Source organism: Fodinibius sp. GM108 (genome assembly GCF_058386985.1).
The window spans coordinates 1-57,671 of the sequence record NZ_JBYEIR010000002.1 but is presented as its reverse complement, the minus strand read 5'-3'; the positions used below and the strand labels follow the sequence as shown (position 1 = coordinate 57,671).

Sequence of the window (57,671 nt, the reverse complement as noted above, 5' to 3'; positions counted from 1 at the left end):
TAATTGTAGGAGCGGGTATTGCTGGTTTGGCCGCAGCTATGATACTAGCCCGTAATAACATGAAGTTTCTGCTCATCGAGAAAGGCGAATTTGCCGGCTCTAAAAACGTCTCCGGTGGCGTATTGTGGGGACGTGATCTGGCCCGGCTCGTCCCGGAATATTGGGAGGAAGAAGATGGCGGCTGGGAACGTTATATCAATCACCGGCGCCTCACCTTCATGGATGATCAGTCAACCTTTTCGATAGATTTTAAATCATCTCACTTCAATGAAACTCCTTATTCTGGCGTTGTAGTACTGCGTTCCAAATTTGACCGCTGGCTGGCAAATAAGGTTCAGGAAGAGATCGATAACAGTGATTATGCTATGGAATCGTTCATCGCCACAAATATCAAGGTTGATGAAGTACTTATGGAAGACGATAAAGCTGTTGGGATCCGCACCGGTGAAGAGGAATTTCATGCCGACAGTGTAATCATTGCCGAGGGCGTTAATAATTTGCTGACGCGTCAGGTTGGACTACAGGATGATTATGTACCCGCCGACCATATGCTAACGGGTATCAAAGAAGTTATTCGGTTTGATCAGAAAGAGCTGGAAGATCGATTTCAGCTGAATGGACTCAGCGGTATGTCAAATGAGTTTCTGGGATATTCGACCGACGGCGTAGAAGGCGGTGGATTTTTATACACCAATCGTGACACTATTTCTCTAGGTTTGGTGGTTGGCATCAAGGATATGTGCAACAAACAAAAACAGCCGCAGGATATTCTGAATCATTTCAAAAGCCATCCTGTAGTTAAAGATACGATTCGAGGGGGCGAAGTGGTAGAGTATTCTGCACATGTGGTGTCATCCGGCGATATGCGCGTGATGCCCAAAGAGGTTTATAAAGATGGACTACTGCTGTGCGGCGAAGCGGCGAACCTGTTGATGAATGCTGGAAAAGCGATTCAGGGAATGGATTACGCTATGCGATCTGGAATTCTGGGCGCCGAGACTATCATCAAAGCCAAAGAGCGCGATGATTTTTCCAGCGATACAATGAAGGAATATCGCCAGGCGCTGGAGGAAAGTTATGTGATGAAGGATATGCGCAACTTTCAGGATGCTGTTCGAATGTTGCACCAACCAGAAATGTTTACGGATGTACCGAATTTGGTTTGCGATTTCGGGCGTAAGTTTTTCACTATTGATGACAGCCCCACCAAAAAATCACGGCAGCAATTTATGGAATCGGTCAAAGAGCACTCTTCATACTGGGATTTAATGAAATTAGGATTTAAAGGAGCAAAGTCACTATGAAATTACTCGATCTTACGGAACGACTGGGACTGGTCAGTTATCGAAATCAGGCCAAATCCGAAATTAAGCCTCATATTAAGGTAGATACGGATATCTGCAATAATGTTTGTCCGCATAAGTGTACCGTGTATGTGTGCCCTGCAAACTGTTACACGATGGATGAAAATGGCGATGTTCATTTCCAGGTGGAGGATTGCATCGAATGTGGAACCTGCATGTATGCCTGTGATCAGGGCGCTGTAGAGTGGAATTATCCCGATCCTGAAATCGGCCGCGGTGTAACCTGGAATTTCGGATAGTAACCTCGTGGACCGACTGGATTTGTCGTCCCACGAGTTGTTACTTTATCTCGTGACGATGCTCTACGTCGTAACCAACTACCCCAGGCTCTGCGTGGAAACCCTAATATCTGCTATAAGCTAAGAAAGAGAATGGCTCTGAATGGATCAGCAAATAAAAAAGGCCGCCCAATGGACGGCCTGTATTTTTTTTATAATTGAATTCTATGAATCACCAGATGGCTCTAGTGCAATTTGAACTGCGCCACCTTGCTCAGTGACTTCAACCTCTTGCTCCCAATCCTGATAACCTTCAGCTGAGGCCGTTAGGGTATAAGTACCGGGCTCAATATCTTCAAAAGTAAAGGTTCCGTCGTCACCGGTAGTTGTCTCCTGATTCTCGCCTTGCAATGTTATCTGAGCATTAGCAACAGGCTCTTGACTCGAAGCATCAACAACTTGTCCTGTCAATTCCGCTGGCTGATCTTCTTGAGCCAGTGCTTCTGTAGAAATCATTGCAAGTCCAATCATTAACGTTAGCGCTGAAATGAGAACTTTTTTATTAAATAAATACATATAGCGTCTTTATTTTTATTGTCCTTTATTAAAAGATGTTGACAGTGTCTTATCTAGTTAGTCAACTATCAGTTATACCAACTCGATTTAAATTCAGTTGTTCCAAAACAAGAAGCTTTACAACAAACTGGAATTTCTCTTCTGCCTTTTATCAGCTGATCAATTATTACAAAATGATTTGCCCCAATTTTTTTATTTTTATTAAAAGAAAACTTCAATCATTTGTAATTCTGTCTTATGAGTAAAAATGTACTTCAAGAATCAGCTGCTTTGAGCTTCGATCTTTCCGATGAACAACAGCTTATCAAAGAGAGCATGAAAGATTTTGTAGAACGTCATGTTGCACCCGGCGTAAAAGAGCGCGATGCCCAAAAATCATTTCCACATGACATCATCGAGAGGCTGGCCGATCAAGGATTTATGGGTATGATTCATCCTGAAGAGTATGGTGGCGGCGGCGTGGGACATGTCAGCTTTTGTCTGGCTATCGAAGAAATTGCCCGCTGGGATGCTTCACTGGCACTAACAGTAGCTTCGCATACTTCTCTGGCATCCGGACACATAGCACTTGCAGCAAACCGATCCCAAAAAGAAAAATACTTAACACCTTTAGCAGAGGGGGAAAAATTGGGAGCCTGGTGCCTGACTGAACCTGGATCAGGTAGTGATGCATCGGGATTAAAAACAACAGCCACAAAAAATGGTGATACATGGATTCTCAACGGATCTAAAATATTTATTACGCAGGGATCAGTTGGAGATATCTACGTTGTACTGGCAAAGACAGATCCCGATAAAGGCACAAAAGGAATTAGCGCTTTTATTGTCGAAAGAGAATGGGATGGCGTGGAGCCGGGCGGAAAAATGGAGAAACTGGGAATGAATTCCAGTGACACCACCGAAGTTGTTTTTGAGGATGTGGAGATACCTGAAGAAAACCTGCTCGGTGAACTCGGCGAAGGCTTTGTTGACACAATGAAAGTTCTTGATGGCGGACGTATCGGCATTGGCGCCTTGTCGGTGGGTATTGCGCGCGGAGCGCTGGAGGAGTCGATGAAATATGCGGGTGAACGTAAGCAGTTTGGATCGCCCATCGGTAATTTCCAGGCTATCGAAAAAAAACTGGCCGATATGGCTACTGAAATTGATGCTGCCCGTTTTCTTGTCCACCGTGCCGCCTGGCTGAAAGATCAGGATAAGCCGTTTACCAAAGAGGTTTCGATGGCAAAACTTTTTGCCTCAGAACTGGCCGTGCGTGCTGCGGATGAGGCCGTGCAAATTCACGGGGGCTACGGCTATATCAAAGAGTATCACGTTGAGCGTTTTTTGCGTGATGCCAAGCTAATGACGATCGGCGAAGGTACCTCCGAAGTGCAGCGGATGATTATTGCACGTGAGCTTAAAAAAGAGTATTGGCAGTGATCACTTATCAGGAATCAGAAGAGTGCACCACTGTTCACTGGTAACTGCCAACTGCGTACGATTACCGTTTACATTTATTTGACTAGCGCTTACCTTGCACCGGAAGAAAAACAAGCAACCAATTCATTATCTATGCCTAGCAACAGTTTTAACATTGACGATCCCTTTCAATTTGAATCCGAGCTCGAAGAAGATGATCGCCTGATCATGGAGACAGCTCGCGACTACGCACAGAGTAAACTAGAGCCGCGGGCTCTAAAAGGAAATCAGGAAGAATATTTTGATCAGGATATCGCCGAGGAAATGGGCGATCTGGGACTGCTTGGTTCTTATCTGCCGCCAGAGTATGGTGGTGTAGATGCCAGCCAGACTGCTTATGGACTGATTGCCCGTGAAGTTGAACGCGTGGATTCGGGCTATCGCTCGTTTATGTCGGTGCAGTCGTCGCTGGTAATGTTTCCGATCTTCAAATTCGGGACGGATGAACAGAAAGAGCGTTTTCTGCCCAAGCTGGCTACCGGCGAACTTATTGGATGTTTTGGATTAACAGAACCCGATCACGGGTCGGATCCCGGCTCGATGGCTACCACAGCCGTAAAAACCGACGGCGGCTGGATTCTCAACGGCGCCAAAATGTGGATTACCAATTCACCTATTGCCGATGTAGGAATTGTCTGGGCCAAAGCCAAGGAGAATAAAGATGATGAAGGCGAAATTCGTGGATTTATTGTGGAGAAAGATATGGAGGGCTACAGCGCTCCGGCGACAAAATATAAAATGTCGCTTCGCGCTTCAGAAACAGGCGAAATGATTTTCGAGGATGTTTTTGTACCCGATGAAAATGCTTTTCCCGATATTCGCGGACTAAAGGGACCGTTCACCTGTCTCAACAGTGCTCGCTACGGCATTGCCTGGGGCACAGTGGGAGCTGCCGAATTCTGTTATCAAAAAGCGCGTGAATATGTGCTTGATCGCACACAGTTTGGGTATCCTATCGGGGCCAATCAGCTACCACAGACAAAATTAGCTAATATGTTGACTGATATTACGCAGATGCAGTTACTGGCGTGGCGACTGGGTAAGCTTAAAGATGAGGGGCGATCTCATCACTCTATGGTTTCGCTGGCAAAGCGCAATAACTGTGGAACGGCATTAAAAATAGCACGCATGGCTCGGGATATGCATGGTGCTAACGGCATTACCGGCGAATATCGCGTCATTCATCATATGATGAATTTGGAATCTGTAAATACTTATGAAGGCACATTCGATATTCACGGTCTTATCCTGGGACGTGAAATCACAGATATCCAAGCTTTCGTGCCACGTGGAAATGATATGCCAGAAAATTGATCTATAAAATAAAAAAAGCCACCCCGCTATTTGCAGGGTGGCTTAAAAGAGCTATTAGTAAAAGTTAAAAGTCACTTTCTTGAGGCTGAAGCTCAAAAGTCATGTAAACATTTTGTTGCTCTTGAACTTGTTGTCCTTGACTCATTAAATAGTCAGGTCGTATGGTTTCTGAAAGGGTTTCATAACCTTCGTGCTCAATTTCGATAGTAACTTCACTACCAGTTTGTCCTACCCCTTCAGATTCAGTGGTACCTTCCGCGGAAAGGTTGTCAAATTCAAACATACCTTCCTGGTCGGTTGTGGCCTCTTGGTCCTGCCCTTGTATTCTGACTGTAACGTCAGAAAGAGGCTCTCCTGTTGAGGCATCAACCACCTTACCTTTAAATTGATTCATTGTTTCTGTTTCTCTCTCTTGTTCTCCGGTAACTTGAGCGTTAACCGTACTGAATGACAATGCAAAACCTACAAATAGAGCTAACACTCCGTATAAGATTTTATTTTTTAACATAGTTGATTACCTTTTTTATGCACATTTACGCATATATTATTGTTGTTAATTTATATGACTATATGATTATAGGTAGAGTAACGGGAAACGGTTCCACTAAAGGCCGTAGTAATTATCAGGCAATTTTTGTAAAAAAATCTTCAATTTGGACAAGAATTACCTTACAACCATTTGAAATAGCTCATCTTTGAAACAAAAAAAGCCACCCCGTTGAGACAGGGTGGCTTAAGACTTTAAAAAGAGACTATTGAAAAAGACAGATGATTAATAGTCACCTTCTTTAGGCTGCAGCTCAAAGGTCATGATATCTTCATTCATGCCTTGTTCTTGCTCTTGGCCTTGTTGTTGTCCTTGACTTCTTAAATCCTCAGGACTAATCGTTTCTGAGAGGGTTTCATACCCTTCATGCTCGATTTCAATAGTAATTTCTCCGGCTTCGCCCATTCCTTCAGTGGTTGAACCTTCTGCAGAAAGATTATCAAACTCGAATATACCTTCCTGATCAGTGGTTGCTTCTTGGTCCTGCCCTTGAACTCGGACAGTTACATCAGAAAGAGGCTGTCCTGTAGACGCATCCACCACCTTACCTTTGAAATTGTTTAGGCTTTCTCTCTCTTGTTCTCCGGTAACTTGAGCGTTAACCGTACTGAATGAAATAGCAAAACCTACAAATAGAGCTAATACTCCGTATAAGATTTTATTCTTTAACATAACTATAACCTTTTTTGTTTTTTATATATGGTGATTTGTTCATATATAATTGTTATTAATTTGTATGACTATATGGTTATAGGTGGGGTAATGGGAATCGGTTCCCATAAATGCCGTAGTAATTATCAGGCAATTTTTGTAAAAAAAATACTTCATTATTCTAAAAAACGCCTCTATTGTTATTTAAATGGTATTTATTACCTCATCCACGGTATCGCTCTATATACCATTGAACCGTCTCTCTCAATCGTTCATCGAACGAACTCTGGCATTTCCATCCTAGTTCTTCCTTTATCTTAGTGGCATCAATAGCATAGCGAAAATCGTGTCCCGGACGATCGGTAACAAAAGAAATCAGGCTTTTGAAATCCGACTCCGGTGCATCATTGACTTCCTGATTAAGAATATCACATATTTTTTTCACCAACTCGATATTTTTCCACTCATTATCTCCGCCGATGACATAAGTTTCTCCCGGTCTTCCATCCTGAAAAACGAGATCCAGCGCCTCGCAGTGATCCTTCACATACAACCAATCCCGCACGTTTTCTCCCCTCCCATAAACGGGTATATCATCATGATTTAAGGCAGTGCGTATAACGGTGGGTATTAGTTTTTCATCATGCTGGTGCGGACCAAAGTTATTAGAACAGTTTGTCGTAACCACTTTCATCCCATAAGTATGGAAGTAGGAGCGAACTATAAAGTCACTACCCGCTTTCGAAGCCGAATAGGGTGAATTGGGAGCATAAGGCGTCTCCTCCGAAAAGGCTCCCTCATCTCCAAGTTCGCCATACACCTCATCGGTAGAAACATGCAAAAAGCGAGATTCCTCCCATCGCTGATCGTCTTCCATCCAGAATTTCCGACATTCCTCCAGTATATTGAATGTACCCAGTACATTCGACTTGATAAACGGCTCCGGCCCCTTTATGGAATTATCAACATGTGATTCAGCGGCTAAATGGAAAACCCCCTGCGGCTTATAGCTGCGAATAACATCACGAACTGCTTCACGATTGACGATATCCAGCTTTTTGAAAGTATATCTGCTGGAATTTTTAATAGAGCTCAGATATGAAGTATCCGAGGCATAACCCAGCTTATCAATATTTAAAAAATGACTCTCGGGATATTTTTTATGCAAATGGAGTAACAAATTCGAGCCAATGAACCCCGCTCCGCCTGTAACTAGAATACGTTCTTTCATTAAAATAGATCTTCATTCGATATTTCACTTAATGTTGGTTGATCCTGATCTTTATCAGAAATTATGGGATTCTCAACTTTCCAGTCAATGCCCAAATCGGGATCATTCCAAAGAAGGCCCCGCTCTCCCTCGGGATAGTAATAGTCACTGCATTTGTAATAGACTAACGCATAATCAGAGAGTACGGAAAAACCATGGGCGAAGCCTTTGGGGATAAACATCTGGTGCTTGTTTTCCGCCGAAAGTTCCGTAGCTACATATTCACCAAAAGTAGGAGAACCACGCCGTAAATCCACAGCAACATCCATGATCGTTCCCTGCATAACCATTAACAATTTATCTTGTGGCCGCTCAATCTGATAATGCAGTCCCCGCACAGTATTTTTTTGGGATTTGGATAAGTTATCTTGCACAAAATACACATCAATATCCTGTGACTCCAGATGTTCTTCGCGGTAGGTTTCCAGAAAAAAACCCCGGTCATCCTGATAGACCTCAGGCTTTAACAGTAATATATCCGGAATTTCTGTTTTGGTAACTTGCATCAGCAGTGTCATCAGTTTTCAAATGAGAAGCAAATATAATGATTTACAAATAGAATATTTTTCATGATTGTTAGCCATTATCCAAAGTTACAGGAGAGACCTCATGTACTTGTAGGACGGGCATCTTTGCCCGTCCATTTTAGTTTTTTGAAATCTATGGTCGGGCAAAGATGCCCGACCTACAGGTTATAAAGAAATTCTGGTGTGCAATAACTATATACCCAATCCTGCCAATGATCAACTATTCCCGTTTTTACTGGATTATTTAATACATACCAAATTTTATTCTCCAACTCACTCCGATTTCTGATACCCCTGTCAAAGCTTTCCGACTGCCAAAAAGCACCTCTTCTGCCTAAAATCTTATTACATTCAAGTGCTGTATATGATTTTATACTATGGAGAATCTCTGTAACAGGATAACCATTCGCTGAGTTTTCGTTGTTGTGCGAAGAACCGATATGCCGAAAAATCAAATGTACATGGTTAGGCATTATGGTATAGCAATAAAGATCATATCTCTGCTCATCATGATAGTGAAGAGCGTTCTGAACAGTTTCTGCAATCTTTCCCCGTTTAAGCCAGGTTGGTCCTATTTCGGCTTTATCTAAAAGTTCTTCATATTTCTGGATGATCTTTCTTACGATCTGATCTTGATCAACTTCATTCCCTTCTTGAATCTGCTTCCTATAAAACTGCAGTTTTTTAACAGCTTCTGGTGGTAAAGAACCTGCAAGTCGAAAGGTCACAAAAAATTCCGCATTCTCAGGTTGCCAATGTGGCAAATGTCTTTGATAAAAAGCCATATCTGTAGGACGGGCATCCTGCCCGTCCCATTTAATTAATATTGCGTTTATAGGTCGGGCAAGATGCCCGACCTACTTGTTTTCAGCTATCTATTTTCATTAACAAATCTCGCAATCCTTCATGCCAATGTATAATTTCACTGCCAGAAACTGATTCGATCTTCTTCGTACTAAGCTTGGAAAAATGCGGACGCTCGGCTTTCGTGGGGAAAGCCGCTGATGATACGGCTTCCACATCTACATCGATATTGTTGTACTCGAAAATTGCTTTGGCAAAGTCATACCACGTGATTATCCCTCCGGAAGTAATATGGAAAGTACCAGCAGACTTTTTCTCCAATAAGTCCAAAGTTTTCTTTACCACATCATTAGTAAAAGTTGGACTTCCCCACTGATCATTCACAACCTGTAACTGATCTCGCTCGCGGCCAAGCCGTAGCATTGTTTTAACAAAATTCTGCCCGAATTGTCCGCACAGCCAGGATAACCGAATTATCAAGTGATTATCGGTTGTTTGACGAACAGTCTGTTCCCCCTCCCATTTTGTTTGTCCGTACCAGTTGATGGGATCAGCAGGATAATCTTCAGGATATCCCTCCGGCAGAGCTTCTTTACCTTTTTTACTCCCTGAAAATACATAATCAGTTGAATAGTGAATGAGCTGAAACCCTATTTCATCAGCAAGTGTTGCAATATTACCAACAGCATCGGTATTCACCCGCCGGGCTAACTCTCTATGTTCTTCGGCTCCATCCACATCGGTATAAGCCGCACAATTAATGACAATATCCGGCTGCTGTTTGTACAACTCCTCCGACAACCGCTCGCTATTTGTGATATCAAGTTGATCGGAGGTATAGGGTATTATGGCATCTTCTTGCGATGCAGTGTCTCTACTTCGAAAACAATGCTGCCATTCACTTCCCAACTGTCCCGATGCTCCAAGCAAGATCATCTTTTTCATTCCAATCCGTCACTTACAAGTTCATTGGCACGTTTATACGAGCTCGGCGTTCCGGCATCAGTCCACCACCCTTGCATAATTGAAAATCGCATTTCTTCCTGCCGTATATAGCGATTATTGACATCCGTAATCTCCAATTCACCGCGGTCAGAAGGTTCCAGATCTCGAATAAAGTCAAAAACTTGTGCATCATACGTATAAACGCCCGTCACGGCTAAACTGCTTTTTGGATGCTCGGGTTTTTCTTCTATGCCGATAATTTTGTCTCCTTCAACTTCGGCAACACCAAAACGCTCGGGATCATCTACATCCTTTAATAAAATTTGCGCTCCACTGCCTGGGTAATTAGATAGTGCCTTGTCGAGCGAAGTTTTAAAAATGTTGTCTCCCAAAATAACTGTCATACTATCATCACCAACAAAATTTTCAGCCAAACCCAATGCCTGGGCTATTCCACCGGCTTCATCTTGCACTTTGTATGTAAAGCGGCACCCGAAATCCTTTCCTGATCCCAACAGGTTTACCACATCCCCCATATGCTCTGTCCCCGTAACAATCAAAATCTCCTTGATACCTGCTTTTGTTAACTTTTCTATCGGATAATAAATCATCGGCTTATTGCCAATGGGCAGCAGGTGCTTATTGGTTACCTTTGTTAAAGGGTACAAACGCGATCCGGTTCCTCCGGCTAAGATGATGCCTTTCATATTTTTCTTTTGCAGTAACTGAATATTATTTGGTTCGAATATAATCCGTTTTTGGTGATCTTTAAAGCATTTTAATTCTTTGTTTATTATTGTACTTGGTATCTTTGTAATAGAAATTATATAAACAGTGTACCATATCTAATACCATCGACGGCTTGACTAGGGCAACGTGTGAGCTATATTACAGACTCCAAAAACATATCCTATTTTTAATAGGTTTAGGATTGTTTTATATAATTCCATCTAATGTTTTTGGTCAAACAGCTGATATCATTAAAGCCTCTGGTGGTAAAAATTTATCAATTGATTCCGTAGCAACACAAGGTTTTACTGCCATTGACGGACCTACTATCCGGGAAACCAGCTCTGGTCAACTGACATCAGGTGGTACTATTGTTCTCACATTACCAAACGGATTTGTGTGGAGTGACACATTAAAATCGGTGGATAATGGGGGTACTATCGATATTACAATAGAACCTACTGGTGCGGCAAATACTAAACTTGAGGTTAGCTTTACCTCCATCACCTCTTCCAAGGCTACTTTTACTGTTGACCGTGAAAGCACAACTAATGGTAAAGGACAAGGCCCGGGAAGGGTTGAAATTAGTGGTCTATATTTAAGACCCGATACCCTTGAAGTGCCTTATGAGAAACAAATAAGTAATACCGGCACCACAGGCCCGGACAAAAATTATGGTGATCTTAGTACAGCTGTAGGCGCTATTGAGGAAGTACAGGTTGAAACTGCTTCGGACGGAAGTGGACAGATAGTTCCTGCTCAGGACATACTTGCCGGCAATTCCATTACCGTCTATTCTATTGGCAGGGATGTGGGGGATAACTTTGTAAAAAATGTGGCTCTGGCAAGTGGATCAGATTGGACGGTCACCGGCGGAAATGGAGAGATCTCCCAATCAGCCCTGGACCCCTCCAGCGACTTGAAGAGCGCAGTTTTTTCCTCCAAAACTACAGGCACCACCAAAATTCAGGCGTCTTACAGTGGAGCTACTTCTGTGAGCTCAGGATTGATCACGGTACAGCCACGGAAAACAGATGAAATTCTAATTAAAACTCAGCCTTCCTCTTCGGCAACTGCAGGTAATATTTTTTCGACCCAGCCTGTTATTCTTCTACAAGATCAATTCGGTAATAAAGTTACCACGGACGACACTACCCAGGTTACTGCTAGTATAAATACTGGCGATGGCTCCCTTTCAGGTACGCTCACACAAACAGCTTCGAGTGGAGAAGTTGCTTTTACTGATCTATTTGCTACCATTGCAGATACAATATCTCTGGGATTTGAAAGTGCAGGCCTTAATTCACTTACTTCCAATCAGATCATTGTCAATCCTGCTGCAGCTTCAGATCTGGAGTACATTGTGCAACCAACCAACACGGGAGAAAATAATGTCATTGATCCTCCGGTTGAACTGCAACTGCTGGATGAATTTGGAAACAGCGTTCCTGAAAGTGGGACATCAGTATCTCTCAGTGAAGAAGGGAACAAAGATTTCATAAACAGTAACAGTAGTACACTCACCGTAAATACTGATACAAACGGGATTGCTATTTTTGACAATATCAAACTCAATAATAAGACAGCACCGGATACTGTACAGTTAACTGCACAGTTCAACGGTATCTACTCTCCGGTCACAAGTAAATCCTTTCTGATAATAAGTTCAGATGCATTGGCAAGATATGATATCACAAATACCAACGGAAATAACATTACACAAAAGCAGGCCGGAAATTCTTTTGATATTACCATAACCGCTAAAGACGGCAGTGACAAAGATTTTACCTTTGATAGTGACAGCACTCTTACGATCACAGCTGACAGTGACATAGAATCCGGTGATTTTGATGTAACGATTCAAAGCGGGAATTCAAGCGTTACAACCAGTTTAACACTTATATCATCGGGTACAACCAAAATATACGCTGACGCAAGCGAAGATATATCCGGAGAAAGCAACTCCTTTAACGTTATACCCTCCGATTCTATCGATACCTCCACATCAACCATCACCGCTGATCCTAACTCCATAACTGCCGATGGAAATAGTACTTCTACCATAACTGTACAATTAAAAGATGAATTTGGTAATAACCATGAAAGCGGGGGAGAATCGGTTACTTTATCAACTACAGCTGGTAGCCTGGGTAGTGTAACGGATAACAACGACGGAACCTACAGTGCCGATCTAACCTCTACTACCGATGCAAGCCAAACGGCCACTATTTCAGGTGATGTGAACAGCAGATCTATTTCAGATGAAGCAACGGTGGATTTTGTCCCGGATGAAGTTGTTGGTTTTACTTTTTCACTACCACAGAATAATGGGAATCCTGCTACACAGACCGCAGGCGTATCATTTGAGATTGATGTGGATGCTATTGATGACCAAGGAAATATTGCCACCGGTTTTGATGGCACTGTAACGTTTACCACAAACTCAACAATTAGCTCGGGAGGTAGTGCATCCTTTACCAATGGAGAGCTAAATAATCACTCCATTACCCTAACCAAAGCCGATTCCAGCACAACGATTACTGCAGAAGCAGATGATCTTTTTGAGATTTCAGGTACCAGTAAAACTTTTGTTGTGATTCCGAACGATCCTGATGCTGCTGAATCTCAATTAAATGCCAACCCAACTACTCTTCTCAATGAAACTTCCTCGGAATCTGTCATATCTGTCATTCTTCGGGATAGTTATCAAAACAGAATATATCAGCAACAATCAGTTTCTTTGGAGCTTACCCAGTTAGAAGAAGATAATAACAGCTCTTCCGACGGTAATGCGGATGCTTCACTTGCCAATAAAAACGATATTCCATTTAATTCCACTCAAGGAGTTTACCGGGATACTCTTAGCGCATCCTCCACAATCGAACTCATTGAAATTGCTGGCGTTTACGGCTCAACCGATACTCAAATTGTACAAACAGATACTGTAGATATCGTCATACCTAATACCTGGGAAGGTGATGCTGGCGGCCCCTCAACGGTGCAAACCGACTGGACTAATTCTGAAAATTGGTCTCAAGATAAAGTGCCTGACAGTGACAGCTTTGTCATCATTCCTGACGTCCAAAATATGCCGGAACTTGATCTTAATATTTCTCTGGGCAGCTTCAAAGTACAATCCGGCGCATCACTAACGCTGTTCGGTGGAAATGCAATTAATGTTTCCGGAGATATTACTCTAAATGGGAATCTTGATATTGAAGATAACACAGAAGTTACAACAGGAGGTAGTTTTCGCGGCACAGGATCTTTTGCCGCAGGAAATAATACCACGATTAAAGTTGCTGGTAACATGACAATTGAAAACTTCTTAGCCCGTACATCTGGCACACAAATCTCGCTAAATGGATCCAGTCCACAAACAATAACAGGAACTAATATACTGGCGCAAAATCTGAATATTAAAAATGATGTTAATGTCGAATCAGGCAATGAACTTATCGACACCTCCATCTTAAGCATTGAAGCCGACAACACTTTTGAATTGAATACGGGTGTAAATGATACCTTGGATGTTTTCAATTCAATTCAGGGGGCAGGTACTCTTGTTATCAATGGTAATACGCTGGTACTTGGAGGAGATATTGATCTTGATAATATTGATGCCAGTCAGGCCACTATTATATTTGGTGTCAGGTTGGGAGAAGATCCTGCCAGTGCAAATCTGTCGCAACAATCAATTTCTAATCTCAGTGAAATGAAAAATGCGATCATTAACAATGATCAGGGGGTTCAAACATTCGAAGATATTGTTGTAGACGGGAATTTAACTCTTGAAAACGGAGAACTCATTATCACATCCGGGAAGAGCCTTATCGCCCCCAACCAAACATATAATAACGGTTCCATTTCTATGCACCGTACTATAAGTTCCCAGGGATGGGTTATGATGAGTTCACCTATTAATAATGGATTTGACGACCTTTTTGATGAGCTGACAGTACAAGGGATGACGGGATCTGACTATCCCGACCGACAACCTAATCTATTGTACTATAATGAAACAATAGAGGGAACGGATAACCAACGCTGGAGAACACCAAACGATATCACCAATTCCTTTCAAGATCCTGATTCTACGGGACGCGGTTTTTTCTTTTACGTATTCGGAGATGTGGATAATGACAGCGATTACAACGATACACTACCTGTGACTCTGAATGTAAGTGGACAGGAATACGAATACCAAAACAGTTCATTTACTTTTAGTTCAGTTACCTACACAGCCAAAGCCGATACGGGCTGGAATCTAGTTGGAAATCCATGGGCAGCTACGATTGATTGGGATGACTCCGGAAATTGGACTAAAACATATATCGATGACGTGATCTATGTCTGGGACCCCGAAACCAATGATTACTTAACCTGGAATGGTATAGATGGATCACTTAATAATGGATTGATAAAGCCTTTTCAAGCTTTTTGGATTAAAGCTAATAATGAAAATCCAGTTCTTGCTGTTGATAAATCAGCCAAAGCAACAGGAGGAGATTTTTATGGTAAGTCGGATAAAGCTCCTGCTTCAATCGAATTTCTGCTTGAAGCCGGAGATCTATCCAAAAAAACACATATCACTCTCTCTTCCGACGGTAGGAATAATAAAGACAGTCTTGATGCCTATCGCCTGTTGCCTTTCGAAACCGATACCTACCTGGAATTTTATAGCACATTGGAAGATGGAACACAATTGGCCATCAACAATCTATCTCGCTCGTTTGGAAAGAAAATTTCAATTCCGCTGATTGTAGGCGGTTTTAAATCAGGAAAACCTATCAATGGAGGATATACTATCTCTTGGCCTAAATTTGGCGATGTACCGGAGGAATGGACCCTAACATTAATAGATAAAAAAACTGATAAGCAGATAGACCTGCAGGATAATACCTTTTATAGTTTCGATCTTTCCCAATCCAAGGAAAAACAACCCCTGACAAATACCGCCCAAAATTTTAATCTGACAGCTCCGGTGAATAATGTAAAGGCAAAGAGTAATCAATCAGAAGAGAGCCGGTTTATTCTGCGCATTGATCCCGGTGCCGATGGATCAGACATACCCCATGAGTACTCACTGGGCATAAATTATCCTAATCCGTTCAGTGAGCAAACTACAATCAAATTTAATACCCCTGTTGAAGGAGAAGTTAAGTTATTGATCTATGATATTCTTGGCCGAAGGGTTATGACCCTCCTCGATGAACGCCGCCCAGCAGCATTTCACGAATTAGAATGGAATCCAACGCAACTGGCGAGCGGTGTTTACATTGTAGTGATGCGTGCGGGGGGCAAACAGTTTTCTAAAAAAATGACTTATATCAAATAGAAGGTCGTCATTTATTCCTCTCCTGATTCTATAACAACACCTTTAGAATAGATTAAGTGGTTCAATGTAATTAGCTAGGTAAAAGATTTGTAACAACTGCCGATGTAGCCACTCTTTTTATTAAGAGCAGAAAAATTGGAACACGTTGGCAGATTATGAATGATTATTCCGACTTGATATTCTTAATGGGGGCAATGATTGTATTCTCATTGCTCTCGTTACAGGTAAGTCGGACTTTTCAAATGAATAATCAAATTCAGATGGAGGCGGAAATAGAATATAATGCTGTATCCATAGCACAAAATGAGATTGACCGCGTGCGATGGATAAACTCTGAATCGGACCTGAATAACCATGTAAATTCGTACCCTAAAGAAGTTCCGTTGGCAGTAAATGGTGATACACTTTTTTATGATGTAGAGGTAAACACATCTGATATTTCCATTCCCAACAGTAATGTTGAGAATAAACAAGTTACTGTAGAAGTAACCAACGAATATTTAGAATCAAACAATGGATCAGGGGTACAGTTACAATATATAAAAAGCTTTTAACCAGGGATTTCTATGAGATTAGGTATCGCAACCAGTTTTATAATCGGCGGACTTCTTCTTGTATCAATGCTGTACCTCAATAACCAAGTGTTTCAAAACTCCTACGAAATTACTGTTAACTCGAGTGATAAAACTAAGTTTGAGGCAATTCGCCAAATAATAACTCAAGATTTTAGTCGCATTGGATTTGGCGATGGTAGTGAAATAAAAAACCTTAACCCTCCCCATTTTATCAATTTCAGCGCAGATGTTCACGGTCAGGGTACTTCAACGGTTATATGGCACTTCCAGGAGAACGTTCAGGTTAAAGAGACCTCTAATCCTGATGATCGTGTCCTGAAACGTAATGGCCCTGTTGATGATACGGGAGGCTCTAAACCAACAGATTTCTATGTTGTTGATTTTGAATTGACGGGATACAGCGATGTACAGGGTACGAATGAAACAACAGATGAGGATGAAATCAAGAGTCTTCGAATTAAAATTATCACCGAATCTCCTGAACCGATTTCCACCGGTTCGGGAGATCCCTATTATCCCAAAACAGTGTGGGAAAAACTAATTGTGCCAAGTAACCTGCAGCTTTAGAAATTTAATAAAAATACAATATTATGGGACGCGGATTATTAATTCTTGCTTCAGGGATGGTCGTCATTGTAGGTTTTGTCCAAATGTCAGTAAATGAGCGACTTAAAGCTATACCTCAGCGCACATTTGACTATCATCAAGAGACGGATGCTCAAAATATTGCTAATACCCTAATTGAGTATGGTATTGAAGAAATTAGAAATGATCAGACCTGGGATGAGGGATTTTCTTCAAATGATTTTATGGGAGCAGAAGCAACACTCCAAGTATCTGACTTTGATGATTTCGATAATAACAATCCAAATATTCCGAACGATCACAATATTCAAAACTGGAATCGTTGGACTATACTACTCGTTAGCACTGTCGAAACAGATCGCACAAAGGCTATAGTAGAAGCCTCTGTTACCCAAGATTCGTTTTCTCGGTTTGCTTTTTTCAGCAATGATGAAAATGGGATCTATTTTGGAAGTGGTGATGTCATAAACGGTCCCGTTCATACGAACGGAACACTGAATATGACAGGTAGTCCCACATTTAATGGACCAGTAACAAGCTCTAATGGATGGAGAGGTAGTGCCAATCCCCAGTTTAATGGTATCACTGACTTTGACGCCCAGCCAATTGCTATGCCAGATAATACACAGGGAAATCAACTTCGCAGCCAGGCTCAGAATGGAGGTCTTTCCTTCAATACTGATATTACTGTAGTATTCAATAACAATGGCACCGTTGATATTTCGCAAGGAGCAAATCCTCCAACCAATTATAATCTAGACAACTGGAACGGAGTAATTTCTTCTTCTGGTACTGTAACGGTTCAGGGTACGGTAAATGGACAGGCAACTCTTCACTCTTCACAACAGGTTAGAATTTCAGGCGATATTACATATCAGGACCAAAGCCAAAATTCATCTGACTTGTTGGGAATTGTTAGCCAGGGAGACATTGTCGTCAATTCCGATGCTCATAGAACTAACGGTAATCAAGATCTTACCATCAATGGTTCATTAATGGCCACAGGACAAGGAAATTCTTTTCGGGTTCAAAGTTTTGATGATGGTAATTTTCGCGGGACTTTGAATTTGCTGGGAGGAATACAACAAGACACGCGAGGGGCTGTGGCACAAGCTCGTTGGGGAGGTTTATCCGGTTATAATAAAAATTACAATTACGATAGCAGACTGGCACAACAAAACCCTCCATTCTACCCTCGTGCAAGTACATTTTCTGTACAATATATTGAAGAGAAACCGGTAGATTTTTTATAAATAAACTATTTACTTCAGGGAAAATGCTATCAACATGAAAAACTGTAAAATCCTGCTAGTCTCTATTTTCTTTCTTATTGCAATAACTGAAAATACAGTTAGTGCACAGGCCAACATCACTTTCCAAGTCAATTTAAAACCCCAGCTTGCGGATAGCGTCTTTATCCCGGAAAGAGATGCAATATATTTAAAGGGGGATGTATTTCCATTAACAAATTCCCGAAAAGTATATTTAAAAGATAAGGCTCCTGTCGATAGTGTTTATGAAGCCAAAGTTAACTTTCCTCCATCCACCAGTGGGGAACAACTGACTTATAATTTCTTTCTTGAAACTTCGGAAGGGGAAATAACCGAAAAAATGGCTCGATATCTTACGATAAGTTCTAAAAACAGAGAGTTAAACGCGATTCTTTTCAACAGCTTTTCGCGGTGATTTTCCAGACATACAATAAAACCGGACGAGAGTTATTCCAAGCTTTAAGATTTACTAATGGATAGGAACCTCTCTGCGTATTTTTTATCTTTGGAGCAAATATAGTCTACGGTTTCCGCAATCTACAGTTGTTTTAGTTACTTATAATTGTTGATAATTTCACGGCAAAGGCATCATTCCAAATTCTATGAAGAAAGCGTTACTTATTCTTGGTGTTATATTCTTTTACGTTTTGTTCCCATTCCAATTAATAGCTCAAAGTGGAAATAATTCACACAGCGTAAATATCGAGGTTAACGCTCGTGTCATAGAAAGTATAAATATGACAACCATCCGGGATATGCGCTTTGGAGATGTTCAACCAGGTCAGGAAGAAATAGATATTTCTCCTGTTAATGATCCAACTGCTGGAAAGATGGTTGCCACCGGTATGCCTGAAGCCCGAATCCGCGTCAGTTTTTTACGAGAGTGGAAACTGACAAACGATCGCGGCGGGCAATCACTAACTTTTTTCTATAGAGTAGCAGGTAATACAAGTGACGATCAAAATACAGCTGAACTGTTGCAAACCGATAACAGGGATCTGTATTTTAACGCTGACGGTGAATTTTATTTCTGGGTTGGAGGACGTGTGGACATTACAAACGCTTCACCCGGTAATTATGAGGGAGAATTTACAATTGAAATTGAGTATATCTAATCATTATAAATGAAGCATTCTTTCATTGTCATACTTGTTTTCTTTGTGATTTCCGGAGCATCGAATGCCCAGGAAATTAATTTCGGCAAATATGCTACCGAAGGTATCGTGCTTACTAATGAAAGTCCTCATTCCGGGGCGTTGGACTTTGGACAAGTTATTGAAGGAGACGGAATAGTAAGTATAAAACTGACTGACCCGGAGGTTGTAGTATTTAGCATCGAGGCAGAAATTGATAAAGATGTTTTTGTTACGATTACTCCTCCCAGCGAATTGGTCTACGATGTTGATAACAAAATGAGTTATATATTTAAGGCAGCCTATTCAAACAAAGGAAACGATAATAAAGCTCAGGCCCGGATCATCAGCGGTACCAGTGTACGTTTTCCCGTATTAGCACGCGAGAACAAACCGCCCAGCCCTCCCCCTACTCCCAAAGACAATAGTTCCACAACGCCAACAACTAAAGCTTATCTATATATTTATGGAGATTTGGATGTCAGCAATACCGAAGGAGGAAGCCTTGCCGCCGGGATGTACACCGGTACTATAGATATTTCTGTCAGCTATGAAGAACAAAACTGATGAAGAAAATATTTTTATTCCTTATATCATCCCTTTTAATCACCCCTATCGGATTGCAGGCTCAGTTTATACACTTTCAAATGAGTGTGGAATCGGAAATGAGTACCGACGTAGTGCAAAATCTGAACTTTGGTAATTTTATTACAGATTCCGGAGAACAGCAGATTGAAAAAGGAAGTCCTAATATGGGTATTTTTAAAATCCGGGGGCTGCGAACACAAACTGTGGCCGTTACCCTCAACCTTCCAAAAGAACTCCAGCATTCCAATCCCGATATCCAACAGAGTATCCCCATCACGCTTGAAGCCTCCTATACTAACGGCATAGACGATATTAACCAATCACTTCCTTTTTCCGGTAACAGGGCATGGTTTATGATAGGTGGTGAAGATAGTCCGTTTTCTAAGAAACAACCGTGGCAATCAGCTTACGTGTATATCTACGGCAATATTTCCATTGGCGACATACCTGAGGGGACGTATGACGGAACGCTGGTGCTAACGGTGGAATACCAATAAGAATGGGAATATCGAATAATGAAGAAGTAATGTTGAATGATGAATGAATTGCTGTACTTTTGTCAGTAATCTGAATGATTACAGCCGCTGGTATCATCCAGAGGCAAATTCGTATCTTTTTGCCGTACGAGATTGCGGATCAGGGTCCGCAATGAAGTCATTTGGTGAATTGCATAATGTATAGCCAGCTAAAAAAAGATGCCAGATAAGAAAATTTTGGCAGAGCATCTGATACTGGCAAGAGCAAAAAAACCCACCTCGACGTCATCCAGCACCACAATGCGGGATCTCGCGCGGCAGGGGAAGAACGAGATAAGCGGGTGCTTTACCAACGACTCGTATGACCCAAGCTGATTCCCCGGCGGGGGGGTGCTGCTATGAGATTAGGGATCAAATCCCATTGATGACTTATTTCAGTAGTTCAATCGATAGTTGTCTACCAGAAGTTGCTATCGATGGTTGGTGCCCACCGGCTTTGCAGTGATTATAATTTTTTAATAAAGTTGCCTTTTAAAGGATGCAAATCGTTGTTAAGGCTGGTTGAAAGCTTATCAAATCAACCGCCTGCTGTCAGTTTTAGTTAAATTAAAAGGTTCTAACTTGGGCTATGTAATAAAACTGGTTAATTTCTTGTAGCAAAAAAACGACGGCTAATTATCTACAGGAAACTACTATGAAACGATTTATACTCATAACATTAACGGCTTTTTTAGTACTTGGAATTTTTTCTACAGTAACTTTTGCTCAGGAAACCGGCACTCATGAAGCTACTGCTAATGTTCTACAGCAGTTAAATGTAGCAAGCCAAACAGTGTTAGACTTTGGTGATGTAGCACCCGGCACGAATAAAACAGTTAACGCTAATGGAAGTAATAACGACACTGATGTAGCAGTGGGAGAATTTACAGTCAGTGGTTCGGGCGGGGCCGATGTAACATTAGATTTCACTACCCTTGATAATCTTACAGATGGTTCTGGCAATACTCTGACTATTGATTACGCAAGTTCCAGCTATGCACTTTGGTCAACAGATGGTGATAATACGACAGGTGCGGATAACACTACTTTCGATCCCACTACTGCTACACCAACCGCAACGTTGGATAGCGACGGTATTTCAGTCTTCATTGGAGGAGAAGCCCAACCAACTAATACACAACCAAGTGGTAGTTATTCTGGAACTGTTACTCTAAGTGCTACTTATAATTAATATTATTGAAATTTTCTTTTTAAAAACCATGGCTGCGAAAGTGGTCATGGTTTTTTTATAGAAATTTATTAGGTTGGGGCAAATTTAGAATTTATCATGCGTTATGGCTAGAAAGATTTCATCTCTAGTATTCTTTTTGCTTTTTATCTTCTGTCTGAAAGGCGCTGTTGCCCAAATCACCATCGCTCCTATAATGCTATTTCTGGATGAGCAAAACCGGTTTGGTACACTGATGGTTATGAACGGTTCAGAACAGGTTCAGGAAGTTTCCATTGAGTTTCCATTCGGATATCCGATCACTGATGAGCAGGGACAAACCCAGATGGTTTACGATGATAGTACTACGGCTGAAGAATGGGGGATCAGCGACGCCATCCGCGGCTTCCCACAAAACTTCACACTGCAGCCGGGAGAACGACAAGTTGTCCGCCTTACGATTCGCCCAAAGGAATTTCAGGATGGCATGTATTGGTCGCGCATCAGAACTACATCCAATCCACAATCTCCACCGGTTGGCGAAACAGCAGACGATGAAATAACCACGCAGATCACCTACAAATTTGAACAAGTCACCACTGTCTTTTACAAACACGGAGATGTCAACACGGGTCTGGAAATAAAAGATATTACGGCCGAACAAAACAGCGAAGCAGTAGAAGTTATTGCCGATGTCAGCCGAACAGGCAATGCCCCGTTTCTGGGGAGCATCGAATTAACTGTCAGAGATCAGCAGGGGAATACGGTAGCAGAAAAAAGAACTTCCACTTCTATCTATTTTGACTACCGTCAGGTTTTTGAACTCAACAGAAGTGAACTTTCTCCGGGTGAATACGAAGCGGAAGTTGAATATATCTCACAGCGAAACGATATCCCCCGATCCGACTTGGTTCAAACGGATCCAATAAAAGAATCGATAAACTTCACGGTCCAGTGAATTGCGCAGGCAGTGGTCAGCAATACTATTAACATCCCTCCTTTTCATTATTCCGCTCCAGTTATGGGGCTGGAATAACTCACCTCCTGTTTCATTTAATGAAGAAGAACCAGAAGAAGTTTTTCTTACTTTTAATTACCAGAATCTTTTCAACAAGGTTGTCATTGCATTATATGATGATGGAGAATTCTATCTGCCGGTCTCCGATATATTTTCGTCATTGAAAATACCTCATGAAGTAAGTGTAAGTCCGCCGGTTATTTCCGGTTCTTACCTGGAAGCAAAAAATACCTTTCAGCTAAATTTCAGGGATTATAACATTCAACTCGAAAGTAAAGGAGAGTTTTCATTCAATGCGGATCAAATGTTGATCCGGGAGACTGATTTCTATGTGAAACTGGAAATATTTAAAAAGATTTTTGATCTGGATTTTTCGGTGGACTTTAATAATCTGTTATTGCAGCTGGAAACGGAATATGATCTGCCGGTTGTAAAAGAACACCAACGGGCACAAGAGCGAGAGAGACAAGATCGTTATACCCTGCGGGAGGATTACTATGATCTGGAATTCGATCGGGATCGAAAACTCTTTGCAGGTGGCTTTCTTGACTATTCCCTGTCAGCTAATGTGAATTCGGAGGATAATTTTTATACGTATAATACCAGACTTGGAACCGAGTTTTTGGGTGGTGATCTGCAGGGTAATGCTTTCGGCAGCTATTCTGTAAACACTTCAAACTTTATTACGGATAATTTCCGCTGGCGTTATGCATGGCGCGACAATAATGCCATATCACAAGTGCAGGTAGGTCAGTCAAATTCTGACGGTTTATTTAGCAGGAGATTTTTAGGTGTCAGTATTTCGAATGAGCCCATTGAGCCTCGTTATGTCTTTGATGAAATGGAAATTGAAGGAAATGCAGAACCCGGCTCCGAGGTTGAACTCTACTTCAATGATGCTCTCTACGACTACTCAGAGATAAATGAAAACGGTCGTTATCGATTTTTAGCCCCCCTTACCTATGGCAGCTCTCGGCTGAATCTTAGAATATACGATCCTGCCGGAGGCGTGCGGGAAATTTCTCGGCGCATTCAGGTGCCTTTTAATTTTCTAAAACCTGGTGAGCTAAATTATAATCTTAATGCCGGACAACTTGAAAATCCTATTTTTGGCAGTACAGAGCGGGGAAACATAGCACAGGGTGATGTTTCTTACGGTCTTACGAATTGGCTGACCCAAAAAGTTGGAGTTGAGTATCTCGACCAATTTTCCGATCAATCACCTCTCGTTTACGGCTCAACTTCGGCTCGTTTATTTAAAGAATATCTGTTTAACGCAGATATAGCTCCCAGCACATTTTATCGTTTTTCAACCAACGCTATCTATCCGTCTTCCGCCAGCTGGAATTTAACATATTCTTATTATACTGACAGGGGGATTTATAACAGTTTGGATAGTGAGCAGGAGATTTCGGGTAATGTATACTTACCTTTTAACATTTTTGGAGTATCTACCAATATTCGTCTGCTGGGAAATCATGTCATCCAGGAAAACTCCCAGCCTACTCGCTATAGTGTTGATCTGAATACTCGGCTGGATCGTTTAAATCTACGGCTTCGCTATTCCGATCTACAATCAGGCGACTTCAACCTAAGACCCTCATCTTCCTCAGAACTCACTACGGCGGCGACTTATTATGTGGGACGGTCCTCTTCCCTGCCTTCTGTCATGGAAGGCACTTTTTTCAGAGGACAGCTAAGGTATAATCCCAACTTATCTGAACTTATCCAATCGGATCTGCAGATCTCACGAAATATATTTGAGAGTGGTCGTCTTCAGGCTTCTTTCAGCAGAAATTTCCGGGGTGGGTTTAATCTCTTTAGTCTGGGTCTGACGATAGATTTAAAAGGTACTCGTACTTCTTCTACTGTTCGAAGCTCACGAGATGGCACCTCCGTAACTCAAAATATTTTGGGCTCTATAGGATACGACAGCAATGCTAAGAACACCATTTTTTCCAACCGCCAACAGGTAGGTCGGGCAGCCACAGCCGTTCGACTTTATGTGGATGAAAACAACTCTGGCACTTATGATTCCGATGAACAGATCATAAAAGATAATGCTGTGCGTATTGGTCGTTCAGGAGTCACAAATATGGATGACAGCGGTATTATTTATCTGAGTCAGCTACAGGCCTATAACAGGATGAACCTGGAGATCAATCAATCGGCTATTAAGAATCCAATGTTGGTCCCTAAAATCGATAATTTCTCAATCGTTACCGATCCTAATCAGTATAAACCGATAAACATACCTTTTTATACCTCCGGTGTTATATCAGGAAAAGTTATAGAAAAGCAAAAAGGAAAAACACGTCCGCTGTCGGGGCTTAGAGTGTATCTGGAGGCGAAAGGCGATTCCTTCACAGAAGAGATGCAAACGTTCAACGATGGAACCTTTTATGCCTATGAAATCCCTCCCGACTCATATCATTTATATATCGATCGAAAACAACTGACATTTTTGGGGGCCGAGTCACAGCCAGATACCATGAATGTAGAAGTAGAAAGCCTGGCAGAAGGAGACTTTGTCGAAGGGCTTGATTTTACCGTTACGCCGATAGCTAGTGACACTTCTTCCCCTGATACTTCCACTACCCAAAGAGCAAAAAACCGTTCAAAGGAAGAAGATATTAGCAATAAAGAGTTCTTTTATGAAATACAACTGGCCAGCTTTTATTCCCGAAAAAAAGCCAAACAGATGGCTATGGAGGCTGCAAATCGATTAGGTGGATCTTTTAGTGTGGTGCAAAACAGTAAGAATGGTATGTTTGCCATTCGCAGTCTTCCCTATTCCAATCAAGAGGAAGCAACGGAATCGATAATCTCATTTCACAATAGTTCCTTTAAAAGTGCAGCCTTAGTAACTGTAAGTAATTCCAAAAAATCAGATCTGGACGAGAGAAAATTTATCCAGATTGGAGCCTTCAGCACTAAAGAAAGAGCTGAAAAATTCGCAAAGCAATCTGTTGAAAAACTCAAATATGAAACGGCAATAACATACCACAAAGAATCAGAACTTTACAAGGTTTATCTGAACGAACATTTTTCAAATGATGAAGAACTAAAAAATCAGATAAACTCTGTCAGGAATATATATTCCTATGAAAATACTTTTATCAATGAAGACAATCAGATCCAGATTGCCGCTTTTAAAAACGAACTTTCTGCTAAAGATTATGCACGTATTTCCGCTAACATTCTTAATATGAAAACTGATCTTTCATTTAACGCACAAGATCAATTATACAAAGTGTATATAGATGAATCCTTTTCAGATATTGCAGAGCGAAAGAATATGCTGACACGGATCCGAAATACCCGATCCCCTTACCAAAATGCTTTTGTCTCAATTTTCAATAATTTTCAAGATCAGAGTAACTTACCTACAGTAAGAGAAATGGACTTTAAGTACCAGATTCAAGTTAATAATATCACCAATGAGTCAGCAAAAACAGCTATTGCTTCAATACTTGAAGGATATTCTAATGTTAAGTTAAAACGTACAGAAGAAGATATGATTATTTTTGATAATATTCCCTCATGGAGACAGGCACAAGATCTACAGCAAAAACTTTCTAAAATACCTTCCGTCGGTCACCCGCTAATAATCCTAGTGGAGGAATGATGTTACACAAAAATGAACAGCACACTTCTGCTGTAAGGAGACTTACTAAACTTTCTATACTTACTTGCTATTCTGCAGTGAATAATCAGATCTTCCCTATAACAATGAAAATCTAACTCACGGAATTTAACAGAGTGGGTATTTATCACAGAGGTACGCGGAGGTATCACAGAGTTGCCCAGAGAAAGGCTCATCTCTACTCTAGCCAAAACCAATCTCCCTACATTATCCTGCCGATTTATTATTAAGAGCTCCTTAATTACGATGACTTAAAAATTCTCCCCTTACAAAAGGGGAGATGTAAGAGGGGTTGTTAAAAAAACAAATAATCTAGATCCTGTTATGCATATAATGGCAAAAGTCTCATAAATTAGAAGGCTGGGGTACTATACCACAGAGGTACACAGAGGTCACCGCAGAGATACATTGAGAAAACCTGTCCATATCTTTCAGCTCACAGGTAATTTTAAAGAACCATTCCCAGCGGATTTTCCAGTATACTTTTTAGCGTATTCAAGAACTGAGCCGCACTAACACCATCCACGATGCGGTGATCACTGGAAAGCGTTACTTTCATCCTTTTGCCCGGGACAATTTCTCCGTTCTCTACAACGGGCACATCTCGAATGGCACCAACAGCCAATATACAAGCGTTGGGCGGATTAATAATAGCGGTGAATTCTTCTATACCGAACATTCCGAGATTACTTACCGTAAATGTGCTTCCTTCCATCTGTTCAGGAGCTAAATCACGGTTTCGGGCTTTTTCGGCCAACTCTTTGCCTTCAGCAGCAATCTGCTGTAATCCTTTCTGATCGGTATTATTAATAACAGGAGTAACCAATCCTTCTTCAATACCTACGGCCACCGCAATATTTACATCTCCGTGTTCAATGATTTTATCGCCTTTCCACGAGCTGTTAATATCGGGATGCTTGCGAAGTGCCGTAGCACACGCCTTAACAACAATATCATTAAAGCTGATCTTGGTATCACTGATTTCATTAAGTTTCTTACGGGCATCCCACACCGGCTCCATATCAATGTCCATGGTTTCATAATAGTGCGGACTGCTAAACTTGCTCTCAGACAGTCGACGCGCAATAGTTTTGCGCATTTGCGAAACGCGGTGCTCTTTATCTTCTCGGGAAACCGTAGGTGCTGCCGGAGCCTTTGAATGCTCATACGATTCAATATCACGTTTGATAATACGCCCACCAGGACCGCTGCCCTTCACATCCGAAAGCGAAATACCCTGCTCCTCGGCCATATTCCGGGCAAGTGGAGACGCTTTAATACGTCCATCCTCCCCTTCAACATCATCTAAAGCAGGTTCATAATCTTTTTCCTGTTCTTTTGTCTCCTCTTCCGAAGTTTCTTCTTCAACCGCCTCATCTTCGGTAGGCGCCTCTTCTTTAGGTGCTGCTTCACCGGATCCGGACTCTGCTTCTTCAAGAATATCGCTAATATCTTCGTCCTCTTCTCCGATTACCGCCATTAACTGACCAAGTGGAACAGCATCTCCCTCTTCGACAAGAATTTTCAAAATGGTCCCCGAATCAAATACCTCTACTTCCATTGTGGCCTTATCGGTTTCCACTTCGGCAATAATATCGCCGGATTCTACTTTATCTCCTTCTTCAACATTCCACTTCGCGATAACGCCTTCTTCCATCGTATCGCTGAGCTTGGGCATTTCAACCTTAACTGCCATAGTAATTAATAATTTATGAGTTTAAATTACTTGCGATAAGTTACGGTATTAACCGCATCAATAACCTGCTGGGCATCGGGTAGCCACTTATCAAATAAATTTTTCGCAAAAGGCGCGTTAGTGTCAGGAAGCGTTACGCGTTGGACTGGAGCATCCATATAATCAAACGCCTCGCGCTGAATCAAATAACCAACTTCTGCTGCCAACCCGCCAAAAGGATGGGCTTCATCCACAACTACACACCGATTTGTTTTTTGAATTGATTTTACAATCGTTTCAATATCCAGCGGTTTGACCGTACGGGGATCAACTATTTCGACCTCTACATCCTCTTTTGCCAGCTGATTCGCCGCCTGCTTGGCCACGTGATACATCTTGCCGTGCGCTACGACCGTAACATCGCTTCCCTCACGCTTAACTTTTGCTTTTCCTATGGGGATGGTGTAATCATCCTCTTCAGAAACTTCGCCTTTCAATCCATACATCTGCTCCGACTCCATAAACAATACCGGATTATCATCCCGAATAGCCGATTTCAACAATCCTTTGGCGTCATCAGGCTCAGATGTATATATAACTTTCATCCCGGGAAAATGGGCATACATCGAATCATAAGAAACGGAATGCGTAGCACTTAACTGACCCGCCGAAGCATTGGGTCCCCGAAATACAATAGGAACATCAAACTGTCCCCCTGTCATGTAACGAGCTTTCGAGGCATGGTTGATGATCTGATCAGCTGCCAGCACGGCAAAATTAAACGTCATAAATTCAATAATCGGACGAAGGCCATTCATCGCAGCGCCGGTACCTATTCCGGCAAAACCCAATTCCGAAATCGGCGTATCGATCATTCGCTTCGGCCCATATTTATCTAAAAGACCTTCAGTAACTTTATAGGCGCCGTCGTACTCAGCGACCTCTTCGCCCATGACAAAAATATTTTCATCCCGACTCATCTCTTCGTCAATAGCAGCCCGGATTGCTTCTCTGAATTGTAGTTCAGCCATTTCTATTTATTAGTTCAAGGTTGTAATTCAAAAAAGATTATATCGGTTAAGAATTTTTATCCTTTCCTCACGATATAAGATGCAGGTTACAGGATAACTCGCATCCTGCATCTTGCATCCTGATGCCTAAGTATGAAATGGATAATCATCCTCTACAAACATATCGTCGTAGAGTGCATCCTCATCAGGAAATTCACTTTCTTCGGCAAATTCAATTGCTTCCATAACAGTATCTTCTACACCATTCTCAATTTCTTCAATCTTATCTTCATCAATGATATCCTCTTCTGTCAGATACCTTTTGATTCGCTCGATCGGATCCTGCTTTTCATACTCTTTGAGCTCTTCCTTAGTTCTGTATTTCATGGGATCCGACATTGAGTGGCCGCGATAACGATAGGTGCGAATTTCCAGCAGCCATGGCTCGGAATTTTCCCGGACATCCTCGGCAATCTCTTTCATCGTTTCATAAACGGTAAACACATCCATACCGTTAATAACCGCATTTTTCATACCATAACCTTCGGCACGTTCATAGAGCTCACCGACCGAGTGGCGATGTACCGCCGTACCCATTGCGTAGCCGTTATTTTCAATGGCATATATACATGGCAGCTCCCAGTTTTGACTCATATTCAAAGTCTCGTGAAACGCACCCTGATCCACAGCACCGTCACCTAAAAAACATGCTGTAACTCTATTATTCTGCTTGTATTTGTTGGCAAAAGCAATTCCCCCGCCGAGTGGAATATGTCCGCCTACAATTCCATAACCGCCCCAAAAATGATTCTCAGCTTTGGCAAAGTGCATCGATCCGCCCTTGCCTTTTGAACAGCCGGTTTTCTTGCCGTAAAGCTCGGCCATGCCCTCTTTAGGCGACACGCCGCGGACCAATCCCCAGCCGTGGTCGCGATAGGCGGTAATAATATCATCATCATCATTCAGGGCGTATACAGTTCCGGTAGAGATGGCTTCTTGCCCCATATAAAGATGAAGAAATCCACCAAATTTTCCTTTCTGATACATCTGCATAGCGCGCTCTTCAAACCGACGCTGCAGATACATCTGTTCAAACATATCCACTACGTCATCATCAGAAAGACCCAGTGAATCATGCTTCTTTTCAGTTGGTGATGGCAGCTCAGTACTTCGTACAATTTGTCCATTAGTACGAATACCGGTACCTGATGGGGTAAAAGTTACTTCTTCAGATTCTTTCTTTTTCTTAGCCATGATGTTACAGCGAATTTCGCCATTTCAGTTTAACCATTGAAATTACACAAAATAAGGGGCGGGAATATACTCAAAAATATCGAAGATTACAGAATTACAGGATCAGAGATTTTATAAACTATACATGTGATTTTTATGCTATAAATTGGTTCAAATGTCTGATAAAAAAGTAATATATGCATTACAAAACTTACCTTGATCCTTAGCCATTTATATGTTTGGTAATGATTTTATCAAGTTGATCAAACATCTCTTTCATCTTTTCGGGATTTCTTCCTCCCGCAGTTGCCAAGTTTGGCTGCCCGCCGCCACCGCCGCCCAGCATTTTACCAAGCTCTCCAACCAGACTACCGGCTTTAATATCTTTTTCTTTAATCAGATCATCGGTGACTGCAGCCGCAATATACACTTTACCCTGCTCTTGGTCTTTAGCTCCTAAAACAGTTATCGTCTCTTTCTTGCTCTTTTCAAGAGCCTCATATCCCAGCTGTTTGAGAAGGTCCATATCGGCATGAGTAATTTCGCCTGACACTAATTTGACGCCGCCATTCAGCTGACGAGGTTTGCTCATGTACTGATCCAGCTTTGCAAGACTCTGCTGGTGGCGCAGTCGTTCTACTTCTTTTTCGAGCTCCTTATTTTCTTCGATTAGCTGGTGAATATCACGCACCATATTCTCACTTTGACCAATTTCAGAACGAATTTTCTGGACCAGCTCGTTTTCGGATCGCAAGAATTTATCCACGCTTTCGCCCACACGAGCTTCAATTCTGCGAATACCGGCCGCGGCTGATGATTCATCCGTAAAACGGAAATAGCCAATTTCGCCGGTGGCATCGACATGTGTTCCGCCGCAGAGCTCCATCGAATAGTCGGGATCAAACGTGATAATACGCACCCGGTCTCCATATTGTTCTCCAAAAAGCATGGTTGCCCCACGCTCTTTGGCTTCTTCGATTGGTACTTCCCGCTCTTCTTCTTTGGGGATATTCTGCTGAATTCGCCGGTTGACGATCTCTTCGATTTCATTTAATTCTTTCAGGGAAATACGATCAAAATGGGAGAAGTCGAATCGCAGATGTTTCTCATCCACCAGCGAGCCCTTCTGATTTACATGATCGCCGAGCACCTGCTTTAAAGCGGCATGCACAAGATGAGTGGCCGTATGGTGTTTTCGAATCTCACGCCGGCGGTCACCGTCAACCATCGCCTCCCACTCTCCTTCGGGATTCTTTGGCAACCGATCCACAAAATGAACATATCCATCGGGCGATTTCTGCACATCGAGAACGCGAATGTGCTCCTCACCATCACTTATTATGCCTGTATCTGCTACTTGTCCACCACTCTCGGCATAAAATGGGGTTTTGTCTAATATAATAGCGTTACGATCATCATCTTTTCTCAATGCTCTGATACGGCTCCATGATGAGAGTGAATCGTATCCTATAAACTCAAAATCATCAGTATCCGTAACTGTTGTCCATTCATTTTGGGATGATTGATCAACGTTAAATTTACCAGCAGCGCGGGCACGCTCTTTCTGCTCCTGCATTCGCTCACTAAAACCCTCTGTATCGACATCGATACCGCGCTCCCTGGCCATCAGCTGGGTCAGATCTATAGGAAATCCGTATGTATCGTGCAGCTTAAAAGCGTTTTCACCGGAAATTTCACCCTCTTTTTCCGCCATCTCATTGAACAGCTCAATTCCCTGTCCCAACGTATTGAGGAAACTTTTTTCTTCGGATTGGATAACGTTCTTAACATAATCCTGCTGTTGTACCAGCACCGGAAAAACATCCTTAAACTGATCAGCAAGCGTGGGAACCAGTTTATGGAAAAACGGCTCTTTAAGATTTAGTTTATCCCAGCCATAACGGATTGCGCGCCGTAGTATTCGTCGGACCACAAAACCTCTGCCTTCATTGCCGGGCGATGCACCATCCGCAATCGAAAAGCTTACGGCACGGATGTGATCGGCAATCACCCGCATGGCGATATCGACCTTTTCATCCTGTCCGTAGGTAACATCGGCCAGCTCACCAATTTTATTGAGCAACGGCGTAAAGAGATCCGTATCATAATTTGATCGCTTGTCCTGAAGAACAGCACAAATTCGTTCAAATCCCATGCCGGTATCCACATGTTGAGCCGGCAGTTTTTCCAGTGACCCATCCGGCTGACGATTAAACTGGATAAATACGAGGTTCCATATCTCCATCACGCGGGGATCATCCATATTTACGAGTTCGGCCCCGTCTTTTTTCTGACGCTCTTCATCGGGACGTACATCGACATGTACTTCTGAACAGGGACCGCATGGGCCGGTATCTCCCATCTCCCAAAAGTTATCTTTTTTGTCAAACTTAAGAATATGGTCGGGATCGATGGAGGTCTCCTCTTTCCAGAGTTCAATTGATTCCTCATCCACCGGCAGTCCATCTTCATCATCTCCCTCAAAAACGGTGGCATAAAGGCGATCGGGCTCCAGCCCCCATTTATCAACCAAAAGTTCCCAAGCCCAGCGAATGGCTTCGCGTTTAAAATAATCGCCAAAAGACCAGTTACCCAGCATCTCAAAAAGAGTATGATGATACGTATCGTGGCCCACCTCTTCGAGATCGTTGTGTTTTCCACTCACGCGTATACAGCGCTGACTGTCCACTACCCGCTGCCAGATTTCACCTTCTTTTTCGTAGCCAGATTGTTCCCCCAGGAAAATAGGCTTAAACTGATTCATCCCCGCATTGGTAAACAACAGCGTGGGATCATTCTGGGGAACCACCGGCGCACTGGGCACAGTGATATGACCTTTTTCTTCAAAGAAATCTAAAAAATCTTGGCGAATTTCAGCAGAACTCTTCTGTGGCATTGAATTATAGTAGATTGAATTCCTTATTCTTAAGACCGTAGAAAATAGCAAAAATTCACGTTGAACTCACCTTCAAGATAAACTTTTCAAATCAGTTTGTTGTGCAACCGCCATTGCAATTATAACTTGTCCGCTCGGCTATTATTTTTTAAACAAATTTTTTCGACTCATGCGTACTGTTTTCAATAACTTTTTACGTGGACTGCTACTCGTCTTTCCAATCGGAGCTACAATTTATATTATCTTTTCAGCGGTTCGTTGGTCGAACAATGTCTTGAACGGCTTGTTATTCGAATGGCTGAACCTTGATATTCCCGGCCTTGGTATCATCACTGTTTTCTTTGGTATATCAGTCATAGGATATATTTTTTCCCGCGCCATCACTCGTCCTGTAGTCATCTACTTTGAACGTTTTTTACAACGCGTTCCCATTGTCAAGATTATTTATACCTCCCTGAAAGAACTCACAGAAGCATTTGTTGGTGATAAAAAAAGATTTAACAAACCAGTTCTGATTGATGTACGCGGGATGGAAGCAAAACGGCTTGGGTTTGTAACACAAAAAGATCTCTCGCAATTAGGTATCGATGATATGGTAGCTGTTTTCTGTCCGCATTCCTATAACTTTACAGGCAATCTCTATTTCATCCCATCACAAAATGTAACTCCCTTACACCTAAATTCTGCTGATGTGATGAAATATATTATATCGGGCGGAATCACGAATATATCTGAGACAAAAAATTGAAACCAAGTTGCTTGGCTATTTCCCAAAGATACTATGAAATCTAACTGGTTGGACAGGAACGCTGCATCTTACATCACTTAAAATCCTATCAGAAAAATCTAAGATATTTGTTCAATATTTCTTAGTAGACTTCCACAAATGTACGTGCTGAAGCTTTGACATATCTCTTCAGATCTTTTTCATTCCATTCAGAAGGTTTTTTGCCAGATGCCGGCTCTCTGATATCCAAATATTGATTCAATCCTTTTTTAGCCAACGTTCTGAAAATCCCGTTCTCCATTCCCTTTAGTCCACAGATATACATCAAGGTATTTTCTTTTTCCAACAGCGGATCCAGCAGTTCCGCCTTATCCCATAAACAGGTTTGCACATATTTTTTAGAGCCGTCTTTACGGCGGTCTTCTCTGGAAATATGCGGCAGATAATGAAAGTTGTCATGATCTTCGTCGAGGGATTCGAAGTAATCGGCATATAGTAAATCCGTTCGATAAGGGCATCCGAAAACAAGTACAATTTCATTTTCTATATTGGCTTCGAGCAGCTCCATAATCATACCACGATAAGGAGCAATTCCTGTCCCTGTAGCGAAGAAAATATAGTTGAAATCAGTAGCGTTTTCAGGCAGCAAGAATCGCCGGCCGCTTGGTCCCGTCATTTTTACTTTATCCCCGGGTTCCAGATCTGCCAAATAATTTGAGCAGACGCCCAAATAGAGTTCGTTATTTTCGAGCTCCTCAATTGTACGCTTAACAGTTGTCGAGATCAGATGCGAATTACCCCCCTCCCCTTTGGTTGGTGAAGCCACTGAATACAATCGAAGCTTGTAATCACGTCCATTCTCATTTTTGCCGGGTGGTAATATTCCTATTGACTGGCCAACACGAACGTGATCCACCAAATCTGTTCCCGATATATCAAAGGTAACATGTCGTACAAAGTTAGGACTGCTCTCTTTTGTGCATATCCTATTTTCAACGATCGGTACCTCCACTGGATCTTTGGGAGTGTAAATGTTTAATTCTACCTCAGGAAGCTTTATTTCCGGCATAAATGCTGCTTCAAATGCGTTATTTAGATCTAGTTTAAACGGCTTTGAATTTGTAAAGGTTATGCCAAAGAAACAAGTGAAAAATCATCCAAAGGATTCTTGAAAATAAAAAAGCCCGCCCGGAGTTGGGCAGGCTTATTTATCCTAAAAAACACCTTCGGGTTAGAAATAGAACATCAGACTAGCAGTGATTACATTTCCACTATAGTCCGCATCTTCCGGTGCATTTTCATTTTCGGGTGTAAGAAACAGATACCTATAATCGAAACCTAAAGCTGCGTTAGGACTCATGTTGAATTCCAATCCTAAACCTGCATGATATCCAAAATTAAATTCGCTGTCCCAGTCATCTACAAAGTCACCGTCAGCTTCATAGATGGTATAATAGGCTCCTACACCTCCAAGGGCATAAGGGGATATACCTTCAGCAGGTATAAATAGCATCAAAGAACCCGTAACAGGCACAAATTTGGTCTCATAGGTCTGATCAACACCGCCAATTTCTACGCCAGTCTCGGTTCCCGGTCGATATTCCACAGAACCCTCTAGTCCGACAACCTCGCTCATACGTGCTCTCATCTGAAGACCATAGTAAAAGCTTCCCTCATCAGCATCCTCCGCTGTATAATAGCCCAGACGCGGTCCTATTCCGAAGGCATTCTGAATTGTAGTATTTGTCGTAGTCTGTTGATAGGCAGATGTCTCATTCAAATTTTGATTTGAAACAGATTCGCTTAAACTCTGACTATTAGCATAAAAAGGCGTCAACAAGAAAATGAATATTGGAAGTATTAGTAGCTTCTTCATAAGAATCTTGATTTATTTCTACTTTTTCTCCTTATAGAATAAAAGCTCTAACATTGTTCCAATGTGCAACTACTATTGGTTGCTGATATGATAACGAATGATCTCTTCGATGGTCGGAAGTTCATCATTTTCCTCAACCAGTTTCTGCACTTCAGAAGTTTGAACGCCGGTATTTTTCAGTCGGATAAGCTCTTCCTTGGTGATATCGGTATACCCTAAGTCATGCATATTGCTGGTAAAATAGGCAGTTACATCATGTTGACGAAGCTCGATTAAATCATCGACTGTCAAATCGTATTCCAGCTCTTTCATCATAGCTGCAAATGTTGAAGAAACATCGTTCTGTCGAAGGCGCACGATCTGTTCCAAGGAAAGGTCTTCATATCCCAAATCACGCATTCTTGAGGTAAATGTAGCGGTTACTCCCTGCTGGCGGAGATCGATAAGGTCTTCGCGACTTAAGCCAGTATATCCCATCTCTTCCATCCATGTACCCATTCCCTGAAGCAGCTCTTCATTGGGTTGACTCATCCAGTTCTGCACAACTGTAAAAGGATTTTCTACCGTTGAAGGTGGGTTAATATATGTGATTCCCGCATAGAGAAGAAAAGCTCCCACAAACCCAGTGAACAGAATTTTTTTAAGCCAGCTGGGGGATGACAGTCCCGCTTGAAATAATCCATCGCCCTTTTTCCTCATTACGGGACGGGATAGCATATCATCCTGTTCTAAAGTTTTCAGGTCTTCCTTGAGCTTCTGAAACTTGGCTGTCATAATGCAATCTTTTTTATTTATGCATGCAATACGAATGAATCAGCCAAAAGATACATCCAATTTATAAAATTTACGAAGCCAAATTAAAAGAGCGGCTAAGATCTGATATGGTAATCGGTTTGGAAAGAAATTCAATATATTCCGTCTGTTTTATTTTCTCTTTTTCCAGGGCATCAGTATTTCCGGAAATATAGATTACTGGAATATCACTCATCTCGTGAATACGAGCCATCGCTTCAATACCATCTAACTCACCCTGCAGACGAATATCCATCAATATAAGATCTAGCTGTTGCTTCTGCACCACTGAAATTGCCTCTTCTCCCGAAACTACCTTATCAATCACTTGGTGACCGAGATTCCGCACCATACGTTCAAGAAGCAGAGCTATTATCATCTCATCTTCTACAATCAATACCTTTTTAGATCCTTCCATTATATTCTGTACAAAATTTGACATGCCTATTTTAATCACTGAAATAGCAAGAGTATTACAAGATGGAATTGTTACAAATTTTCAGGAATTTCTTACCAGATAAAATCTGCTGATGTTTCATTAAACATTATTATATCGGATCTTCTTTCATATTAAGTAACTATTTTTATAAATCAAGATCATTTAGGCGTTCAATAGATAATTGTCGTATTACTTTATTTTACCTATTATTTAAAAAATAATCACGATCGGGACCTATTGATGGATGCAGAAACACTGACAACAATATTTGTTATCGGGGGCGTAGCCCTTATGATTATTGAAACCTTAATTCCGGGCGGCGTCTCTTTTTTCCTGGGAGTTAGTGGGGTGTTGGTGGGAGTTCTGCGCTGGCTTGGTTTTCTGGAGGATCCTGTTACTGCAGCCATGACTTGGCTTCTCACTTCTGTAGCTCTTATTCTTGCCATGCGCCCCCTGCTAATGAAATACTGGGGCGGCGAAAGCAGCTACAAGTTAGCCAATGAAGACGTAGAGGCGATGGATCAAATTGTGGAGGTTATCGAGCCGGTAAACGCAGATGATAATTCCGGAAGAATTCGGTTCCAGGGGATTTCGTGGCAGGCCAGAACGATGGAAGGCAAAATTCCCGCCGGATCCAAAGCGAAAATTCGCTATCGTGACAATGTCACCTGGATTGTTGAGCCCCTTGATGAACTTGAAGAATAACATTCACAAAAAGCAATATATCCAAAGAGCTAATTAACCGTATCGATTATTTATTTCCATGCTAATTTAAAACTGATATCATGTGGACAACCATTCTTATTCTGATAGCCTTGGGCGTTTTTCTTTTTACCAAGGTGTTCATCATTGTGGAGATGCGCGAAGAAGTTATTCAGGAGCGGTTGGGTAAGTATATCAAAACACTGAAACCAGGGCTGCATTTTCTTATTCCTTTTGTAGACCGGGCAGCTTACAGCCAGGAGATGCGTGAGCAAGTTATTGATGTACCCAGCCAGACCTGCATTACCAAAGATAATATCGAAGTAGAAGTAGATGGTTTGGTATATGTTAAGGTGATGGATTCGTATAAAGCCAGTTATGGTATTGGCAATTATAAGTTAGCGGCCATTAACCTGGCACAAACAACAATGCGTAGCGAAATCGGAAAGATTACGCTTGATGATACTTTTTCGGAACGAGAGCAGATGAACGAAAATATTGTTCGTGAGATCGATAAGGCTTCTGATCCCTGGGGTATTAAAGTGCTGCGTTATGAAATACGCAATATTCGTCCTTCGGATAATCTGATTCATACGCTCGAAAAGCAGATGGAAGCCGAACGGGATAAACGCGCCGAAATTACCACTTCTACAGGAACCCGCGATTATAAAATTAACGAATCGCAGGGTGAACGGCAGGAGGCTATTCTGTTATCAGAAGCACAACGGCAAAAACGAATCAATGAAGCCAAAGGCAAAGCCAAGGAAATAGAGCTGATTGCCAAGGCCACCTCAAAAGGCATAAAGCGGATATCAGAAGCTATTGCAAAACCCGGTGGTGACCTGGCAGTAAAGACACAGCTTATTGAGCAGTTTATTGAACAGCTTGGGGATGTAATTGAGAAATCCAATGTATCGGTATTGCCTACCGAAACCGCAAACTTGAAAACATTTTTTGAAGGAGTAGAAAAGGTCAGCGACCATACTAATCCAGCATCAGCAACTACAAACACCAGGGGAGGACAACAATGATAGAACTCATCAGCCAGGGAGTACTCGGACTTCTATGTATTTATATACTTTTCAAATTCATCCAATCTATTCAACTTGTCCCAACACAACGAGCATACATCGTTGAGCGACTGGGAAACTATCATAAGACGCTTGGCCCCGGTTTTCATGCTTTGGTGCCCTTTTTTGACAAGGTAAAATATCGGCAGGATTTGCGTGAAGAAACCATCGAAGTTGAGCCACAGGAATGCTTTACCAAAGATAATGTAAAAGTAGAAGTTGACGGGGTGATATATCTGGCGGTTATTGATCCGGTAAACGCGAGTTATGGTGTTACCGATTATCGGTTTGCTGCCGTACAGCTGGCCCAGACTACAACCCGATCAATTATTGGTACTATGGATCTTGATGATACCTTCGAAGATCGGGCAATTATCAATAAAGAGGTTGTAAAGGTGCTCAGTGAAATGGAGCAGGCCTGGGGCATTCGGGTACTGCGCTATGAAATCAAAAATATTTATACGCCCAAGACGATCCAGAATGCGATGGAGCGCCAGATGACAGCCGAACGCGAGCGGCGTGCTACCATTGCAAAATCCGAAGGTATTATGCAATCAACTATTAATGATGCGGAGGGTGAGAAAAAGGAGATCATTAATAAGTCGGAAGGTGAAATGCAGCGACGCATCAATGAGGCCGAGGGTGTGGCTGAAGAAATTGAATCCCTGGCAGAAGCAACTGCTATTTCAATTGAAGAAATTGCAGATGCGCTCACTCAAGACAAAGGCAAAGAAGCCATGCAGATGCGGTTGGCGGAACGATATATCAGCCAGCTGTCAAAACTGGCCAATAAAAATAATGATGTGATTATTCCTAAAGATATTACCCATTACGATCAAATCATGAAGGGACTTTCATTGGATAAGATCTCCATTGTACCGGAAGATAAAGAGATATAATACTTAACTTAAGGCATAGACTGTGAAATAGGGACACGGGCCGCCCCATGTCCCTATATAATTCATTTTACATTTCTATCATCTGTATAAATCTTCACGTTTATCCTCAACATAAACAAGCCTTCTGTAAGATATTACTGAGTTTCCAGCTCTACTGGGATTCAAAAATTATCATTCCTGAATCTCCAAATGCTTATAAACAGGATTACCTCCTATCTTCACAAAAGTTTCTCTGTATAAAAAACAGTGGAACTTAAGTCCAAAGGCTGTCATTTAAGAAATACAGAAACAGAATTCGGACTAAAATTATTTACCGTGAAAAAACTTGAGAGAACAGTATTACGAAAAGCAAGTCCTATTGAACAGTTCGATTTTGAAACAACTGAAGAAGTTTCGAACCTCACTACGGTACTTGGTCAGGATCGACTAACCTCATCAATAGAGTTTGGGATGCAGATGGACCGTGAAGGCTATAATATTTTTGCACTCGGTCCAAACAAAACCGATAAACAGAGCCATATCCAGCAGTTTTTAGAAAAAGAATCACAGGATTCAGACACCCCCGAAGATCTTTGTTACGTCAATAATTTTGATGACCGATATAAACCCAAAGTTATTTCGTTACCTGCCGGTCGCGGACACGTTTTTGTAAAGAAAATGGATAAACTCATTGAAGAGCTGCCGCCCACTTTAAAATCAGCATTTGAGACCGAAGAATACCAAAACAGGCAGCAAGCGCTTCAGGATGAAGTTCAGGCGCAACAAGATCAAACATTCGAAGAGCTACAAAATAAAGCACGAGACCAGGGACTTGCATTAATGCGGACACCGGCCGGCTTCTCATTTACCCCTGTTAATGAAGAGGGCGATCCTTTAAACGAAAAAGAGGTGAAAGAGCTTTCTGAAGAAGAAAGAGAAGAATTGCAGCAAAAAACCAAAAAGCTGCAGGAAGAACTTCAGGATATTATTCGCAGAATGCCCGCCCAAAAGCGCAAGATGCGAGAAAAAAAGAAAGAACTGGACCAGGAAGTTGCCACCTTTGCAATCAAAGATTTATTTGAGGAAATCCGCAGTGAATTTTCGGATTTGGATACAGTCCAGGAGTTCCTGGACCGTGTAGAGATTGATGTAATAGAAAATGTACAGGCTATCTTGAGTAATCAAGAACAGCAGCAGGGACAAAGTCAGCTGGCCCAGTTGATGGGAGGCAAACAACAAAATCAACAAATGCCCTCTTCTTCAGGCAATCCGATACTGGATCGCTATCGTATAAATCTGCTTGTTGATAACAGTGAAACTGAAGGAGCTCCCGTTATTTATGAAGATAATCCCAGCTATAAAAACTTGACCGGTCGCGTGGAATACCAGTCGAAAATGGGAGCACTAACTACAAACTTCAATATGATAAAACCGGGAGCTTTGCACAAAGCAAACGGCGGCTACCTTATCCTAGATGCACGTCAGGTTCTGCTCGAACCTTTTGCGTGGGAAGGCCTAAAGCGAACACTCAAGTCTGGAAAACTTAAGATTGAATCGCTCGGCGAATCTTACAGCCTGATAAGTACCGTTTCTCTCGAGCCCGATCCTATCGATATCGATGTAAAAGTGATACTACTTGGTCAACGGTTACTTTATTATATGCTTTGTCAATTTGATCCTGACTTTCAAAAATTATTCAAGGTTGAGGCAGATTTTGAAGATGAAATAGACCGTTCCGAAAATAATGGGAAGTATGTCCAATTTATCACCGGTCTTATTCAAGAAAACGATCTAAGACATTTTGATAAACGGGCAGTGGCCAAGGTTATAGAACAGAGTTCACGAATGGTTGGTGATAATGAAAAGCTTTCTACCAAAACTGAAGAAGTAAAAGATCTGCTTGTCGAATCGCATCACTGGTCCACTCAAAATGGTCATGATATTGTCCGGGAGCAGGATGTGGAAAAAGCTATAGATCAACAAATATATCGTTCGGCCCGCATGCGTGATAAAGTGCAGGAATCTATTAATCGGGATTATATCTATATCGATACCAAAGGAGAAGTAGTAGGACAAGTCAATGGACTTTCGGTTATGCGGATTGGCAACCTCTCTTTCGGACGTCCCAACCGAATTACAGCACGGGTTCAGCTGGGCAAAGGAGAAATTATCAATATCGAACGGGAAGTTGATATGAGTGGTCCCATTCATTCAAAAGGAGTGCTGATCTTAAAAGGATATTTGGGTGAACGATATGCCCAGGATCGCCCGCTTTCTATGTCTGCAAGCCTCGTTTTTGAGCAGTCTTACTCTAACATTGATGGCGACAGCGCCTCGGCTGCCGAGCTATTTGCCTTACTTTCAGCCATCGGTAAAATCCCGCTTAAGCAATCTTTCAGCGTCACGGGCTCGGTTAACCAACACGGTAAGATACAACCGATCGGTGGAGTGAATGAAAAAATAGAGGGCTTCTTTGATGTTTGTAAAAAACGAGGACTTACCGGCAGTCAGGGAGTACTGATTCCCGAATCCAATGAAAAAAATCTGATGCTCCGCAACGACGTCTTGGATGCCGTCGATAATGATGATTTTAATATATATTCTATAAAGACTATTGAAGAAGGAATGGAGCTACTTACCGGTCTTGATATGGGCGAAGCCGATGAAAAGGGCAACTATCCCGAAGGAACTGTAAACTACAACATATCGAATGAGTTGGATCAACTGGCCGAAACACGGAAAATTTTTGCATCCACAGGAAACAATAAAGAGTAGTTATGGCTGATAATTCGGATAAGGAAAAAGAAAAAACGGTTTTCTTTCGTCGCATCCTCGTTGGCGTAGATACCTCTTCGCACAGCCGTGCCGCTCTGGAGGCAGCAGCCCTTCTTGCTCAAAAAATGGAAGGGAAGCTTTTTGGCCTTTTTGTCCAGGATGAAGTGTGGAGCAAAATATGTAAAATGCCTTCCGTTACGGCAGTTAATGAGCTAACGGGAGCTACACAGAGCCTTGAAGAGAAAGATCTTCAAGAGCAGATTGATTTATTGGCGAAGCGACTACGTCGACAATTGAGGACAATCAGCAGGGAAAATAAAATTTCGCACACCTGGAAAACAGTCCGCGGACGTGTAGAAGAGGAAATATTAGAAGCGGCAAAAGAAGCAGATCTCATTACTATCGGCAGGCGGGGCAGTTCATTTCCCCAAAAAAAGAAATTGGGATCCTCTGCCAAAGCAATCATCCAGTCGGCGGATAAACCCATCCTAATTTTAAAGAAAGGATTGAAGTTAGGTAAAAATATTACAGCTCTGTATGATGGATCAGAGGAAAGTAAGCATAGTATTCAATTAGCTCTGTCACTCGCAGATGAAAAAAAAGGTATCACGATTTTGGTTCTAAGAGACCAGGCAAATAAAGAAGAAGTTAAAGAAATAACAGAAGGAACTTTGCTACCAGTTGAAGTGCTGGAACTAACAAATCCTGATATTTGGCGAATCACTCATTTTGTCAATCAGCAAAATGCAGGATTGTTTATCATCCCCAAGAATCAATCATTGCTGAAAAATTCTATCGAAAGTGTGCTTAATCAGCTAAAGAGCCCCCTTTTGATGATGAACTAGAGCTTATAAAAAACCCGGCTCAAATTTCTTCAAAAAACCAGGGCTATGGTTAACATGAAGAAGTGATTGAGCCAGGTCGATTACAAAAATAAAAATTTTTATCAGAGTATCGAGCTAAATCATTGGGGTAATCCCCTTTAGTTCAGTTTGTTCACTTTTTACGTAAATTCGTTATGCTATTCTCTGCTAAACTGATTCTACAGTAAGATTCCAATACCAGATAAGGATGGCCAGAGCTATCAGCAGGGTAAACCAAATAGCTACTGCAATTCTTGTTGCCTTTTTTGCCTTTTCCGCCTCCCACCAAGATCGCGGGCGAATACCCTGAACTAAAAATGTTAGAATACCTGCCAAGTTAACACATATCAGGTTTGTTGTTGTAAGAATTGCGGATCCTATCGCCAGATTGGTAAACCCAGCCCCCAGCAATAATCCTACATTAACCAAAGGAGGTAATAAAGCAACTGCAACCATCACTCCCACTATGGCAGCCGGTACTCCACGTGTAAAAGCAAGAACCCCGGCACTCCCTGCAGCCAAGGCAATAGCAATATCTCCGGCATTCACATTTGTTTTATTTACTATTTGCTGAGATTCCAACGTCACATCCATTACCATTCCCAGTACCAGAGCTAACAATAATGAGATACTGATACCTATAACATTTGTCTTAAGTGATTGCCATCCCAACTCCAGATCGCCGAGGGTTACGGAAAGTGCCATAGATACATTCGGTCCCAGTAGTGGGGCAATTACCATTGCACCAATAATAACCGCTACATCATCACGAACCAGTCCTACACCTGCTACTACTGTTGAGAGGATCACCAGTCCCATATAAACCAGACTTAACTCACTTCCACTTGATACATCAGTATAAAGTTCTTCGCGACTAATACGTCCTGCATATTTCTTTTCGGGCTCAGGTCCACTCCCTGGTTCTTCTATATCCTCTGGGGATTCTGGCTTAGGAACGGTAGCCTCAACTTCAAAAAGCATTATCCGGAACCCCTCGACGTTGGAGAGTTTTTCTGTAAGCTGATCAGAAAGCTTTTCTATTCTATCTGCGTCGACAAGTACACGCAATATAGAGGTGCCGTTATCGATCTCGTTTGACCAAACACCAATGACGTGTTCTTCTTGCTCTACCAAATCCCGTGCCTCTTTCATGCTTTCCTTTGGAGCCGTGAGCTCCAACAATCGATAATTCATAGACTTAGCAGAAGTTGTAATTAATATCTGTAAAACGATACATAACTATTAACGTGCATATGAAACAGATATACAAATTCTTTCTTGGGGATCGATTTTGGAAGTTTACCTTTCACTAAAAAATAAACTGATAAAATTGGTGGATTAGCCTTTATATTGGGTAGTTTATTATTTAAAATTGTGTAATAAATTTAACCTATCAGTTGTAGTAACTTTCACATAATTAAATCAGGAAGTTACATTCGCCTTCTCGAAAAAACTCTGTTAGGTCATCTACAATAAACAAATCTGATTTACTATGCCTTTAAAAGTTACAAAATCTACTATAATGATGGACGGTGAACACAAAATTGAAGGGACACTGGCCGATTGCACAAGATTGCTAAAAAATGAATTCCTGTCTTTTTCCCCAATTGCCAACGCCTGTAAAATGATTGAAGATGAAGAATATGCAATAAAGGTAGGCGGATCTTTAAGAGTCTGTGAAGGGATTGTCAGAGATAAATCAAATGATGACGAAGCACGAAAAGTGCTGGGTACATTGACAATAAATGTTATAGATCGACTTGAAGATACAGCAACTGAAATTGCAGATGCTAACTGCCCAGAGGAAAGAAAACAGGAGATATTGCAAATCCTAAATGGCAATATCTCAATGGGGAATATAGCTTTAAAAGCGTGTAATTAACGTATCTATTTTTAAATATATCTCGCTGATAAGAGGACAGCTGGTGACCATTTCTTATCTCATTCGATGGTCACCGTATAGAATCCTGATGGTTAAACCTCTTATTAATACGAAACGCCCTCAATGCTTTAGAGTGCATCTTTGGGCGTTTGATAAACTTGCAAATATAATAGTGGAGGTGCGGGGAGTCGAACCCCGGTCCGAAATGGTATATCGTTCAAGCATCTACATGCTTAGTTGCCGTTTAAGTTTCGCCTGAAGCATCGCCCGGCAACAGGCAACTTCAGACTAGACTGTTAAAGTTTTACGCAAGTCCGACAGTCAGCGGAACCTGCGCTATCCTGTCATAGTCGGCGCTCTCAACGGCACTGACAGGCAAGAAGCCGTGAGAACGGCTAAGCTGCGTTACGCAGCCAAGCTATAAGAATAGTTGTTGTCAACTACATTTAATTGCAGGATGATTTTGTACGAGTTCATCGCGCAAACTCGGCATGCAGCCTGCGATTCTACTCATTCCGTCGAATCCGGTACACCCCCAAATTTTCAAAGAACTTCTGGATTGAATCTCTTTACGTCTTTTTAATAACACATCAAAACGCGATAAAATTCAGATTATTTCATATAAAAATCAATCTATTTGTTGACTAATTCCTTTCTCTAACCTTACCTTGCTTTTAAAGGAAAACTAATTTCCAGCCTGCCAGATCATCATGAATAGATATTCACTTCTGTTTTTTTCGGCATTTATACTGGCGTTACTCATAAATGGTTGTTTCGACGATGAAATTTGCTGTCCCCCTCCCCCTGCGATGGATGTCAGCCTAAGTTATGTCCACGACAGTGGAGTAGATCTGCTTCAACAAGATACAACATCTCTGGATCTATTTAACGTCTATTATCTCCACAAAGATGAAGAAAGTGGAAAATTTGTGCGCGAACCTGCAGCCTCTAATCAATTTTCGTTTTACAGAGATCAAGAGAGCTCTCGCGTAGCTCTGCAAGTGTTCCCCAATCACGAGTTTGTTGATGGTATATCTCTGACTCTAATTGAATTTCCCAGCAAGAATCTGGATACGCTGAAGATTCAAGGACGTAAAGAGGGACGTGGAGGAATAGCGGAAATAATATGGTATAACGGTGAAAAAGTTTGGGAGACAAGCTCAAATCCACCCCGACGTTTCTTCACGTTTACCAAGACTATTTTATGATTACAATATGATAGCTGAACCTGCATAGAATTCAAGGATTGACTTTCATACCTCTTGCGGCTTATTCCAGGAGATCTTTCGACTCCTCCCGACAGCAGGCGAATCCGCTCAAGATGACATCAACTTTAATTAAAAGCAGTGTCATCCCGAACGTAAGGGAGAGATCTCCCCGACAAGGGTCGTGTAGAATCTAAAGGATTATCTTTTAAATACTTGCTGAACTATATTATCCGCATACCTTTAAGTCACGAAAAATGAATAGATTAATAGCATGTTGATGAATCAGTGACGCAGAGCGTCTATTCATGCGTTCCGCACCAGAGGTACGGAACGAGATAATAGTGTCATTCCGTCCCTACAGCTGTCGTGAGAGAGATCTCCAAGACGAAGCTCGCGTAGAATCTAATGTATACACCTTGCGGACTATTTCTGTGAGATAGCTGACTGTGGCTCCAAATCTATCAACTGCAACTTTATTACTTTCATTAGTTTTTAAAGGAGCTCTGCTCCTGTTGAACAGCCCCGTATCTGTGTCCACATCACTAGTGCGGGAATTAATTCCCGCGCCAATCATAAGACCTGAAGAAAGAATATTGCTACAGATAGCTATCAAATAACCACATCTTCTGCAGGCGGACGCTGATTGTAATTCGAACTCATCACCTGCCCGTATGCTCCCGCATTCGCAAGCAGAATAATATCTCCCTCTTCAGAATCGGGAAACATCCGATCAATACCCAGCTTGTCCCCCGACTCACAAATGGGCCCGACAATATTAACTGTTTGAGTATTGGGGTGATCCAGCTTAGACAGATTGACAATCGTATGTCGTGCGCCGTACAGTGCCGGACGTATAAATGAGTTCATTCCGGTATTGACTCCCACATAACGTACTTCCCCCTTTCCTTTTAGCTGCGTGACTTTCGCAAGCAACACTCCGGCTGCAGCAATCAAAAACCGACCCGGCTCTACCCAAATTTCATATTCGGGATGGGCCTCTTTAAATCTATTTAGCGATTTATTGACCTCCTTAATATTCAAGTGAGTTTGGGTCTCATTCTCTTTAACACCAAATCCACCGCCCAAATCAAGGATGTCAACGCCGCCCAGCTCTTCGGCCACTTCATGGAGAATAACAGCAGTATCTGTCCACGATTGTGGATCTTTGATTCCGCTTCCAAGATGGGCATGCAATCCTTTTATACTAATATTGAGCTTTTCTATAAGCTCCGATACTTCTTCAATTTCAAAGCGTGGAATGCCAAATTTCGAATGCACGCCCCCTGTCTTTACATGCTTGTGATGTCCGTGGCCGTGTCCGGGATCTATTCTTAAGAAAAGCTCTTGATCCCTGAATATATCCGGCCACTGCTGCAAGGGATAAATATTATCGAGCGTTACATTTACTCCCAGGTCCAGTCCATCTTCGTACTCCTCTCTGGCCGCAAAATTGGGCGTAAATAGTATCTCTTTACGATCAATATCCGGAAAGAGATTAATCACTTTCTTTACTTCGCCAATCGATACACATTCAAAACCGAGCCCGAGATCACGAAAAGTTTTAAGTACTTCAGGATTATCATTGGCCTTCATCGCATAGAGCGAACGGTTTACAGCATCCAAGCTCTGGATAAATCCGACGTAACGCATTATAGTATCCCGATCATAAACATACGCAGCATCTGTTTGGAAAGCGATATTCAATAGCTTGTCGCGCTTATGTTTCCACCAGGCATCTTCGTCGGCTTCTTCCTGTTTTTCCTCCTCCATCAGTTCGGGCCATGTGGGACCAAATGATTGCTCGTTGCCAGACTGCAGAATAACCTGCTCATGCAGCTGACGAACAAGCCGGTCGGCCTGCTCACTCTCGACAACAAAAGTAAAATTCAGATCATTAGCTGACTGGCTTACCAGGTATACCTTATGCTCTTGAAAAACTTCAAAAGCCGATCCCAGCCGATGTAGAATAGTCCGGATTCGCCGCCCCATAAGACTTACCGCTGAAACAGACTCAATTACATCGACTTTGCAAATATTGCTAAGATCCTCAACAAATTGATCGCGAATATCCTGAAAATGATCATTCAATCCGGGATCCAGCGACACCGTCACATTCGACTGCGAGGTAGAAACGAGATCAATTGATAAACCATATTCCTTAAATATATCGAATGCTCCGGCCAAAAAACCTACCTGCTGCCACATTCCCAACGAATCCATACTCACCAATATCACATTATGGCGAACTGCAATAGCTTTAACCAATGCTTCATCATCGGCTGCTTCCAATGAGATCTGCGTACCAGAGAGCTCTGGCTTTTGTGTGCAGCGCACGTGAATAGGAATTTTATGTTTGCGCGCTGGCATTATACTTCGCGGGTGTAATACCCCGGCGCCATTCGTGGCAATCTCCTGAGCCTCTTCATAACTCAGATGCTTCAACAGCCGCGAAGAAGGTACCAGATGCGGATTAGCAGAAAACATACCCGGCACATCAGTCCATATTTCTAGGCGTTCTGCCCCGATCTTTGCCGCAAAATAGGCTGCTGATACATCCGACCCACCCCGGCCCAGAATCACGTTTTTACCACCTGAATCACTCCCAATAAAACCCTGGGTTATTACCAGCGGACCGTTCTCGTTCAAAGCATCGGCCACATTCTGATCAAAATCAGTAGGACTCACTGCAGAAATAATGCGCGATCGCTCAGTAGCATTTTTCTGCGTTACCGTTTTGATATAATGCCGGGCATCAAGCCAGGTTGTATCTTCTAGCCGTTGTTCCAGATAAGCCGCTCCCAACTTCGTTGCCATCAATTCCCCCATCGACAGCAACCGGGCCTGCACGCGAAAACTCGCTTCGCCAATAAGCTCAATACCCTTCACAATTTGTTCAAGCTCCTTGAAGTCATCCTTCAAAAGTTTATCAGCCGGCACCTCCAACTCATTTCCAAGCTTTATATGCCGTTCCTTTATTGCTTTAACCTGCTCATCAAAAGGTCCATCCGAGGCATTATCAATAATTTCCTGCAGTAAATTAGAAATACCGCTTAGCGCAGAATGAACCAGGCAAACTGCGAAACCTTCCGAACGGCGCTGCCGTATGACCGACACAATATTTTTCCAGTTGCTAAGACTTGATACACTGGTTCCGCCAAACTTTAAAACAACCCAATTGGACATCTTGAATTCAGAATAATTAATTAAATGTTTTTACTTATGTAATCCTTTCGAAATTTGTGTACTGATTATTGGAGCGCAGAAATATAATAATCTCTGGATCGTCTTTTTAGAATTATTCGAAATATTAACTTCAGAAAATATTGTAAATTCATTACGTTTTGAAACCTGAATTAATTTCATCCAATAAGAGTCTGTTACACTTGAGGCAACTTCTTCTCCTATTTGCAATAATTTTATTTCCTATCTCCTTAATTGCACAGCCATCGGCTTCTGTTAACGGATATATCTCTGATGCAGAATCCGGCGAAACTCTCATTTCTGCTAATATTGCACTGAAAGACAGTCCCAAGGGCACCTCCAGCAATACCTCCGGTTATTTTACTTTGACTGATCTTTCACCCGGCACCTATACCATTGTAGCCACTTATGTGGGATATCAGCGCTATGAACAGGAAGTAACACTTGAGGCCGGTGAAAACCGGAGACTGGACATCCGCCTTAAACCGCAGGATTACCAACTTGAAGAGTTAGTTGTGCAATCCAAAAAAGAAACTGAAGAACAGCGGAATATCGGAAGGGCACAGATGGAAACCGAACTCATAAAAAAAGTGCCATCAGTATTCCAGGCGGATGTGTTCCGATCACTGCAACTTCTGCCGGGCGTGAAAGCGGCCTCTGACTTTTCCAGCGGATTATATATCCGCGGCGGAAGCCCAGACCAGACACTCATACTGCTCGATCGTACCACTGTCTATAATCCATCTCATTTTTTCGGATTTTTCTCCACGTTCAATCCCGATGCCGTAAAAAACGTTCAGCTTTACAAAGGCGGCTATCCCGCTAAATTTGGCGGTCGACTTGGTTCGGTGTTGACCATCTACAACAAAGACGGTAACCGCAATGAATTACAGGGATCAGCAACCCTCGGCATGCTGGCTTCGCGAGCCTCAATTGAAGGGCCGATCGGTGATGGATCGTACATGTTCGCTTTTCGTCGCTCGACGCTGGAGCCCGTTCTTTCGATTCTCAGGCAAAACACAGAAAATATTCCCGACAGCTTTTACTTCCTGGATATGAACGGCAAGTTGAACTATAACCTCAATGACAACAACAAGCTATCACTTGCTTTCTACTCGGGCTCCGATAATCTCAGGTTTCCTTTTGGTGAAGATGCCGGAATAAATCTCAATTACGGAAATCAAACACTGAGTTCGACATGGACACACATCTTTTCTGAAAAAGTATTCTCTAATTTTACTCTCACCGGGTCGCGTTACTTTAATTTTCCCTCATTCAATATCGCCTCTACCCCTTTCGAGCGCTCAAACAATATCTATGACTTTTCTTTAAAAGGTGATGTTGAATACCTGCCCACTGAAGAACATGAAATTACGACCGGTTTCTGGGTGGGATCAATGACCCTTAAGCTCGAAGATATCTTTGACGAACAGGAAACATTCAGCTCCCGCATTCAGTCACAGTATGGTTCTTTTTACCTACAGGATGAATGGACTATTTCGGATCGATGGATGGCCACACCGGGAATCCGTTTAACCGGATTTACCGAAGGTAATTATCTTCGACTGGAGCCACGTCTTTCCCTGGAGTATCGTCCATCCGACAGGATACGCCTGCAGGGAGCCTATGGCCGATATAATCAATTTTTAACGCTCATCTCCAATGAAGCATTTACCGGTTTTGACGTTTGGCTAACTACGGACGAAGGAGTACCTCCCGCTTACGGAAATCAATATGTAGTAGGAGCAAAAACCATCCCCTGGGAAGGCTATGGCCTTGATCTTGAACTCTATTACCGGTCTATGGAAGATCTCTTCGAACTGGATCCTTTTCTTCCGGATCCGGCAGGAGTGCCATATGAAGAGACATTCCGATTTGGAAAGGGTTATGCCTATGGCGCTGAACTCTACTTTGAACGACAAGTTGGGCGTCTGACCGGTTTTGCCGGCTATACATTCGGTGTAACCCGCCGTAAATTTCCCAACTTTAATAAACCGCTGACATCCGACGAATCGGCACGATACTATCCCCCCAAATTCGATCGTACTCATGATGTTAACCTGGTTCTGGAATATGACTTAAGCTCTCGTTGGTCCTCGACAGCTGTATTTAGCTTTGCCACCGGACAAGCTTATACCAAGCCTCTTGGGCGCACTGTTGCAGTCGATTTCCCCACATCAGGAACCAGCCTCGACCAGCTGATAGTTGGAAAGGTCAATGCCTCTCGACTGCCTTCATATCACCGTCTCGATATCAGCTTTAGTCGCCAAGGTACCTTTTTTGGGATCGGCGAAGCCGAATGGCAGTTCCAACTTGTTAACGCATATTCGCGCCGTAATATCTGGTTCTATAATTACGATCTGGATGAAAATCCCGTTGAAAGAGAAGCAGTACAGCTACTGCCTATATTACCTACAATCTCTTACACACTCGATTTTTGATTATCATGCACTACCGAATCTTCTACATTTTAGCAATACTCATCCTATTTACCGGCTGTGAACTTTATGAGCAGGATGAATATGAGGAATACTATGTCGTGGAATCATATCTTGTTGCCGGCGATGACCTGCCTATCGTACGCCTGTCGAAAACCACCAATATTGAAGAAAAGTATAATTTTCAAGATGCTGCCGTATCAGACGCCAGCATTCAGATCCAACTGCTAAATAACGACAGTACTATTGCCGAAACCTACTCTTATCAGCAGATACAAAACAGGGCAGGTACTTATATTCCAGCAACAGGTGTCCCCGTGCAGTCGGAACGTCTTTATCGCCTGTATGTCACTCATGAAGATAATGAAATTACGGCCACCACGTACGTGCCCGGCAACTTTGAGTCTGTAAACGAGGATGAACTACAAGATCGCTACATCTATCAGAGTAACAACCAGGTTGAAATTAAGACGACTCCCAGCTCCTATATCACCGAACGTCAGACATATTACATCTTTACTGTCAATGCTGTTGATACAACCAGAGAAAACTTAACCCCTTTTTATCTTGATCTGGTTGAGGATGATGCCGAAATCGAAAATTTCTATATCAACTCTTCGGGAATTATTAATGAAGGAAATTACGAACGTAATCCGGATGAAACTATCACCCTGAAGTTACCCTGGCTGTCCATTGCCTTTTTTGGGGAAAACGATGTCATCGCCAATGCGATTGATGATAACATGTATGATTTTCTTCGCACTCAGGAAGTACAGGGGGGCGGTGCTACACTTTCGCCCGGCGAAATCCAGAATGTGAAATACAATGTTGAAGGCGGCATAGGAATCTTCGGCAGCATGGCCAGCGATACGGTTCGTGTTGAGATTTCGAGACCCAACTAATGCTGTGGCTTTTTCAGTAATGAATCCGTTTAAGCCGACAAGCGGTGAGGAGTCAAATGTGGCAATGTCTTGCCCTCGGAGTACTGTTAGCCTGTATCTGCACTTGAGCTACCTCGTCGCTAGCAATTACTTGCTGTTTCAAGCGTCCACGCTTGAAACTATTAATGTTTGATAACGTGGATGCTTACCACAGCAAGATTGTTCCGCGTCATGACCTGTATTTTAATTGGTTGCCTACCGATAAAGCCTTCGGTGACGACAAACTGTAATATCACCCGGAAATAGTTCGCAAGCGAGTGAAGGATAATTCTTTAGATCCTACGCGGACCTTTTCAGGGAGATACGTTCGACTCCGCTCCGATACCTCAGTATGACATTGCTTTTATTGGCGCTCCATTCATATGACATCGCTTTTTTTGAATAACCGAAATAAGAAGTTCGTCAATTCATTATATTAACGGAGCGAATAAGAATGAATTGATATGCCAGATTTAAACATTAAACAGATGATGAAAAGAACAATCACTGCTTTTTGCATCTTCAGCTTTGCAATGGGATTGCTATTGCCGACGCTCGCTCAGGGACAGGATTTCAAACTGGCACGCATAAAATATCGCGGAGGCGGTGACTGGTATAACGATCCCTCCTCCCTGAAAAACCTTGCAGAATTTACACAGCAGCAGGTACCTGTCGCTCTCAATCCCGAATACGATGATGTTGCCCTGGGCAGCAGCGATCTCTCAGAATATCCCTTTGCCTTTCTTACCGGTCACGGCACCATCGAAATTAATCAGGCTGAAGCCACAAATCTAAGAGAATACCTCGACAATGGCGGGTTCCTGTATATCGATGACGATTACGGACTCGATGAACACTTTCGGGAAGTTATCGGCCAGGTATATCCCGACGAAGAACTGGTGGAGATACCATTTGATCATCCGATCTATCACCAGGTATTTGATTTTCCCGAAGGACTGCCAAAGGTTCACGAACACGACGGCGAAGCACCGCGCGGCTTGGGCCTGTTCAGAGATGGACGGATGGTCCTGTTCTACACCTATGAATCCAACCTAGCCGACGGATGGGCCAATCCCGATGTCCATAATAATCCTGCCTCAGTCCGTGAAGAAGCGCTCCAGATGGGAACAAACATCCTGGTGTACGCCTTAACGCACGGTCGGTAAGATAGCTCGGATTCATTTCGTTTGGCTTTGGATGCTACATTCGTCATAAAACATCCACCAAAGATTCCTTCTATAAATCCAACGATTTACAGTAAGTTCACACGATTTTCTTTCATGGAATTAATAATTTATACCAAAGCGACGGTATAGAAAATTGTAAAACACTCCCGCCACAAGTCATGGACGAAATTTACCTGGACAATAATGCGACCACACCTACGGCTCCCGAAGTGGTGGAGGTGATGAACCGGTATCTAAACGAACAGTACGGAAATCCCTCCAGCATCCACAAAAAAGGAATTCAGGCCGACCGGGTACTGAAAAAAAGCCGGCAAATCATTGCGAACAGCCTCAGCGTAAAGCCGGATACGGTAATCTTTACCTCGGGAGGCACGGAAAGCAACAACTTGGCTCTGCGAGGTGTGGCGGATGCCAACAGGAAAAGGGGGCGTCACATTGTGACAACCTCTATAGAACACCCATCCGTGCTGGAAACCTTACACCAGCTGGAAGAAGAAGGATTGAATATTACCTACGTCTCCCCTGACGAAGATGGTATTATTGCTGCGGATGCTGTTGTTGATGCTTTGACTGACGATACAATTCTGGTATCAGTAATGCATGTAAATAATGAGACGGGGGCTATAATGCCGGTCGAGGAGATCGCCGCCCGGGTTAAGACGGAGGATCCATCTGTTTTCTTCCATTCCGACGGTGTTCAGGGATTTGGCAAAGTACCGGCAGACCTTACGCATATTGATGCCTATTCCGCAAGCGGCCACAAAATTCATGCTCCCAAAGGAGTGGGCATGCTGTATCTAGCGGAAAATAGTTATCTGAGGCCACAGATAACGGGCGGCGGACATGAACACGGCTGGCGCTCCGGCACCGAGAATGTTCCCGGCATTGCGGCTTTCGGGAAAGCAACCGCTCTTGTCTCCGAATCCAGAGAAAGTGAAATGCAAAAGCTCTCTGAACTCAAGCAATATTTTACAGATCAGTTGAAAGATCTTTTTGATGATATCGTACTGAATACCCCATTACAGTCTATCCCCTCTACGGTGAATGTATCATTCCCCGGTGTTCCGGGAGAGGTGCTCGTAAACGCTTTATCTGATCGTAATATATTTGTATCTACCGGCTCGGCCTGCTCAAGCAAAAAGAGCAATCGAAGTCACGTGTTGAAGGCTATGAACCGGCACCCGGAGGTGATCGATTCCAGCTTGCGATTCAGCATGTCACGATACACTAAGAAACAGGAGCTGGAACAGACATTAAATGTTCTCGAAGAGATCATTCCGAGACTCAAAAAAGTAGCTCAAAAAACCACTTTTTAGAATTTACAGGAAATGAAACGCCAACTATTTCTTACCGGATACGATGAGATCGGCCTGAAGGGTAAAAACCGCTCGAAGTTTGTCAAACTGCTGATCAAAAATATCGCCCGGCAAACCGGACTCAACAGGAAACGGATATCCCATTATCAAAAGCGACTTTATATAGAAATACCTCAGAACAAAGAGGCCCGGAACTTGGTCTCTCGTATGAAAAAGGTATTCGGTGTAAGCTGGTTCGCCCTTACCGACAATGTCGGCTTCGATTATGATATCTTGCTCAAAACCGGAATAGAACGGGGTAAAAACCATGCAAGCCGTGGCTATAAGACGTTCAAGATTGAAACTCGAAGGAGTAAAAAAGATTACCCAAAACGGTCTAAGGATATCAATGATGAGCTTGGCGATGCTATTCGGATACAAACAGGCCTCGAGGTGGATGTCCATAACCCCGATGTGACGTTTAATGTGGAGGTCCGCACGAAGGGCATCTACATCTATACGGATACCAATCGCTATGAAGGGCCGGGCGGCCTTCCGACTGGAAGCAGCGGACGTGTTCTGAGCCTGTTTTCCGGCGGTATCGACAGTCCGGTTGCTGCGTGGCACCTGATGAAGAGAGGTTTGGCTGTTGACCTCATCCACTATCACAGCCCCCCATACACGGGCAAAAAAGTACTGGAGAAAGTCAGAAATAGTGCGGACGTCCTCAGGAAATGGAGCGGTGATGATATATCACTCTGGATCTGTCCCTTCACCGAGATCCAGGAAGCAATAGCGGACAAGATTCCGAGCCGGTACTGGACGATCTTTCACCGCCGGTTTATGATGCGCATTGCCGAAAGACTGGCTAACCAGCAGGGACATGGTGCCCTGGCAACCGGCGACAGTGTGGGACAGGTAGCCAGTCAGACTCTGACCAATCTTTCTGTTATAGACCAAGCCACCGAGACACTAGTACTGAGACCGCTAATGGGGATGAATAAGCAGGAAATCGTTGATCAGGCCAAGGTCATTGACACTTTTGAAATTTCAACACAACCGTTTGAAGACTGCTGCGTACTTTTTGCCCCCGACCAGCCTGCCACTACTTCTGAAACAGACAAGATCGTGGAGCTGGAAGAGCGGATTGATGTAGACCGGCTCATCTCTAACAGCCTGGACAATATACAACAGGAAACATCTGCTCGTGAGGAAGTGGAGTTGTAAATATCATAGTTAACAAATCACAGTTTCCGAACGCCACAGATCTATACAAATTAATACTGAACTGTCAGTTATTCCGCAGAGTTTCTCTAAAGAATACAAAACAACAGGGAGAGCAATTGTGCAAAAATTTAACTGTCTGCTAACCAGCTGTCTTTAGACAACTTTGTTTCATGTCCTTAGCCCAGTTTTTCAAATCTGGGCTAAGGGGACAGAATCTCAACTCCAAAAAAGTTGAAAAGCATTTATTGATCGGGAGCAGAGCTCCCTCTCAACTAGAGTAGGTGACAAATGGAAACGAGAAAAAAAACAAAGATTTCTCACTGCTCCCGAACGTTTTCGGTATTGTTCGAAATGACAAAATAGGTTTTGTGGTGGAAAATGATGCTATGCCGGGCGTAGTGCAGAACTGGGTTTATGGTTAACACCTATCGTCTCGACAACCTTCAGGACGTCACTTCCCCTCAAGGGAAGATTATTCAGTGCCAATTTACGTTTTTGTCCCTCCTTACTTGTAGGGAGGGCTACAGGGTGGGTCAAACAAAGGGCACAAAACGTGATAAGCCTGGATAGTATAATCGGGAGCAGAGCCCCCTCCTAACTCAAATATTTTATACGTTCCGCACCAGAGGTACGGAACGAGATAGGTTTAAGCCAGCTGGCGGCTGTCCGCCCATCAGCGCGATCCTTCTCCCGACTACTGGTGACACTACCATGCTCTACTTCCCCAAAAAATGCACTCTCAGGCAGGAGCTTTTGTTATGTTGTTAGCTTAAAGCCTGAAGATAAATCATCAGGCTAAGAAGCAGAAAACCAAAGCTCACTTGAAGTGAGCTTCTTTTAAAATACTTAGCCCACGGATTCATCCGTGGGTAAAAGTATTTTATTCCCAATTGGTTAAAACAGTATCGGGAGCAGAGCTCCCTTTTGACTAAGTACACACCCCGAGCATCCCGATTATTAGGGATAGGTCGGGAGCAGAGCTCCCTCCCAACCAATTTTTATTTACGGTCTCGTTAATTGCAGCGTATGATCCATACCTACGATATCTTCATCCATTGTACTGATAAAGAGCGGATTGAATATCAGTTTGTAGGTGCCGCGGGGCTGTCCTCTGAATTGAGGGCGGAAGCCGTA

47 protein-coding genes and 1 other RNA gene (1 of these 48 running past the window's edge) are annotated in these 57,671 nt (G+C 42.5%); 29 read left to right on the top strand and 19 right to left on the bottom strand.

Annotated elements, in window-relative coordinates:
• Both ACT3ID_RS03565 and ACT3ID_RS03560 read left to right on the top strand, forming a co-directional pair.
• Nucleotides 1–1,304, top strand: partial view of an FAD-dependent oxidoreductase gene (locus ACT3ID_RS03565; RefSeq protein WP_491540617.1) — the 3' portion only. The gene continues 25 nt to the left of window position 1, outside the view; only the last 1,304 of its 1,329 coding nucleotides appear in the window; its start codon lies off the left edge, out of view; the stop codon is at nt 1,302–1,304.
• Nucleotides 1,301–1,603, top strand: a complete 303-nt coding sequence (locus ACT3ID_RS03560; RefSeq protein WP_491540616.1) for a ferredoxin family protein — start codon at nt 1,301–1,303, stop codon at nt 1,601–1,603. The genes ACT3ID_RS03565 and ACT3ID_RS03560 overlap by 4 nt, the downstream gene beginning before the upstream one ends.
• Nucleotides 1,604–1,807: 204 nt before the next feature.
• Here the strand turns inward: ACT3ID_RS03560 and ACT3ID_RS03555 are convergent, their stop codons facing one another.
• A complete protein-coding gene (locus ACT3ID_RS03555) occupies nt 1,808–2,098 on the bottom strand; it encodes a beta-sandwich domain-containing protein (RefSeq protein WP_491540615.1) in 291 nt (96 codons plus the stop codon).
• Nucleotides 2,099–2,395: 297 nt separating this feature from the next.
• Between ACT3ID_RS03555 and ACT3ID_RS03550 the strand changes: the two genes are divergently transcribed.
• Nucleotides 2,396–3,580, top strand: coding sequence for an acyl-CoA dehydrogenase family protein (locus tag ACT3ID_RS03550; protein ID WP_491540614.1), 1,185 nt, complete (start codon nt 2,396–2,398; stop codon nt 3,578–3,580).
• 132 nt (nt 3,581–3,712) lie between these two features.
• Complete coding sequence (locus ACT3ID_RS03545; RefSeq protein ID WP_491540613.1) at nt 3,713–4,933, top strand: acyl-CoA dehydrogenase; 1,221 nt, start codon at nt 3,713–3,715, stop codon at nt 4,931–4,933.
• Nucleotides 4,934–4,997: 64 nt separating this feature from the next.
• On the opposite strand, the gene ACT3ID_RS03540 is transcribed toward ACT3ID_RS03545, so the two are convergent.
• The 7 genes from ACT3ID_RS03540 to ACT3ID_RS03510 form a co-directional block, all read right to left on the bottom strand.
• The gene (locus ACT3ID_RS03540; protein WP_491540612.1) at nt 4,998–5,441 is read right to left on the bottom strand and encodes a carboxypeptidase-like regulatory domain-containing protein; all 444 of its coding nucleotides are present in this window, start codon (nt 5,439–5,441) and stop codon (nt 4,998–5,000) included.
• A gap of 264 nt (nt 5,442–5,705) precedes the next feature.
• Nucleotides 5,706–6,152 (bottom strand): carboxypeptidase-like regulatory domain-containing protein, encoded by a 447-nt coding sequence (locus ACT3ID_RS03535; RefSeq protein ID WP_491540611.1) that lies wholly within the window; start codon nt 6,150–6,152, stop codon nt 5,706–5,708.
• Between the two features lie 202 nt (nt 6,153–6,354).
• Complete coding sequence (gene rfbB / locus ACT3ID_RS03530) at nt 6,355–7,362, bottom strand: dTDP-glucose 4,6-dehydratase (RefSeq protein ID WP_491540610.1); 1,008 nt, start codon at nt 7,360–7,362, stop codon at nt 6,355–6,357.
• Nucleotides 7,362–7,907: a dTDP-4-dehydrorhamnose 3,5-epimerase gene (rfbC, locus tag ACT3ID_RS03525; protein ID WP_491540609.1), complete on the bottom strand. Its 546-nt coding sequence runs from the start codon at nt 7,905–7,907 to the stop codon at nt 7,362–7,364. Before rfbC ends, rfbB begins: the two co-directional genes overlap by 1 nt.
• A 179-nt stretch (nt 7,908–8,086) precedes the next feature.
• Nucleotides 8,087–8,713, bottom strand: coding sequence for a transposase (locus tag ACT3ID_RS03520; protein ID WP_491540608.1), 627 nt, complete (start codon nt 8,711–8,713; stop codon nt 8,087–8,089).
• An 82-nt stretch (nt 8,714–8,795) separates the two neighbouring features.
• Entirely contained in the window at nt 8,796–9,677 is an 882-nt protein-coding gene (gene rfbD / locus ACT3ID_RS03515; protein ID WP_491540607.1) for a dTDP-4-dehydrorhamnose reductase, read from the bottom strand.
• Complete coding sequence (locus ACT3ID_RS03510; RefSeq protein ID WP_491540606.1) at nt 9,674–10,384, bottom strand: sugar phosphate nucleotidyltransferase; 711 nt, start codon at nt 10,382–10,384, stop codon at nt 9,674–9,676. The genes rfbD and ACT3ID_RS03510 overlap by 4 nt, the downstream gene beginning before the upstream one ends.
• Nucleotides 10,385–10,608: 224 nt before the next feature.
• Here ACT3ID_RS03510 and ACT3ID_RS03505 point away from each other — a divergent pair, with 224 nt between their 5' ends.
• The 11 genes from ACT3ID_RS03505 to ACT3ID_RS03455 all read left to right on the top strand — a co-directional run bounded on the left by ACT3ID_RS03505 (nt 10,609) and on the right by ACT3ID_RS03455 (nt 26,225).
• Nucleotides 10,609–15,744, top strand: coding sequence for an invasin domain 3-containing protein (locus ACT3ID_RS03505; protein WP_491540605.1), 5,136 nt, complete (start codon nt 10,609–10,611; stop codon nt 15,742–15,744).
• A 242-nt stretch (nt 15,745–15,986) separates the two neighbouring features.
• Nucleotides 15,987–16,298, top strand: coding sequence for a hypothetical protein (locus tag ACT3ID_RS03500; protein WP_491540604.1), 312 nt, complete (start codon nt 15,987–15,989; stop codon nt 16,296–16,298).
• Nucleotides 16,299–16,310: 12 nt separating this feature from the next.
• Nucleotides 16,311–16,886 (top strand): hypothetical protein, encoded by a 576-nt coding sequence (locus tag ACT3ID_RS03495; protein WP_491540603.1) that lies wholly within the window; start codon nt 16,311–16,313, stop codon nt 16,884–16,886.
• A 23-nt stretch (nt 16,887–16,909) separates the two neighbouring features.
• Entirely contained in the window at nt 16,910–18,157 is a 1,248-nt protein-coding gene (locus ACT3ID_RS03490; protein ID WP_491540602.1) for a DUF4900 domain-containing protein, read from the top strand.
• A 34-nt stretch (nt 18,158–18,191) separates the two neighbouring features.
• A complete protein-coding gene (locus tag ACT3ID_RS03485; RefSeq protein WP_491540601.1) occupies nt 18,192–18,590 on the top strand; it encodes a hypothetical protein in 399 nt (132 codons plus the stop codon).
• Between the two features lie 187 nt (nt 18,591–18,777).
• A complete protein-coding gene (locus tag ACT3ID_RS03480; RefSeq protein WP_491540600.1) occupies nt 18,778–19,290 on the top strand; it encodes a hypothetical protein in 513 nt (170 codons plus the stop codon).
• A 9-nt stretch (nt 19,291–19,299) separates the two neighbouring features.
• The gene (locus tag ACT3ID_RS03475) at nt 19,300–19,875 is read left to right on the top strand and encodes a hypothetical protein (RefSeq protein ID WP_491540599.1); all 576 of its coding nucleotides are present in this window, start codon (nt 19,300–19,302) and stop codon (nt 19,873–19,875) included.
• Between the two features lie 98 nt (nt 19,876–19,973).
• Complete coding sequence (locus ACT3ID_RS03470; protein ID WP_491540598.1) at nt 19,974–20,393, top strand: hypothetical protein; 420 nt, start codon at nt 19,974–19,976, stop codon at nt 20,391–20,393.
• A gap of 673 nt (nt 20,394–21,066) precedes the next feature.
• Nucleotides 21,067–21,603 (top strand): DUF4402 domain-containing protein, encoded by a 537-nt coding sequence (locus ACT3ID_RS03465; protein ID WP_491540597.1) that lies wholly within the window; start codon nt 21,067–21,069, stop codon nt 21,601–21,603.
• 103 nt (nt 21,604–21,706) lie between these two features.
• Entirely contained in the window at nt 21,707–22,537 is an 831-nt protein-coding gene (locus ACT3ID_RS03460) for a fimbrial biogenesis chaperone (protein ID WP_491540596.1), read from the top strand.
• A gap of 1 nt (nt 22,538) precedes the next feature.
• The gene (locus ACT3ID_RS03455; RefSeq protein WP_491540595.1) at nt 22,539–26,225 is read left to right on the top strand and encodes an SPOR domain-containing protein; all 3,687 of its coding nucleotides are present in this window, start codon (nt 22,539–22,541) and stop codon (nt 26,223–26,225) included.
• A 466-nt stretch (nt 26,226–26,691) separates the two neighbouring features.
• Here ACT3ID_RS03455 and ACT3ID_RS03450 read toward each other — a convergent pair whose 3' ends face one another.
• The 4 genes from ACT3ID_RS03450 to alaS form a co-directional block, all read right to left on the bottom strand.
• Nucleotides 26,692–27,939 carry a pyruvate dehydrogenase complex dihydrolipoamide acetyltransferase gene (locus ACT3ID_RS03450; protein WP_491540594.1) on the bottom strand — a complete coding sequence of 416 codons (1,248 nt, stop codon included), beginning with the start codon at nt 27,937–27,939 and terminating at the stop codon, nt 26,692–26,694.
• A gap of 26 nt (nt 27,940–27,965) precedes the next feature.
• Nucleotides 27,966–28,949: a pyruvate dehydrogenase complex E1 component subunit beta gene (locus ACT3ID_RS03445; protein WP_491540593.1), complete on the bottom strand. Its 984-nt coding sequence runs from the start codon at nt 28,947–28,949 to the stop codon at nt 27,966–27,968.
• 126 nt (nt 28,950–29,075) lie between these two features.
• Nucleotides 29,076–30,182, bottom strand: a complete 1,107-nt coding sequence (gene pdhA / locus ACT3ID_RS03440; protein ID WP_491540592.1) for a pyruvate dehydrogenase (acetyl-transferring) E1 component subunit alpha — start codon at nt 30,180–30,182, stop codon at nt 29,076–29,078.
• Between the two features lie 202 nt (nt 30,183–30,384).
• Nucleotides 30,385–33,057 (bottom strand): alanine--tRNA ligase, encoded by a 2,673-nt coding sequence (gene alaS / locus ACT3ID_RS03435; RefSeq protein WP_491540591.1) that lies wholly within the window; start codon nt 33,055–33,057, stop codon nt 30,385–30,387.
• 169 nt (nt 33,058–33,226) lie between these two features.
• Here alaS and ACT3ID_RS03430 point away from each other — a divergent pair, with 169 nt between their 5' ends.
• Complete coding sequence (locus ACT3ID_RS03430; protein WP_491540590.1) at nt 33,227–33,805, top strand: DUF502 domain-containing protein; 579 nt, start codon at nt 33,227–33,229, stop codon at nt 33,803–33,805.
• 121 nt (nt 33,806–33,926) lie between these two features.
• Here ACT3ID_RS03430 and ACT3ID_RS03425 read toward each other — a convergent pair whose 3' ends face one another.
• The 4 genes from ACT3ID_RS03425 to ACT3ID_RS03410 all read right to left on the bottom strand — a co-directional run bounded on the left by ACT3ID_RS03425 (nt 33,927) and on the right by ACT3ID_RS03410 (nt 36,894).
• The gene (locus ACT3ID_RS03425; protein ID WP_491540589.1) at nt 33,927–34,853 is read right to left on the bottom strand and encodes a ferredoxin reductase domain-containing protein; all 927 of its coding nucleotides are present in this window, start codon (nt 34,851–34,853) and stop codon (nt 33,927–33,929) included.
• Between the two features lie 162 nt (nt 34,854–35,015).
• Complete coding sequence (locus tag ACT3ID_RS03420; protein WP_491540588.1) at nt 35,016–35,660, bottom strand: outer membrane protein; 645 nt, start codon at nt 35,658–35,660, stop codon at nt 35,016–35,018.
• A 72-nt stretch (nt 35,661–35,732) separates the two neighbouring features.
• Nucleotides 35,733–36,434 (bottom strand): hypothetical protein, encoded by a 702-nt coding sequence (locus tag ACT3ID_RS03415; RefSeq protein WP_491540587.1) that lies wholly within the window; start codon nt 36,432–36,434, stop codon nt 35,733–35,735.
• A 70-nt stretch (nt 36,435–36,504) separates the two neighbouring features.
• Nucleotides 36,505–36,894, bottom strand: a complete 390-nt coding sequence (locus ACT3ID_RS03410) for a response regulator (protein ID WP_491540586.1) — start codon at nt 36,892–36,894, stop codon at nt 36,505–36,507.
• Nucleotides 36,895–37,131: 237 nt separating this feature from the next.
• On the opposite strand from ACT3ID_RS03410, the gene ACT3ID_RS03405 reads away from it, so the two are divergent.
• From ACT3ID_RS03405 to ACT3ID_RS03385, 5 genes are all read left to right on the top strand, one after another.
• The gene (locus ACT3ID_RS03405) at nt 37,132–37,596 is read left to right on the top strand and encodes an NfeD family protein (RefSeq protein ID WP_491540585.1); all 465 of its coding nucleotides are present in this window, start codon (nt 37,132–37,134) and stop codon (nt 37,594–37,596) included.
• 80 nt (nt 37,597–37,676) lie between these two features.
• Nucleotides 37,677–38,624: an SPFH domain-containing protein gene (locus ACT3ID_RS03400; RefSeq protein ID WP_491540584.1), complete on the top strand. Its 948-nt coding sequence runs from the start codon at nt 37,677–37,679 to the stop codon at nt 38,622–38,624.
• Nucleotides 38,621–39,562, top strand: coding sequence for an SPFH domain-containing protein (locus ACT3ID_RS03395; RefSeq protein WP_491540583.1), 942 nt, complete (start codon nt 38,621–38,623; stop codon nt 39,560–39,562). Before ACT3ID_RS03400 ends, ACT3ID_RS03395 begins: the two co-directional genes overlap by 4 nt.
• A 315-nt stretch (nt 39,563–39,877) precedes the next feature.
• Complete coding sequence (locus tag ACT3ID_RS03390) at nt 39,878–42,316, top strand: AAA family ATPase (RefSeq protein WP_491540582.1); 2,439 nt, start codon at nt 39,878–39,880, stop codon at nt 42,314–42,316.
• Nucleotides 42,317–42,318: 2 nt separating this feature from the next.
• Nucleotides 42,319–43,161, top strand: coding sequence for a universal stress protein (locus ACT3ID_RS03385; protein WP_491540581.1), 843 nt, complete (start codon nt 42,319–42,321; stop codon nt 43,159–43,161).
• Between the two features lie 186 nt (nt 43,162–43,347).
• Here the strand turns inward: ACT3ID_RS03385 and ACT3ID_RS03380 are convergent, their stop codons facing one another.
• On the bottom strand, nt 43,348–44,373 hold the full coding sequence (locus tag ACT3ID_RS03380) for a TIGR00341 family protein (protein ID WP_491540580.1): 1,026 nt from the start codon (nt 44,371–44,373) through the stop codon (nt 43,348–43,350).
• Nucleotides 44,374–44,671: 298 nt separating this feature from the next.
• Between ACT3ID_RS03380 and ACT3ID_RS03375 the strand changes: the two genes are divergently transcribed.
• Complete coding sequence (locus tag ACT3ID_RS03375) at nt 44,672–45,061, top strand: hypothetical protein (RefSeq protein WP_491540579.1); 390 nt, start codon at nt 44,672–44,674, stop codon at nt 45,059–45,061.
• A gap of 170 nt (nt 45,062–45,231) precedes the next feature.
• On the opposite strand, the gene ssrA is transcribed toward ACT3ID_RS03375, so the two are convergent.
• Nucleotides 45,232–45,598: a transfer-messenger RNA gene (gene ssrA, locus ACT3ID_RS03370) on the bottom strand.
• Nucleotides 45,599–45,771: 173 nt separating this feature from the next.
• Between ssrA and ACT3ID_RS03365 the strand changes: the two genes are divergently transcribed.
• On the top strand, nt 45,772–46,269 hold the full coding sequence (locus tag ACT3ID_RS03365) for a hypothetical protein (protein WP_491540578.1): 498 nt from the start codon (nt 45,772–45,774) through the stop codon (nt 46,267–46,269).
• 609 nt (nt 46,270–46,878) lie between these two features.
• Here ACT3ID_RS03365 and ACT3ID_RS03360 read toward each other — a convergent pair.
• Nucleotides 46,879–49,452, bottom strand: a complete 2,574-nt coding sequence (locus ACT3ID_RS03360; RefSeq protein ID WP_491540577.1) for a bifunctional aspartate kinase/diaminopimelate decarboxylase — start codon at nt 49,450–49,452, stop codon at nt 46,879–46,881.
• Nucleotides 49,453–49,652: 200 nt separating this feature from the next.
• Between ACT3ID_RS03360 and ACT3ID_RS03355 the strand changes: the two genes are divergently transcribed.
• From ACT3ID_RS03355 to ACT3ID_RS03330, 6 genes are all read left to right on the top strand, one after another.
• Nucleotides 49,653–51,911, top strand: coding sequence for a TonB-dependent receptor (locus ACT3ID_RS03355; protein WP_491540576.1), 2,259 nt, complete (start codon nt 49,653–49,655; stop codon nt 51,909–51,911).
• Nucleotides 51,912–51,916: 5 nt separating this feature from the next.
• Entirely contained in the window at nt 51,917–52,810 is an 894-nt protein-coding gene (locus tag ACT3ID_RS03350; RefSeq protein WP_491540575.1) for a DUF4249 family protein, read from the top strand.
• A 482-nt stretch (nt 52,811–53,292) separates the two neighbouring features.
• Nucleotides 53,293–53,994, top strand: a complete 702-nt coding sequence (locus ACT3ID_RS03345; protein WP_491540574.1) for a DUF4159 domain-containing protein — start codon at nt 53,293–53,295, stop codon at nt 53,992–53,994.
• A 179-nt stretch (nt 53,995–54,173) separates the two neighbouring features.
• A complete protein-coding gene (locus ACT3ID_RS03340) occupies nt 54,174–55,331 on the top strand; it encodes a cysteine desulfurase family protein (RefSeq protein ID WP_491540573.1) in 1,158 nt (385 codons plus the stop codon).
• 12 nt (nt 55,332–55,343) lie between these two features.
• Nucleotides 55,344–56,537 carry a tRNA uracil 4-sulfurtransferase ThiI gene (gene thiI, locus ACT3ID_RS03335; protein ID WP_491540572.1) on the top strand — a complete coding sequence of 398 codons (1,194 nt, stop codon included), beginning with the start codon at nt 55,344–55,346 and terminating at the stop codon, nt 56,535–56,537.
• A gap of 281 nt (nt 56,538–56,818) precedes the next feature.
• Nucleotides 56,819–56,959: a hypothetical protein gene (locus tag ACT3ID_RS03330; RefSeq protein ID WP_491540571.1), complete on the top strand. Its 141-nt coding sequence runs from the start codon at nt 56,819–56,821 to the stop codon at nt 56,957–56,959.
• The last annotated feature ends 712 nt before the right edge of the window (nt 56,960–57,671 follow it).

Bases quoted from the DNA above. Each gene is read 5' to 3' on its own strand.
- ACT3ID_RS03560 (WP_491540616.1), top strand. From the start codon at position 1,301: ATGAAATTACTCGATCTTACGGAACGACTGGGACTGGTCAGTTATCGA.
- ACT3ID_RS03555 (WP_491540615.1), bottom strand. From the start codon at position 2,098: ATGATTTCTACAGAAGCACTGGCTCAAGAAGATCAGCCAGCGGAATTG.
- ACT3ID_RS03550 (WP_491540614.1), top strand. From the start codon at position 2,396: ATGAGTAAAAATGTACTTCAAGAATCAGCTGCTTTGAGCTTCGATCTT.
- ACT3ID_RS03545 (WP_491540613.1), top strand. From the start codon at position 3,713: ATGCCTAGCAACAGTTTTAACATTGACGATCCCTTTCAATTTGAATCC.
- ACT3ID_RS03540 (WP_491540612.1), bottom strand. From the start codon at position 5,441: ATGTTAAAAAATAAAATCTTATACGGAGTGTTAGCTCTATTTGTAGGT.
- ACT3ID_RS03535 (WP_491540611.1), bottom strand. From the start codon at position 6,152: ATGTTAAAGAATAAAATCTTATACGGAGTATTAGCTCTATTTGTAGGT.
- rfbB (WP_491540610.1), bottom strand. From the start codon at position 7,362: ATGAAAGAACGTATTCTAGTTACAGGCGGAGCGGGGTTCATTGGCTCG.
- rfbC (WP_491540609.1), bottom strand. From the start codon at position 7,907: ATGCAAGTTACCAAAACAGAAATTCCGGATATATTACTGTTAAAGCCT.
- ACT3ID_RS03520 (WP_491540608.1), bottom strand. From the start codon at position 8,713: ATGGCTTTTTATCAAAGACATTTGCCACATTGGCAACCTGAGAATGCG.
- rfbD (WP_491540607.1), bottom strand. From the start codon at position 9,677: ATGAAAAAGATGATCTTGCTTGGAGCATCGGGACAGTTGGGAAGTGAA.
- ACT3ID_RS03510 (WP_491540606.1), bottom strand. From the start codon at position 10,384: ATGAAAGGCATCATCTTAGCCGGAGGAACCGGATCGCGTTTGTACCCT.
- ACT3ID_RS03500 (WP_491540604.1), top strand. From the start codon at position 15,987: ATGAATAATCAAATTCAGATGGAGGCGGAAATAGAATATAATGCTGTA.
- ACT3ID_RS03495 (WP_491540603.1), top strand. From the start codon at position 16,311: ATGAGATTAGGTATCGCAACCAGTTTTATAATCGGCGGACTTCTTCTT.
- ACT3ID_RS03490 (WP_491540602.1), top strand. From the start codon at position 16,910: ATGGGACGCGGATTATTAATTCTTGCTTCAGGGATGGTCGTCATTGTA.
- ACT3ID_RS03485 (WP_491540601.1), top strand. From the start codon at position 18,192: ATGAAAAACTGTAAAATCCTGCTAGTCTCTATTTTCTTTCTTATTGCA.
- ACT3ID_RS03480 (WP_491540600.1), top strand. From the start codon at position 18,778: ATGAAGAAAGCGTTACTTATTCTTGGTGTTATATTCTTTTACGTTTTG.
- ACT3ID_RS03475 (WP_491540599.1), top strand. From the start codon at position 19,300: ATGAAGCATTCTTTCATTGTCATACTTGTTTTCTTTGTGATTTCCGGA.
- ACT3ID_RS03470 (WP_491540598.1), top strand. From the start codon at position 19,974: ATGAGTACCGACGTAGTGCAAAATCTGAACTTTGGTAATTTTATTACA.
- ACT3ID_RS03465 (WP_491540597.1), top strand. From the start codon at position 21,067: ATGAAACGATTTATACTCATAACATTAACGGCTTTTTTAGTACTTGGA.
- ACT3ID_RS03460 (WP_491540596.1), top strand. From the start codon at position 21,707: ATGGCTAGAAAGATTTCATCTCTAGTATTCTTTTTGCTTTTTATCTTC.
- ACT3ID_RS03450 (WP_491540594.1), bottom strand. From the start codon at position 27,939: ATGGCAGTTAAGGTTGAAATGCCCAAGCTCAGCGATACGATGGAAGAA.
- ACT3ID_RS03445 (WP_491540593.1), bottom strand. From the start codon at position 28,949: ATGGCTGAACTACAATTCAGAGAAGCAATCCGGGCTGCTATTGACGAA.
- pdhA (WP_491540592.1), bottom strand. From the start codon at position 30,182: ATGGCTAAGAAAAAGAAAGAATCTGAAGAAGTAACTTTTACCCCATCA.
- alaS (WP_491540591.1), bottom strand. From the start codon at position 33,057: ATGCCACAGAAGAGTTCTGCTGAAATTCGCCAAGATTTTTTAGATTTC.
- ACT3ID_RS03430 (WP_491540590.1), top strand. From the start codon at position 33,227: ATGCGTACTGTTTTCAATAACTTTTTACGTGGACTGCTACTCGTCTTT.
- ACT3ID_RS03425 (WP_491540589.1), bottom strand. From the start codon at position 34,853: ATGCCGGAAATAAAGCTTCCTGAGGTAGAATTAAACATTTACACTCCC.
- ACT3ID_RS03420 (WP_491540588.1), bottom strand. From the start codon at position 35,660: ATGAAGAAGCTACTAATACTTCCAATATTCATTTTCTTGTTGACGCCT.
- ACT3ID_RS03415 (WP_491540587.1), bottom strand. From the start codon at position 36,434: ATGACAGCCAAGTTTCAGAAGCTCAAGGAAGACCTGAAAACTTTAGAA.
- ACT3ID_RS03410 (WP_491540586.1), bottom strand. From the start codon at position 36,894: ATGTCAAATTTTGTACAGAATATAATGGAAGGATCTAAAAAGGTATTG.
- ACT3ID_RS03405 (WP_491540585.1), top strand. From the start codon at position 37,132: ATGGATGCAGAAACACTGACAACAATATTTGTTATCGGGGGCGTAGCC.
- ACT3ID_RS03400 (WP_491540584.1), top strand. From the start codon at position 37,677: ATGTGGACAACCATTCTTATTCTGATAGCCTTGGGCGTTTTTCTTTTT.
- ACT3ID_RS03395 (WP_491540583.1), top strand. From the start codon at position 38,621: ATGATAGAACTCATCAGCCAGGGAGTACTCGGACTTCTATGTATTTAT.
- ACT3ID_RS03385 (WP_491540581.1), top strand. From the start codon at position 42,319: ATGGCTGATAATTCGGATAAGGAAAAAGAAAAAACGGTTTTCTTTCGT.
- ACT3ID_RS03380 (WP_491540580.1), bottom strand. From the start codon at position 44,373: ATGAATTATCGATTGTTGGAGCTCACGGCTCCAAAGGAAAGCATGAAA.
- ACT3ID_RS03375 (WP_491540579.1), top strand. From the start codon at position 44,672: ATGCCTTTAAAAGTTACAAAATCTACTATAATGATGGACGGTGAACAC.
- ACT3ID_RS03365 (WP_491540578.1), top strand. From the start codon at position 45,772: ATGAATAGATATTCACTTCTGTTTTTTTCGGCATTTATACTGGCGTTA.
- ACT3ID_RS03360 (WP_491540577.1), bottom strand. From the start codon at position 49,452: ATGTCCAATTGGGTTGTTTTAAAGTTTGGCGGAACCAGTGTATCAAGT.
- ACT3ID_RS03350 (WP_491540575.1), top strand. From the start codon at position 51,917: ATGCACTACCGAATCTTCTACATTTTAGCAATACTCATCCTATTTACC.
- ACT3ID_RS03345 (WP_491540574.1), top strand. From the start codon at position 53,293: ATGCCAGATTTAAACATTAAACAGATGATGAAAAGAACAATCACTGCT.
- ACT3ID_RS03340 (WP_491540573.1), top strand. From the start codon at position 54,174: ATGGACGAAATTTACCTGGACAATAATGCGACCACACCTACGGCTCCC.
- thiI (WP_491540572.1), top strand. From the start codon at position 55,344: ATGAAACGCCAACTATTTCTTACCGGATACGATGAGATCGGCCTGAAG.